Source organism: Mesorhizobium sp. WSM4307, from assembly GCF_007003945.1.
In the GTDB taxonomy this organism is placed as follows: domain Bacteria; phylum Pseudomonadota; class Alphaproteobacteria; order Rhizobiales; family Rhizobiaceae; genus Mesorhizobium.
This window is the reverse complement of record NZ_VFTB01000009.1, coordinates 335,224-377,650: the sequence shown is the minus strand read 5'-3', so window position 1 is coordinate 377,650 and position 42,427 is coordinate 335,224. Positions and strand designations below refer to the sequence as shown.

43 protein-coding genes (1 of these 43 cut by a window edge) are annotated in these 42,427 nt (G+C 64.3%); 25 read left to right on the top strand and 18 right to left on the bottom strand.

Translation table 11 applies throughout. The annotated features are described in order from the left end of the window. Positions 1–431 precede the first annotated feature (431 nt). The 3 genes from FJV83_RS23695 (at position 432) to FJV83_RS23680 (ending at position 4,140) form a co-directional block, all read left to right on the top strand. Positions 432–2,072, top strand: a complete 1,641-nt coding sequence (locus tag FJV83_RS23695) for an ABC transporter substrate-binding protein (RefSeq protein WP_142887329.1) — start codon at positions 432–434, stop codon at positions 2,070–2,072. Between the two features lie 779 nt (positions 2,073–2,851). Next, a complete protein-coding gene (locus tag FJV83_RS23685; RefSeq protein ID WP_142887330.1) occupies positions 2,852–3,556 on the top strand; it encodes a DUF5343 domain-containing protein in 705 nt (234 codons plus the stop codon). Continuing rightward, positions 3,553–4,140 carry a Swt1 family HEPN domain-containing protein gene (locus FJV83_RS23680; RefSeq protein WP_142887331.1) on the top strand — a complete coding sequence of 196 codons (588 nt, stop codon included), beginning with the start codon at positions 3,553–3,555 and terminating at the stop codon, positions 4,138–4,140. The genes FJV83_RS23685 and FJV83_RS23680 overlap by 4 nt, the downstream gene beginning before the upstream one ends. A gap of 52 nt (positions 4,141–4,192) precedes the next feature. Here FJV83_RS23680 and lepA read toward each other — a convergent pair whose 3' ends face one another. After that, complete coding sequence (lepA, locus tag FJV83_RS23675; RefSeq protein WP_095775671.1) at positions 4,193–5,998, bottom strand: translation elongation factor 4; 1,806 nt, start codon at positions 5,996–5,998, stop codon at positions 4,193–4,195. Positions 5,999–6,195: 197 nt separating this feature from the next. On the opposite strand from lepA, the gene FJV83_RS23670 reads away from it, so the two are divergent. The 6 genes from FJV83_RS23670 (at position 6,196) to msrA (ending at position 10,467) form a co-directional block, all read left to right on the top strand. After that, the gene (locus tag FJV83_RS23670; RefSeq protein ID WP_185973481.1) at positions 6,196–7,275 is read left to right on the top strand and encodes a pilus assembly protein TadG-related protein; all 1,080 of its coding nucleotides are present in this window, start codon (positions 6,196–6,198) and stop codon (positions 7,273–7,275) included. Between the two features lie 104 nt (positions 7,276–7,379). Next, positions 7,380–7,751, top strand: coding sequence for an endonuclease domain-containing protein (locus FJV83_RS23665; RefSeq protein ID WP_095775635.1), 372 nt, complete (start codon positions 7,380–7,382; stop codon positions 7,749–7,751). Positions 7,752–8,016: 265 nt separating this feature from the next. Further along, on the top strand, positions 8,017–8,343 hold the full coding sequence (locus tag FJV83_RS23660) for a hypothetical protein (protein WP_095775634.1): 327 nt from the start codon (positions 8,017–8,019) through the stop codon (positions 8,341–8,343). A gap of 104 nt (positions 8,344–8,447) precedes the next feature. Next, positions 8,448–9,146, top strand: a complete 699-nt coding sequence (locus FJV83_RS23655; protein ID WP_142887332.1) for a DUF1223 domain-containing protein — start codon at positions 8,448–8,450, stop codon at positions 9,144–9,146. 83 nt (positions 9,147–9,229) lie between these two features. After that, a complete protein-coding gene (locus FJV83_RS23650) occupies positions 9,230–9,550 on the top strand; it encodes a hypothetical protein (protein ID WP_019862212.1) in 321 nt (106 codons plus the stop codon). A 188-nt stretch (positions 9,551–9,738) separates the two neighbouring features. Further along, the gene (gene msrA, locus FJV83_RS23645; RefSeq protein WP_142887333.1) at positions 9,739–10,467 is read left to right on the top strand and encodes a peptide-methionine (S)-S-oxide reductase MsrA; all 729 of its coding nucleotides are present in this window, start codon (positions 9,739–9,741) and stop codon (positions 10,465–10,467) included. Positions 10,468–10,609: 142 nt separating this feature from the next. Here msrA and FJV83_RS23640 read toward each other — a convergent pair whose 3' ends face one another. Then, complete coding sequence (locus tag FJV83_RS23640; protein ID WP_095775630.1) at positions 10,610–11,110, bottom strand: hypothetical protein; 501 nt, start codon at positions 11,108–11,110, stop codon at positions 10,610–10,612. Between the two features lie 341 nt (positions 11,111–11,451). After that, on the bottom strand, positions 11,452–11,802 hold the full coding sequence (locus tag FJV83_RS23630) for a DUF4242 domain-containing protein (RefSeq protein ID WP_246691908.1): 351 nt from the start codon (positions 11,800–11,802) through the stop codon (positions 11,452–11,454). 164 nt (positions 11,803–11,966) lie between these two features. Between FJV83_RS23630 and FJV83_RS23625 the strand changes: the two genes are divergently transcribed. Further along, the gene (locus FJV83_RS23625) at positions 11,967–14,555 is read left to right on the top strand and encodes an AAA family ATPase (protein ID WP_142887346.1); all 2,589 of its coding nucleotides are present in this window, start codon (positions 11,967–11,969) and stop codon (positions 14,553–14,555) included. 31 nt (positions 14,556–14,586) lie between these two features. Here FJV83_RS23625 and FJV83_RS23620 read toward each other — a convergent pair whose 3' ends face one another. Together FJV83_RS23620 and FJV83_RS23615 are read right to left on the bottom strand one after the other, a co-directional pair. Further along, the gene (locus FJV83_RS23620; RefSeq protein ID WP_142887335.1) at positions 14,587–15,591 is read right to left on the bottom strand and encodes a cytochrome d ubiquinol oxidase subunit II; all 1,005 of its coding nucleotides are present in this window, start codon (positions 15,589–15,591) and stop codon (positions 14,587–14,589) included. 5 nt (positions 15,592–15,596) lie between these two features. After that, the gene (locus FJV83_RS23615; RefSeq protein WP_142887336.1) at positions 15,597–16,958 is read right to left on the bottom strand and encodes a cytochrome ubiquinol oxidase subunit I; all 1,362 of its coding nucleotides are present in this window, start codon (positions 16,956–16,958) and stop codon (positions 15,597–15,599) included. 242 nt (positions 16,959–17,200) lie between these two features. On the opposite strand from FJV83_RS23615, the gene FJV83_RS23610 reads away from it, so the two are divergent. Both FJV83_RS23610 and FJV83_RS23605 read left to right on the top strand, forming a co-directional pair. Further along, the gene (locus FJV83_RS23610; protein ID WP_142887337.1) at positions 17,201–18,127 is read left to right on the top strand and encodes an ABC transporter ATP-binding protein; all 927 of its coding nucleotides are present in this window, start codon (positions 17,201–17,203) and stop codon (positions 18,125–18,127) included. Positions 18,128–18,141: 14 nt separating this feature from the next. Further along, positions 18,142–18,903: an ABC transporter permease gene (locus tag FJV83_RS23605; protein WP_095775669.1), complete on the top strand. Its 762-nt coding sequence runs from the start codon at positions 18,142–18,144 to the stop codon at positions 18,901–18,903. A gap of 7 nt (positions 18,904–18,910) precedes the next feature. On the opposite strand, the gene FJV83_RS23600 is transcribed toward FJV83_RS23605, so the two are convergent. The 4 genes from FJV83_RS23600 to tauA all read right to left on the bottom strand — a co-directional run bounded on the left by FJV83_RS23600 (position 18,911) and on the right by tauA (position 21,883). Beyond that, positions 18,911–19,093 (bottom strand): hypothetical protein, encoded by a 183-nt coding sequence (locus FJV83_RS23600; RefSeq protein ID WP_095788691.1) that lies wholly within the window; start codon positions 19,091–19,093, stop codon positions 18,911–18,913. Between the two features lie 26 nt (positions 19,094–19,119). Then, complete coding sequence (locus FJV83_RS23595; RefSeq protein WP_142878026.1) at positions 19,120–19,980, bottom strand: ABC transporter permease subunit; 861 nt, start codon at positions 19,978–19,980, stop codon at positions 19,120–19,122. Then, positions 19,977–20,744 carry a taurine ABC transporter ATP-binding protein gene (locus FJV83_RS23590; RefSeq protein WP_095788668.1) on the bottom strand — a complete coding sequence of 256 codons (768 nt, stop codon included), beginning with the start codon at positions 20,742–20,744 and terminating at the stop codon, positions 19,977–19,979. The genes FJV83_RS23595 and FJV83_RS23590 overlap by 4 nt, the downstream gene beginning before the upstream one ends. A gap of 125 nt (positions 20,745–20,869) precedes the next feature. Further along, a complete protein-coding gene (gene tauA, locus FJV83_RS23585) occupies positions 20,870–21,883 on the bottom strand; it encodes a taurine ABC transporter substrate-binding protein (RefSeq protein ID WP_142887338.1) in 1,014 nt (337 codons plus the stop codon). Positions 21,884–22,783: 900 nt separating this feature from the next. Between tauA and FJV83_RS23580 the strand changes: the two genes are divergently transcribed. Both FJV83_RS23580 and FJV83_RS23575 read left to right on the top strand, forming a co-directional pair. Continuing rightward, positions 22,784–23,260 (top strand): Rrf2 family transcriptional regulator, encoded by a 477-nt coding sequence (locus FJV83_RS23580; protein WP_142878028.1) that lies wholly within the window; start codon positions 22,784–22,786, stop codon positions 23,258–23,260. Between the two features lie 25 nt (positions 23,261–23,285). Then, positions 23,286–24,644, top strand: a complete 1,359-nt coding sequence (locus FJV83_RS23575; protein ID WP_142887339.1) for an FAD/NAD(P)-binding protein — start codon at positions 23,286–23,288, stop codon at positions 24,642–24,644. A gap of 93 nt (positions 24,645–24,737) precedes the next feature. On the opposite strand, the gene FJV83_RS23565 is transcribed toward FJV83_RS23575, so the two are convergent. Further along, positions 24,738–25,508, bottom strand: coding sequence for a type 1 glutamine amidotransferase domain-containing protein (locus FJV83_RS23565; RefSeq protein ID WP_142887341.1), 771 nt, complete (start codon positions 25,506–25,508; stop codon positions 24,738–24,740). Positions 25,509–25,619: 111 nt separating this feature from the next. Between FJV83_RS23565 and FJV83_RS23560 the strand changes: the two genes are divergently transcribed. Next, the gene (locus FJV83_RS23560; RefSeq protein WP_095775667.1) at positions 25,620–25,973 is read left to right on the top strand and encodes a helix-turn-helix domain-containing protein; all 354 of its coding nucleotides are present in this window, start codon (positions 25,620–25,622) and stop codon (positions 25,971–25,973) included. 13 nt (positions 25,974–25,986) lie between these two features. Here the strand turns inward: FJV83_RS23560 and FJV83_RS23555 are convergent, their stop codons facing one another. The 3 genes from FJV83_RS23555 to FJV83_RS23545 are packed head-to-tail and all read right to left on the bottom strand — an operon-like array spanning position 25,987 to position 27,144. Then, a complete protein-coding gene (locus FJV83_RS23555) occupies positions 25,987–26,634 on the bottom strand; it encodes a cysteine hydrolase (RefSeq protein WP_142887342.1) in 648 nt (215 codons plus the stop codon). Next, complete coding sequence (locus FJV83_RS23550) at positions 26,631–26,963, bottom strand: hypothetical protein (RefSeq protein ID WP_095775617.1); 333 nt, start codon at positions 26,961–26,963, stop codon at positions 26,631–26,633. The genes FJV83_RS23555 and FJV83_RS23550 overlap by 4 nt, the downstream gene beginning before the upstream one ends. Beyond that, positions 26,944–27,144 carry a hypothetical protein gene (locus tag FJV83_RS23545; RefSeq protein ID WP_142887343.1) on the bottom strand — a complete coding sequence of 67 codons (201 nt, stop codon included), beginning with the start codon at positions 27,142–27,144 and terminating at the stop codon, positions 26,944–26,946. Before FJV83_RS23545 ends, FJV83_RS23550 begins: the two co-directional genes overlap by 20 nt. Here FJV83_RS23545 and FJV83_RS23540 point away from each other — a divergent pair. The 7 genes from FJV83_RS23540 to FJV83_RS23500 all read left to right on the top strand — a co-directional run bounded on the left by FJV83_RS23540 (position 27,137) and on the right by FJV83_RS23500 (position 35,361). Next, the gene (locus tag FJV83_RS23540; RefSeq protein WP_142887344.1) at positions 27,137–27,538 is read left to right on the top strand and encodes a RidA family protein; all 402 of its coding nucleotides are present in this window, start codon (positions 27,137–27,139) and stop codon (positions 27,536–27,538) included. The two genes, FJV83_RS23545 and FJV83_RS23540, sit on opposite strands and share 8 nt — an antisense overlap. Positions 27,539–28,125: 587 nt before the next feature. After that, a complete protein-coding gene (locus tag FJV83_RS23535; protein WP_142887347.1) occupies positions 28,126–29,565 on the top strand; it encodes a pyridoxal-phosphate dependent enzyme in 1,440 nt (479 codons plus the stop codon). Beyond that, positions 29,562–30,746 carry a PLP-dependent aspartate aminotransferase family protein gene (locus tag FJV83_RS23530; RefSeq protein WP_142887348.1) on the top strand — a complete coding sequence of 395 codons (1,185 nt, stop codon included), beginning with the start codon at positions 29,562–29,564 and terminating at the stop codon, positions 30,744–30,746. The genes FJV83_RS23535 and FJV83_RS23530 overlap by 4 nt, the downstream gene beginning before the upstream one ends. Positions 30,747–30,792: 46 nt before the next feature. After that, positions 30,793–31,761: a GlxA family transcriptional regulator gene (locus tag FJV83_RS23525; RefSeq protein ID WP_142878033.1), complete on the top strand. Its 969-nt coding sequence runs from the start codon at positions 30,793–30,795 to the stop codon at positions 31,759–31,761. Positions 31,762–32,066: 305 nt separating this feature from the next. Next, entirely contained in the window at positions 32,067–33,371 is a 1,305-nt protein-coding gene (locus tag FJV83_RS23515; RefSeq protein WP_095792342.1) for a Xaa-Pro peptidase family protein, read from the top strand. 346 nt (positions 33,372–33,717) lie between these two features. Next, on the top strand, positions 33,718–34,398 hold the full coding sequence (locus FJV83_RS23505) for an isochorismatase family protein (protein ID WP_142887350.1): 681 nt from the start codon (positions 33,718–33,720) through the stop codon (positions 34,396–34,398). Between the two features lie 12 nt (positions 34,399–34,410). Continuing rightward, entirely contained in the window at positions 34,411–35,361 is a 951-nt protein-coding gene (locus tag FJV83_RS23500; protein ID WP_142887351.1) for an alpha/beta hydrolase, read from the top strand. Between the two features lie 3 nt (positions 35,362–35,364). On the opposite strand, the gene dnaQ is transcribed toward FJV83_RS23500, so the two are convergent. From dnaQ to FJV83_RS23475, 5 genes are all read right to left on the bottom strand, one after another. Further along, a complete protein-coding gene (dnaQ, locus tag FJV83_RS23495; RefSeq protein WP_142887352.1) occupies positions 35,365–36,087 on the bottom strand; it encodes a DNA polymerase III subunit epsilon in 723 nt (240 codons plus the stop codon). Between the two features lie 76 nt (positions 36,088–36,163). Further along, a complete protein-coding gene (coaE, locus tag FJV83_RS23490) occupies positions 36,164–36,757 on the bottom strand; it encodes a dephospho-CoA kinase (RefSeq protein WP_142887353.1) in 594 nt (197 codons plus the stop codon). Then, complete coding sequence (locus FJV83_RS23485) at positions 36,754–37,596, bottom strand: shikimate dehydrogenase (protein ID WP_142887354.1); 843 nt, start codon at positions 37,594–37,596, stop codon at positions 36,754–36,756. The genes coaE and FJV83_RS23485 overlap by 4 nt, the downstream gene beginning before the upstream one ends. Next, complete coding sequence (locus FJV83_RS23480) at positions 37,589–38,188, bottom strand: Maf-like protein (RefSeq protein WP_095792335.1); 600 nt, start codon at positions 38,186–38,188, stop codon at positions 37,589–37,591. The genes FJV83_RS23485 and FJV83_RS23480 overlap by 8 nt, the downstream gene beginning before the upstream one ends. Positions 38,189–38,236: 48 nt before the next feature. Then, positions 38,237–39,058 (bottom strand): pyruvate, water dikinase regulatory protein, encoded by an 822-nt coding sequence (locus FJV83_RS23475; RefSeq protein ID WP_095775602.1) that lies wholly within the window; start codon positions 39,056–39,058, stop codon positions 38,237–38,239. Positions 39,059–39,461: 403 nt separating this feature from the next. On the opposite strand from FJV83_RS23475, the gene hemE reads away from it, so the two are divergent. From hemE to rho, 3 genes are all read left to right on the top strand, one after another. Continuing rightward, positions 39,462–40,493, top strand: coding sequence for a uroporphyrinogen decarboxylase (gene hemE, locus FJV83_RS23470; protein ID WP_095789022.1), 1,032 nt, complete (start codon positions 39,462–39,464; stop codon positions 40,491–40,493). Further along, positions 40,493–41,029, top strand: a complete 537-nt coding sequence (gene hemJ / locus FJV83_RS23465; protein ID WP_095789021.1) for a protoporphyrinogen oxidase HemJ — start codon at positions 40,493–40,495, stop codon at positions 41,027–41,029. The genes hemE and hemJ overlap by 1 nt, the downstream gene beginning before the upstream one ends. A gap of 164 nt (positions 41,030–41,193) precedes the next feature. Further along, positions 41,194–42,427 carry the 5' portion of a transcription termination factor Rho gene (gene rho, locus FJV83_RS23460; RefSeq protein ID WP_095775599.1) on the top strand. The gene runs 32 nt beyond the window's last position, so only the first 1,234 of its 1,266 coding nucleotides appear in the window; the start codon lies at positions 41,194–41,196; the stop codon falls past the right edge of the window.

Sequence of the window (42,427 nt, the reverse complement as noted above, 5' to 3'; positions counted from 1 at the left end):
GCCCCCCCCCCCCCCGCGCCTCCCGCCCCCCCCCACCTCTCCCCCGATCGACGGGGGAGAGGAAAGGCGCGACCTCGCCAAGCGCGTTCCCTTCCTCTCCCTCCGGAGGGGGAGATGTGGCTCGGCAAAGCCGAGACGGAGTGGGGGAAGCCGCTGGTGAAACGCGAAACCGCGGGCCAGGGAGCGGAACTCAGCGGCCACCAGGGCTGGATCGCGCCACGGGCCATGGCCTCGCTGCGGAGCAGCGCACAACTCCTGCGGATTCCAGAACACTCCGCAACGTCACCCCGCCCTATCATCGCCGCGTCAGGCAAACCCGGCGGTTGCAGCCGCCCCCGCGTCGGCGCTCCGCCGGGACGAGCCTGCTTCCGTGCATGTGCCAAAACCCCTGCAGTTTTGGGCGGCATGCACCAACGACAAAGGGAACGACGATGAAATTCATGCTGACCGACCGCAAACTGCACCCGCAGGCCAAGCCCGTCGCCGAGGATTTCAAGAAGGGCGGCATCAGCCGCCGCGAATATCTGGCGCTGATGGCCGGTCTCGGCGTCAGCGCCGCCGGCGCGTTTGCGCTGGGCGGTCTCGCCGCGACGCCGGCCCGCGCGGCCGAGCCGAAGAAGGGCGGCACGCTGCGCGTCGCCATGAATGTCAAGGGGTTCAAGGACCCGCGCACCTTCGACGGCGTCGAAATGTCCAACGTCGCCCGTCACTGCAACGAATATCTGGTGCGCTGGAACACCGATTTTTCGTTCGAGCCCTGGCTGTTGGAAAAATGGGAGATGAGCGACGACGCCAAGACGCTGACGCTGCATGTGCGCAAAGGCGTCACCTGGTCGAATGGCGATGCTTTCAACGCCGACGATGTCGTCCACAACCTGACCCGCTGGTGCGAGGCCGGTGTGGCCGGCAATTCGGTCGCCGCGCGCATGGGCGCGCTGGTCAATGCCGACACCAAGAAGGCGGTCGATGGCGGCATCGAGAAGGTCGACGACTACACGATCAAGCTCAACCTGCCCAAGCCCGACATTTCGCTGATCGCCGGCATGGCCGACTATCCCGCGCTGATCATGCACCGCTCCTATGATGGCGACGGCGATCCCCTGAAGGCGCTGGCCATCACCACAGGCCCCTGCGAACTGGTGAAATGGGACGCCGAGACCGGTGCCGAGGTGAAGCGCAAGGACAAGCCGTGGTGGAAGGGCGAATTCCACCTCGATGGCATCCAGTGGATCGACTACGGCTCCGACCCCAACGCCATGCTGTCGGCCTTCGAATCCGGCGAGATCGACACCGACCACGAAACCGCCTCCGACGCCGTCTCGCAGACCGACAAGATGGGGCTGAAGAATTCCGAGATCGCCACCGGCTCGACCATCGTCGCCCGCTTCAACATCGGCAACGCGCCCTATGACGATGTCAAGGTCCGCCGCGCCGCCCAGCTCGCCGTCGACAATGCGGCCGTGCTGGCGCTCGGCCTCGGCGGCCGCGGCAAACCCGCCGACAACCACCATGTCGGCCCCATGCATCCCGAATATGCCGATATCGGCTCGGCCAAGCGCGATGTGGCGGAGGCCAAGAAGCTGCTCGCCGCGTCCGCCAAGCCGGACCATGAATATGAGCTGATCTCGGTCGATATCGAATGGCAGAAGACCACCGGCGACGCGATCGCCGCGCAGATGCGCGAGGCCGGCCTCAAGATCAAGCGCACCGTGCTGCCCGCCGCGACCTTCTGGAACGACTGGAGCAAATATCCCTTCTCCTGCACCGAATGGCTCGGCCGCCCGCTCGGCGTCCAGGTGCTGGCGCTGGCCTACAAATCCGGCGCCGCCTGGAACGAAAGCGCCTATGCCAGCAAGGAGTTCGACGAGCTGCTGGACAAGGCGCTCGCCACCCCCGACGCCAAGGCGCGCAAGGAGATCATGGCCGGCATCGAGAAGAATTTGCGCGACAACGGCATCATCATCCAGCCCTACTGGCGCTCGGTGTACCGGACCTACCGCAAGGGCGTCGAGGGCTGCGAGCAGCACCAGGCGCTGGAGCAGCATTTCGAGAAGGTGTGGTTGGAGGGGTGAGACTTCGCTATTCCTGGGTTCCTCGCCCCCACGGAAGTGGGGGGTCCGAAGGACGGGCGAGACCCGTGGCTCGCCCCGGCAAGGTGGCCCGGCGAAGCCGGGACGGAGCGGGGGACGCCCTCGCCGATGTCAAAACCGTGTCAGGATTGAGGATAGAGGCTAGCGCGTACCTATCGCAGGTCGGCGCTGCCCCTCACTGTCCTGCCGGCTCCCCGTAAACGGGGCGAGAGAGGCTGCCGCAACGCCGGCGCCCTTCCTGCAACGTCTGCGATTGGCGAAAGCGGCGACAGCAGCCCCTTCGCCCCGCTTACGGGGAGAAGATGGCGGCAGCCAGATGAGGGGCAGCGCCAACGCTCGCCTTCCTGTCGCGGATTTTGACGGCGGGCGGACAGCGTCTACCGCCCCTCCCTCACAAGCGTCCAGATCCACCCGACAAAAGTCAGCACCAGGAAGGGATAGCCGGCGGCGGGCAGCGGCGAGGAGGTCGGCAGCGACGCCGTCGATCGCCCACAGGGATTCGCGGAGCGGAGCGCTGGCGACGAAGGTGCCGGCAAGGCCGAAGATGCCGCCGATGGCGAGGCCGAGAGAGGCGATGGTGTCTGAGGTGGAGCGCATGTGGTGTTTCCCCAAGCTGGGAAGAGGATACGCTAAGGTGGGGAGATGGTGAAATGTGCGTCGGATCACTCTAACAGCGGCGACTTCCAGCAGGCACCATCTTGACAGCATTTGGAGCAAAAGGCGTATACTTTACATAACATTATTTTGGGGGGAGGCTTATCTTGGCAGAAAAAGCAAGTCAAAAGCAGGAGGTTCCACCGCCTGAGCAGACACCTGGCGAAAAGAAAGGGACTAGGAGGGAGATACCCGGAAATCTGCCATATACACCTGCTCACGGTAGACTGAGCGATGCGTTAAAGGCGTTAGTGGAGGCTGAGCGGCCCCAGCAGTTCAACGGCAGTTTTCTGGACAGCGTGTTAAAAATACGCGGAGGGAGTGCGCGACCTATTCCCCCACTCCTAAAACGAATGGGACTGTTGAGTTCCGACAACTCACCTACAGAGTTATATTCTAAGTTCAAATCTGGATCGACTCGATCCGAGGCAGCGCTTGCCGCGCTCCGGAATGGCTTCTCCGAAATTTTTCGACGAAACGAGTACGCCCACCGGCTATCTGAGGATCGAATTAAGGAGCTAATTATAGAGATAACAGGCCTTCACAAAAGTGACCCGATCGTTGGAGCTATCTTTGGTACCTTTAACGCATTCAACGAATTTGCCCGCGACGCAAAGGAGACCCGAGTTCAGGATAAGGCTGCTGAGCACGTCAATGCTGCGGAAATGCCTCCCACTAGGACAACAGCAGCTAGGACTGACACTCCTGAATTCAATCTTGTTACCACCATCAACGTCGTTCTTCCGGAAACAACTGACGTACAGGTCTACAACGCCATTTTTCGGTCGATTAGGGAAAATTTGATAAATTGAAGATTGAGCTTCAACATTTCCTTCTAAGAAGCGCCTCGCTGCGCTCAGCAGTAGATACTGCCCTAGCCGATCAAGGTGCTAGAGGACACATCACAGCTATCGAAAAATTTTCTGACGCCCTTATTAAAGGATACGTTTCAGTTGCTTCGTCAGAGAACCGGCAACAGGCCGAACGTATGGCTTCGTATTACAAGTTATTTTACTTACTAGAGAACGAGATCAGAAGTTTTATTGTCGATCTGATAGAATCTACTGATGAGTCTGATTGGTGGGTTAACAAGGTTCCGGAAAATGTTAGGCAGAACGCTGCAAAAAATCTTGAAAGAGAGCGTCGCGAAGGAATAATACCAAGATCCGACAGGATGATCGATTATACTACTTTCGGAGAGCTCGGAGAAATCATAAAAGCAAATTGGGATGTGTTTGGCGGCGTCTTTTCTAGGCACGACAAAGTCGGAGTTGAAAAAGTCCTTCAACAGCTTAACATGTTGCGGGGGCCTATCGCGCATTGCGGCGTGTTGGGCGAGGACGATGTCGTAAAGCTCAAGCTCGTTGTTCGCAATTGGTACCGTCTGATGGAGTAGCCATCCGTGCCATTAGCGGAATAATTCGCGCATGCGCGCCCAACCTCCTCCCTCAATCACCCATCTTCAGCGCCTGGATAAACGCCTCCTGCGGAATATCGACCTTTCCAAACTGCCGCATCCGCTTCTTGCCCTCTTTCTGCTTGTCCAGCAGCTTGCGCTTGCGGCTCACGTCGCCGCCGTAGCACTTCGCGGTGACGTCCTTGCGCAGGGCGGAGATGGTTTCTCGCGCAATGACCTTGCCGCCGATGGCGGCCTGGATCGGGATCTTGAAGAGGTGGTGCGGGATCAGCTCCTTCAGCTTCTCGCACATCTGCCTTCCGCGTTTTTCCGCCGCCGTGCGGTGCACCAGCATGGACAGCGCGTCGACCGGCTCCTCATTGACCAGGATCGACATCTTCACCAGATCGCCCTCGCGGTAGTCGGTCAGGTGGTAGTCGAACGAGGCGTAGCCCTTGGAGATCGACTTCAGCCGGTCATAGAAGTCGAAGACGACTTCGTTGAGCGGCAGATCGTAGGTCAGCATGGCGCGTTTGCCGACATAGGACAGGTCCGCCTGGATGCCGCGCCGGTCTTGGCACAGTTTCAATATGCCGCCGAGATAGTCGTCGGGGGTGAGGATGGTGGCGCGGATCCACGGCTCCTCGATGGCCGAGATCTTCACCACGTCGGGCATGTCGGCCGGGTTGTGCAGCTCCTTCACCGAGCCGTCATTGAGCAGCAGCCGGTAGACGACGGAGGGCGCCGTGGCGATCAGGTCGAGGTTGAACTCGCGCTCCAGCCGCTCCTGGATGATTTCGAGATGCAAGAGGCCCAGGAAGCCGCAGCGATAGCCGAAGCCGAGCGCCGCACTGGTTTCCATTTCATAGGAGAAGGAGGCGTCGTTGAGGCGCAATTTGCCGACGGCGGCGCGCAGATCCTCGAAATCGGCGGCATCGACGGGGAACAGGCCGCAGAACACCACCGGCTGCGCCGGCTTGAAGCCGGGCAGGGCATGCGCGGTCTGGCGCCTGTCCTCCGTGATGGTGTCGCCGACGCGGGTGTCGGCCACTTCCTTGATCGAGCCGGTGAAGAAGCCGAACTCGCCGGGGCCAAGCTCGTCGACATTGATGCGGGCGGGCGTGAACACGCCGGTGCGCTCGACCAGATATTTGGCGCCGGTGCCCATCATGCGGATGGTCTGGCCCTTCTTCAGCACGCCGTCGATGATGCGCACCAGCACGATGACGCCGAGATAGGCGTCGTACCAGCTGTCGACCAGCATGGCCTTCAAGGGGGCTGTCGCATCGCCCTCGCGCGGCGGCGGCAATTGGTGGACGATGGCTTCCAGCACGTCGGGAATGCCAAGGCCGGTCTTGGCCGAGATCAGCACGGCGCCGGAAGCGTCGATGCCGATCACCTCCTCGACCTGCTCGCGGATGCGCTCGGGCTCGGCGGCCGGCAGGTCGACCTTGTTCAGCACCACGACGATCTCGTGGTTGTTGTCGATCGCCTGGTAGACATTGGCGAGCGTCTGCGCCTCGACGCCCTGGGAGGCGTCGACCACCAGCAGCGAGCCCTCGCAGGCGGCCAGCGACCGCGACACTTCATAGGCGAAGTCGACATGTCCGGGCGTGTCGATGAGGTTGAGGATATAGTCCTCGCCATTGTTGGCGCGGTATTTCAGCCGCACCGTCTGCGCCTTGATGGTGATGCCGCGCTCGCGCTCGATGTCCATCGAGTCCAGCACCTGCTCCTTCATGTCGCGCAGCTCCAGCCCGCCGGTGGACTGGATCAGGCGGTCGGCGAGCGTGGATTTGCCATGGTCGATATGGGCGACGATGGAGAAATTTCTGATGTGGTCGAGGGGCGTGCTCATGTCGCGCGCTTTAGCAGGGGTGGCTTGCGGCGGCAAGGCTTGCGGCGCAAGGGCGGCGCCTTCGATCACAAAGCGGCGAGCCGCGCCAAATGCCGGCCGCGGCGGCCGTGGATGCTTAAACTTTGATCGATCGCGTTAGACCTTGGTTTGCCGCCGCGTGCTATATGCCCCATCACTAATATCCTTGGGGGTAAAAAATGCTGAAAGTTGCAGGCGGGTTTGCCCGTTCGCGCAGCGGCTCGATGATGCCGCTGTTCTTTCTCACGCTGGTGCCTGTCATAAGCGCCGTCGGCTTCTCGATCGACTATACCAGCGCGATCCAGGTCCGGTCCAACCAGCAGCAGGCCCTGGATGCCGCGCTCCTGTCGATCACCACCATGGACACCGCCTCGACGCTGGCGCAGCGCCAGACGGCGCTGCAGGATTCTTTCATCGCCAACGGTGGCCAGGGCACTGCGACGCTGAACAGTTTTGTGGCTGGTACCACCACCGCCGCTGCCACCGGCCAGGCCTCGGCAAGTTTCTCCATGCCGACCACGTTCATGCAGATCGCCAGGATCAACACCGTGCCGATTGCCGTCGCGTCGGCGGTCAGCAAGCCGCCGGCGCTCGTCAATGCGAGCTTCAAGATCACCAAGGTGTCGGGCTGGTGGAACAAGACGATGACGCTCTACGGCACGCAATTCGGAGCGACAGCGGCCAAGCCGCTGATGTCCATCGAGTATGTCTATAATGGCTTCGGGGATCCGAAGGGCTACGGCACCACGAACGTGTATACGATCACCAACAATGGTGGCGCCGATATCAAGACGCTCGTCCAGTCGCAAGTTTGCACCACCGCCAGCGTGACCACTTTCACCGGTCTGCCTGCCAATGCGATCCTCCAGACCAGTGGCAACAAGAAATATTCGACAACCTGCGTCGACACCATGTATCCGGCCAACAGCGCCGGCGCGGCGATCGATGTCAGCCAGATGGGTGGCCTCTCTCTGCAGATGTACGTGCCATCGGGCAACCCGCAATACCTCAAGTCGGACGATGCAAGCACCTCCAACCGACTCTTTAGCGGGGTGGACGCGAACGCCCTGACCGAGACCGCGACCGGGACGAGGGTCGACATCTTCTCCATCGTGCCTTGTGGCGTCACCAGCTATCAAGCCTGGGAAGACGGTGGCACAACGGTGCCGACTACGTCCTCAAATGCCGACTTCTTCTACAACGTCACCGGCAAGTGCGACTTCAACAAGCGGCCCTCGGACACAGCGCTGACGCAGTAGGGACAGACGCTGCTCACCTTCTCCCCTTGCGGGAGAAGGTGGATCGCCGCGTAGCGGCGAGACGGATGGTTGGACGGAACGCCGGGTCTGGCTAATCTGGCGCCATGCCGCATCAACCCGTCACCCAAGCCAAGCGTAAATTTGCCCGCTCGCTCCGGCGCGAGATGACGGAAGCGGAAGGCAGGCTCTGGCAGGAGTTGCGCGATCGCAGACTCGACCGGATAAAATTCCGGCGCCAGGCGCCTATCGGAAAATACGTTGCCGATTTCGTTTGCCCTGAAGCTCGGCTGATCATCGAGATCGATGGCAGCCAGCATGCGGGTCCGGATACGGACCAGATCCGCAAGACCGAGCTCGAGGCCAAGGGCTTTCGGGTTCTGCGTTTCTGGAATGACGATGTCCTGAAAGACCTCAACGCCGTCTGCGACACGATCATCGCCTATGTAAGAGATACCAGTCTGCAGCCCTGGCGGTGATGGCGCGCGTCTTCCTTCTCCCCTTGCGGGAGAAGGTGGATCGCCGCGTAGCGGCGAGACGGATGAGGGGTGTTCCAGGGAACGCCAACGCCTCACTCCGCTGGAGCACCCCTCATCCGACCTCGCTTCGCGAGGCCACCTTCTCCCGCAAGGGGAGAAGGGAAGGGCGCGCCCCATGCGCACTCAATCTTGATTGGGCACGGTATTGGCGGCCTGGGTCGGCGTGGCCTAGCCTGGAGCGCGTCAACTCCTGGAGAAGAAGCCGATGCCTGATTCCGTGCTGCGCGTTTCCATCCTGCGCTGCGATGCAGCGAAGTTCGCGTCGTTTCGAGAGATGATGGTGGACGACGAGGCAGAGCTTCGGCCCGGCATCGAGGCACTGCCGGGGCTGCTCGTCTTCTACGCCGGCGCCGACGAGGCTACATCGTCGCTGATCAACACCAGTGTGTGGGACACGCTGGAGCACGCCAGGCAACTCGATACCTTCCAGCCCATGCTGGATGCGGGAAAGCGATTTGTCGCCGCGGGCGCGAGGCTCGAGCGGCCGATCATGCACTACACCTCGCTGTGGCGTTTCGGGCCACTGGCGTAGAGGTGCCTTCATCACAAACCGGTGAGCGCTGTAACGAAGCGGCGGATGGCGGCGAAGTGGGGGAATGACCGGCGCATCCCAGCGCCCCCCACGGAGCCCGCCCCATGCCGAGAGCCTCAAAGTTCATTGCCCTGTCCAGCCTGGGCGCACTGGCGCTCGCCGCGTCGCTCGGTGCCGCCGCCGCGCAGCCGCTCAGCGTGGTCGAACTGTTCACCAGCCAGGGCTGCTCGTCCTGCCCGCCGGCCAATGCCAATCTGATCAAGGTGAAGGACCAGCCCGGCGTGCTGGCGCTGTCGTTCAACGTCACCTACTGGGATTATCTCGGCTGGAAGGACACTTTTGGAAAGCAGGAATTCACCCAGCGCCAGGTCTCCTACGAGCCACCGCTCGGCCATGACGGGCCGTTCACGCCGCAGGTGGTGGTCAACGGCCATGCCGATGTGGTCGGCGCCGCACCGGGCGAGATCGAGCATCTGATTTCCGCGACCGGCAAGACCGGCGGCCCCTCGCTGTCGCTCGAGGGCGGCAAGGTGGCGATCGGCGCAGGCGCCGCACCGGGCGGCAAGGCCGATGTCTGGCTGGTGCGCTATGCCAAGGGCGTCGTGCAGGTGCCGGTGGCGCGCGGCGAAAACACCGGCCGCACGCTGCCGCATGCCAATGTCGTGCACGCGCTGGAAAAACTCGGCAGCTGGACCGGTAACGCCACTTCCTATGCGCTGCCCGCCGCCTCGGGCGGCCTGAGCACCGCCGTGCTGGTGCAATCGCCGGGCGGCGGGCCGATCCTGGCCGCCGCCACCAACTGATTTTCTTTCTTTTCGCGCGGGGCCGCATGCAGCGGCAACGCATCACCCGGCCCGCTTGCGCGCCAAAACCCAAGGAGACTTCCATGACCAAGTACTTGACCCTGCCGGCGCTCGCCTTCGCGCTCTCGGCCGCCGTCTTCGTCGCCGGCGCCCGTGCCGACGACGCGACCAACGCCATGAAGCCGGCCAATGCGATGGCCACCGACGCCATGAAACCGGCCACGGATGCGATGAAGCCGGCGGATGCGATGAAGCCCGCGACCGACGCGATGAAGCCCGCCGACCCGATGGCCACCAATGCGATGAAGCCCGCAGCGGACGCCATGAAGCCTGCCGCCGACGCCATGAAACCGGCGGCGGATGCGATGAAGCCAGCCACCGACGCGATGAAGCCAGCGCAGTAAGCAGGTCGGCTGCCCCTCACCGCTTCGCTCGCCTGACCGTTCCGGGGCGAGCGGCGCCTTCTCCCCCTCGGGGAGAAGGTGGCCCGGAGGGCCGGGGGAGTGCCGACGACAGGAGCCGCCGCACGGCAAATTGAGACCTCTTGGCGGCTTGCGTCGTATATATTGGAACAACAACAGGAGATCAGAACATGACCGGTATCGAAAAGACACGGCCGTTCTTTACCCGCAGCGCACTGGCCGTGCTCGGTTTTGCGGCGGTGGCGGCTGCGGCCTTGTGGCAGACCCCGGCGCGCTCGGCCGAGGACGCGGTGGTGATCCCGCCGCCGGCAATGGACGAAAAGGCCGCCCCGGGCAGCGAGACGGCGATCTTCGCCGGCGGCTGCTTCTGGGGCGTGCAGGGCGTGTTCCAGCACGTCAAGGGTGTCAGCAAGGCGGTCTCCGGCTATACCGGCGGCGCCAAGGATGACGCGGTCTACGAGACAGTCGGCACCGGCCGCACCGGCCATGCCGAATCCGTCGAGATCACCTACGATCCGTCGAAGGTGACCTATGGCCAGCTGCTGCAGGTCTATTTCTCAGTCGCCCACAATCCGACGCAGCTGAACTACCAGGGCCCGGACTCCGGCACCCAGTACCGCTCGACGATCTTCGCCGAGAACGACACGCAGAAGAAGATCGCGCAGAGCTATATCGAGCAGCTCGACAAGGCCAAGCTCTATCCGGCACCAATCGTCACCACGATCGAGACCGGCAAGACCTTCTACCCGGCCGAGAACTACCACCAGGATTTTCTGACGCTGAACCCGACCTATCCCTACATCGTCTACAACGACCTGCCCAAGGTGGCGAACCTGAAGCAGCTGTTCCCGGCGCTGTACAGCGACAAGCCGGTGCTGGTGCTGTCGGCGAGCAATTGAGGCTTGCTTATCTCCCCCTCGAGGGGGAGATAGCCGGCAAGCCAGAGGGAGTCGGTCCTACCAGGCCCAACCTCCTGCGACAGAAGGTCAGCGCTCCACACACGGCGAATCTCCCCCACGAAGGGGGAGATTCGCGTCCTGGTTACATGGGCTTCATCGCATCGCACGACACGTCAGGGTTCATGTCGGCGAAGGTGCCTGTCGGGTTCTTCTTCCAGGCCCAGACATGCAGCTCATAGAAGGGGCCCAGGCCATAGCGGTTGGGCGCGCTGTTGAAGTTGAACAGCTGTCCCTCCAGCGAAGCCGGTCCTTTCGAGGTGATGTACTCGACCGCCACCAGCTTTTGCGTGCCGTCCGCCATCGGCTCGTACATGACGGCTTCCGGCTTCGTTAGATCGACCGCATCGTCCTTGAGATAGGCAGCGTTGACATAGTGAATGCCCATGGCGCCGCCGGTTATTCCACTGGCGCAAGGGATGGGTGCATAGCCTTCGGCGGTGGCCATCGCCACATTCTCGAAGCGGCTGTCGGCTGCCCGCACCTTCTCCTCCAGCGTGCCGGTGCCATCGGCATTCGCCGCCGTTGCCGCGATCGACAGGATCGACAGGTTGATGAGGTGCCTGGTCCACACATGAATGTTCATTTTCTCTCCTGGTTTGTTGATTGCAAGCGGGAGCGGCCGCCCCCGCCGCGAAGTCTGGGCTAGGCTGGGCGCATCATCTGTCCGACCGGGTGAAGTCCCAGTATTGCGGCAGCTCCACGAGCTCCGGCAAGCCGATGTCGCGTCTCAGATAGTCGTCCTGCGGTGGCAATCGGCGCCGCCGCGAGCGCAATGGTGCGAACAGCAAGGCGGCAAGCCCGCGCAAAAGCCGGCCGGGTAACGGGCCTCGTGCGACTGGTCTCGAAGCCGCCGACACCTCACTGGACGCGTCGTCAGGCAAGCCGCCATCGCCGCGAAGGGCAGTTGGATGCGCATTGCCGCGATCAACGGTAAAAGTAAGGGTCAAGAACCCGCACCTCCGTGATCTTGTCGACCGGGAGCGCGTTTTTCTGCGCGGTGCTGCGGATCGCTTCCGGCGAGGGCGCATCGTAAATGCAGAAGCTCTGCTTCTTGTCCGGCGAGACGAAGGACTGCACCCAGGTCACGCCCTTCTCGGCGTTGCGCATGATGACGCCGCCAAGCGCGTCGGCGCCGGCATCGTTCATCGGCACGCTGAGGCCATCGGGAAATGTGCGTTGAACCACATAGCGAGGCATATTGGTTTTCCTTTTCCATGGTTTCACGCTCGATTTGAGCGCGCCTGCACATTGACCACGCTCGCCATGGCCGCGCATCGGAGCCTTTCCCTATGTTTTGTGGGAAGATTCCCCATAATGGCGACGTTATGTGTGAGGTTGCACCGAAATGTGTGGAGGGTCACATTGTCGGTCATGGTCCCGGACGCTTCTGGCGGACGTCGGGGAACCGCCGAAACATAATCCTTTCTGGGCGAATGATGATGCTTCTGGAACGGCAGACACAGCTGGCGCAGCTGGATGAACTTCTCGCGGAGGCCGCGAATGGACGCGGCCGCGTGGTGGCGCTGTCGGGCGAGGCAGGCGCCGGCAAGTCGGCGCTTGTCGAGGCTTTCGTCGGCAAGGTTGCCGATGGCACGCGCATCTTCCGCAGCGCCTGCGAGGATTTGTCGATCCCCGATCCGCTCGGCCCGCTCTACGATCTTGCCCGCGAGGCGCAATGGGCGATGCCGCGGGCGATCGACGCCCGGCAGGGGCAGAGGTTGCCCCTGTTTTCCGACGCGCTGGAAGTCTTCGAGGCAAGGACGCAGCCGACGCTCCTGATCATCGAGGACCTGCACTGGGCCGACGACGCGACACTGGATTTCGTTCGCTTCCTCGGGCGCCGCATCGCCAACACCCACATCCTGCTCGCCCTGACGGCGCGCACCGACCGCAGTGAAGGGCAGATGCGCGTGCGCCGCGTGCTCGGCGAAATTCCCGCCGGCAACGTCGTGCGCATCGATGTGCCCCTGTTGAGCGAGACGGCGGTGCTGTTGCTTGCCAATGCCGCCGGCCGTGATGGCGATGCCATCTACCGCGCGACGGCGGGCAATGCCTTCTTCGTTACCGAGCTTTTGTGCGCGGACAATGAGATGACGCCGCCTGCCAGCGTGCGCGACGCCGTCGTCGCACGCGCCGGCCGGCTGTCGGCCGGCGCCCGCTCGATGCTCGATGCGGTTTCGGTCTTTCCCAGACGCGCCGACGCGTGGGCACTGCAGGGCCTGTGCGGCGTCGCGGCTGCCGGCCAGCTCGCGGAATGTGTGTCGAACGGCCTGCTCGACGATCTCGGCGACGGCTACGCCTTCCGACACGAGATCGCGCGCCGCGCCATCGAGATGATGCTGACGACGAGTTCCAGGAGACTGTTCAATCAGCGTGCGCTGTCGGCGCTGCTCGAGAATGGCGGTGTCGCCACCGCGCGCCTCGTCCACCATGCGGTCGAGGCGCACAATCTGCAGGCGGTGCGTGAGTTCGCACCGGTCGCGGCACGGGAGGCCTCGCGTGTCGGCGCCCATCGCGACGCCGCCGGCTACTACGAGGTTGCCCTGCGGCAGGCCGACACCTTGCCTCAAGATGAGCGCGCCGGGCTTTACGAGCAATATGCGTTCGAGTGCCATTTGATCGCGCGCATAGACGAAGCCATCAAGGCGCAGGAACAGGCACGTGTGTTGCAACAGGCGCTGGGCAACAGGCTGAAGGAAGGCGACAGCCTGAGATGGCTGTCGCGCTTCGCCTATCTTCTGGGGGACCGACAGGCGGCCGACATGTTCGGCGCCCAGGCGGTCGCATTGCTGGAAACCGTTCCCGCCAGCGCCGAACTCGCCATGGCCTATTCGAACCTTTCGCAGCTTGCGATGCTGGCCGAAAGGCTGGACGAGACCTTGTCGCTCGGCGCCAGGGCGATCGAACTCGCCGAACGGTTGAACAGGCCGGAAGTCGTTTGCCATGCTCTCAACAATGTCGGCGCCGCCGAGCAGTGGCTGGACCTGAGCAGCAGCAGGCTGCATCTCGCCCGCAGCCTCGAGATCGCGCTGGAGCAGAATTTTCAGGAACATGCCGCGCGCGCCTTCACCAACTGCGCTTGTGGCGAGATGAACCAGTTGGGCTACAGCCAGGCCCAATCCTTCCTTGATCGCGGCATCGACTACTGCGTCGAGAACGATCTGGCGACCTGGCGCGATTACATGCGTGGCGTGCGGGCCCAGTTGTTGGTGCGCAACGGACGCTGGGATGACGCGGCTGCCGAGGCGCTGGACGTGGTTGCCAACGACCGGGCGACGGCGCTGGTGCGCTATCCCGCCCTTGTGGCGCTGTCGCGGCTGAGGGTCCGCCGCGGCGACCCCTCGGCAGAGCCGCTCCTGGCGGAGATGAAGCGGTTTCTGGAGAAGGGCGCCGAACTGCAGCGGCTGTTACCCTACGCGGCCGTGATGGCCGAACGGGCCTGGCTGGGGGAGGCGGAAAAGGACGAGGCGCTGCGGCTGATCGGCCTTGCCGAGAACATGTCGCCGACCCGGGCGGTCTTCGCCGAACTGGCCGCCTGGCGGCAGATGCTGGCACCCGATGCAGATCCGGGCGACACATCGGGCATGGCCGCGCCCTACCGGATGCTGCTGGCCGGCGACTGGCGGGGAGCGGCCGCGGCGTGGGCCGAACTCGACGCGCCTTACGAACGCGCCCTGGCGCTGGCGCAGGGCGATGAGGCGGCACAGCGGGCGGCGCTGGAGATCCTCGAGGCGCTCGGCGCCCGGCCCGTCGCGAGCCATGTGCGCGACATCATGCGGCGAAACGGCGTCATCGGCATCGCGCGTGGACCGCGCCGCACCACGCGCGCCAACAGCGCCGGCCTGACCCAGCGCCAGATGGAAGTGCTGCAGCTGATCGAGCGGGGTCTCTCCAACAAGCGCATAGCCGAGCATCTCGCCATTTCGCCCAAGACGGTCGATCACCACGTCTCGGCGGTGCTGGGCAAGCTGGATGCCGTCTCGCGCGGCGAGGCCTCCGCTGCCGCCCGCGCCAGCGGGTTGATCTGAGGGCGGCAGGCCGGTTCGAACGGCCGACCCCTCAATCGTAGGTCAGATCCGTCGCCTTGCCGCCGAACACGCGGTAGGCATAGAAGGAATAGAAAATGATGATCGGCAGCACCACCGCCGTGCCGACAAGGATGATGGCCAGGCTTTCGGTCGCCGACGCTGCCTGCCATATCGTCAATTTATCGGGCACGACGAACGGGTAGAACGACCAGGCGAGGCCGGCAAAGCCGAGCACGAAGATGGCGGCCAGCGTCAGGAACGGCGTCAGCGCATGGCGGTCGTCGGGCTTCGGCAGATGGAAGGTCTGCCGCCACAGCCACAGGAACATGAGCGCCGACAGGATCGGCAGCGGCGAGAGATAGAGCATCTGCGGCCAGACGAACCATTTGTCGAAGATGCGCGGGCTGGCGAAAGGCGTGGCCAGCGACACCGCCGCCATGCCGAGCGCCGTCAGCACCAGCGCTGTGCGCAGCCAGCGCACCGCTTTCCTCTGCAGCTCGCCCTCGGTCTTGTAGATCACCCAGGCGGCACCCATCGCCGCATAGGCGGCGGCCAGGCACAACGCCACCAGCACGCCGAACGCCGTACCGCCCAGGCCGACATCGAGGCCGAGCACATAGACGCCCAGCATATAGCCCTGCGCCAGCGAGGCGATGACGGAGCCGAGGAAAAAGATGCGGTTCCAGCGATGCTTCTTGCCGCTCGGCACCTTGGCGCGAAAATCGAAGGCGACGCCGCGCAGGATCAGCCCGACCAAGAGCACGAAGACGGGAATGTAGAGCGCGGTGAGGATGACGCCATGCGCCATCGGGAAGGCGACCAGCAGCAGGCCGACGGCCAGCACCAGCCAGGTCTCGTTGGCGTCCCAGAACGGGCCGATCGCCGCGATCATCGTGTCCTGCTCTGCGTCCTCGGCCATGGCGAACAGGATGCCGATGCCGAGATCGAAACCGTCGAGAATGACATAGATCAGGATGGCGAGGCCCATCAGTCCGGCGAAGATCAGCGGGAGAGCGGTAGGCCAGTCGAAGGTCATTTTTCCTACTCCCCAGCCGCCGGCTGTGACATGGCTGCTTTCATGACGCCCGGCAGCGGTGATGAATCACCATCCTTCGCCGCTTTCAGCGCCAGATGCACCAGCACGCCGAGATAGGCGATCAGCAACAGCACGTAGAGGATGAGATAGACGGCGAGCGTCAGCGCGACATGGCTGCCCGCCACCGGGCCGACGGCATCGGCGGTCTTGAGCACGCCGGTGACCAGCCAGGGCTGGCGGCCGATCTCGGTCGTGTACCAGCCGGCCAGCGTCGCCAGCCAGCCCGACAGTGCCATCGGCACCATCAGCATGGCGAGCGGCTTGGGCAGGCTGTGCCGGCGCTTGAGGAAGAAGGCGGCCGACCAGGAGACGGCGAGCATCAGAAGGCCGGTGCCGACCATGATGCGGAAGCTCCAGAAGATTGGGAAGACCGGCGGATGGTTGCCGGGAAAATCGTTCAGCCCCGGCACCACGCCGTCGGTCGAGTGCCGCAGCACCAGGCTTGCGCCGTCGGGGATGGCGACCTCGAATTTGTTTTCCTTGGCCGCCTCGTCGGGCAGCGCGAACAGCACCAGCGGCACGTTGGGGCCGGTGTTCCAGTTGGCCTCCATGGCGGCGATCTTCTGCGGCTGGTGCTCCAGCGTGTTCAGCCCATGCTGGTCGCCGGCAAGGATCTGGATGGGGATCAGGATCGCGGCGGTGAAGACACCGGTGCGCAACGCCTTCCACATCGATTCCGAGCGGTCGCCGTTGAGATGACGCAGCGCCGACAGGCCCGATATCAGGAACGAGACCGTCAGCCCTGAGGCCAGGAGCATATGCACCAGCCGGTAAGGCATCGACGGGTTGAAGACGATGGCCCACCAGTCGACCGCATGCGCCTTGCCGTCAATCATCTCGAAGCCGGCCGGCGTCTGCATCCAGGAATTCAGCGCGATGATCCAGAAGGCCGACAGGGTGGTGCCGCCGGCGACCAGCACCGTCGCCAGCGTGTGGACGCGGTTGGAGACGCGGCGGAAGCCGAACAGCATGATGCCGAGGAAGGCCGCCTCGAGGAAGAAGGCGGTGAGGATCTCGTAGGCCAGCAGCGGCCCGGCGATGTTGCCGACATGCTCCATATAGCCCGGCCAGTTGGTGCCGAACTGGAAGCTCATGGTGACACCGGACACCACGCCCATGGCGAAGGACAGCGCGAACACCTTCACCCAGGTGAAATAGGCGCGCATCCAGGCGGAATCGTTGGTCGCGTTGTAGCGCAGCTTGAAGAACAGCAGCACCCAGCCAAGTGCAATGGTGATCGTCGGAAACAGAATATGAAACGAAATATTCGCGCCGAACTGGATGCGCGACAGTATGAGCGGGTCCATGGCGGGCTCCGGCTGCTATTTGCTGGCGGCAGCGTATGCCCGTAACGCGAGTTGGTCAAAGCGGCGTCCTGCCGCGAGGCTGAACGCCACAGGACAATTTTACCGATTCATGCGGGTACATCTCCAGCCGCTGCCGGCACGGGCTGTCCAGAACTGTCAGCAGCGCCACTGACTTGCGGGTTGCACGCGATGACATTCGGCCTATATCAGGGGACCTCTTTCAGGCAGCCGTTTTTCAGCCCATGCCCTCCATTCTGTCCATTTCCGGGGTCTCCAAGACCTACGCCACCGGTTTCACCGCGCTCAAGGAAGTCACTCTCGACATCCAGCGCGGCGAGATCTTCGCTTTGCTCGGGCCGAACGGTGCCGGCAAGACGACCCTGATCTCGATCGTCTGCGGCATCGTCAACCGCTCGACCGGCACCGTCACGGTCGACGGTCACGACATCGGCAAGGATTACCGCGCCGCGCGCAGCCTGATCGGCCTGGTGCCGCAGGAACTGACCATCGACGCTTTCGAGAGCGTCTGGGCGACGGTCAACTACAGCCGCGGCCTGTTCGGCAAGCCGGTCAACCACGGCTTCGTCGAGAAGGTGCTGCGCGATCTGTCGCTGTGGGACAAGAAGGACGCCAAGGCGATCACGCTGTCGGGCGGCATGAAGCGCAGGCTGATGATCGCCAAGGCGCTGTCGCATGAGCCGCGCATCCTGTTCCTCGACGAGCCGACCGCCGGCGTCGATGTCGAGCTGCGCCAGGACATGTGGGAGATGGTGCGCCGGCTGCGCGAGGATGGCGTCACCATCATCCTCACCACCCACTATATCGAGGAAGCCGAAGCGATGGCCGACCGCGTCGGCGTCATCAACCGCGGCGAAATAATCCTGGTCGAGAACAAGGCCGAGCTGATGCGCAAGCTCGGCCGCAAGCGGCTGGTCATGGAGCTGCGCAATCCGCTGACCGCCATTCCCGAAACCTTCTCGGGCTATGCGCTGGAGCTGTCGCCGGATGGCGGGCAGTTGACCTACACCTACGACAACCAGGCCGAGCGGCCGGGCGTCGCCTCGCTGATCCGCGATCTCGAGGCCGGCGGCATCCAGTTCCGCGACATCGACACGCAAAACAGCTCGCTCGAGGAGATCTTCGTCAATCTGGTGAGGAGAGAGCCATGACCCTGCGCGCAGCCATGAATTTCCGTGCAGTCTGGGCGATCTACCGGGTCGAGATGGCGCGTGCCTTCCGCACCGTGCTGCAGAGCATCATCTCGCCGGTCATCTCAACATCGCTCTACTTCGTCGTCTTCGGCTCGGCCATCGGCTCGCGCATCACCGAGATCGACGGCATCAGCTACGGCGCCTTCATCGTACCCGGGCTGATCATGCTGTCGCTGTTGACGCAGTCAATCTCCAACGCCTCCTTCGCCATCTATTTCCCGAAATTCGTCGGCTCGATCTACGAGCTTCTGTCGGCGCCGGTCTCCTATCTGGAGATCGTCATCGCCTATGTCGGCGGCGCGGCGACCAAGTCGATCATCCTCGGCCTGATCATCCTGGCCACCGCCTCTTTGTTCGTGCCGCTCCACATCGAACATCCGTTCTGGATGATCGCCTTCCTGGTGCTGACGGCGGTGACCTTCAGCCTGTTCGGCTTCATCATCGGCATCTGGGCGAAAAGCTTCGAGCAGCTGCAGCTTGTGCCGCTCTTGATCGTCACGCCGCTCACCTTCCTCGGCGGCAGCTTCTATTCGATCCACATGCTGCCCGGCATCTGGAAGACGATCACGCTGTTCAATCCGGTCGTGTATCTGATCAGCGGCTTCCGCTGGAGTTTTTACGGCAAGGCCGACGTCTCGGTCGGCGTCAGCCTCGGCATGACGCTGGTCTTCCTGGCCGTCTGCATCGCCATCGTCGCCTGGATCTTCAAGACCGGCTACCGGCTGCGGAACTGACCGCCCCTCACTGCGACCAATACTGCCAGGCCCAGTAAAAGCTTTCGTCGCGCGGCGGCAGGCGGTCGCGGCCGGCCTGGAATTGGACCGGCGCCGGCGAGCGCTCCTGCCTCGCCGTCTTGTCGTCGGAGGCAAGGCCGAGCAGCCAGGCGCCGAAATGGGCGAACAGCACGGCGGTGGAATGGGTCATCGTCACTCTCCTGCGCTTGCGGTTGATCATTCCCGTCCCGCCCACGGGACGAGCGCGCGCTCGATCCTGCGGATGGTGAATTCGAGCACGAAGGCGATGGCCGCGATCACCAGAATGCCCATGATCACCACGTCGGTGACCAGGAACTGCGCCGCCGACTGGATCATGAAGCCAAGCCCGCGCGTCGCCGCCACCAGTTCGGCCGCGACCAGCGTCGACCAGCCGGCGCCGAGCGCGATGCGCAGCCCGGTCAGGATCGACGGCAGCGCGCTGGGCAGGATGACGTGGCGGACCACTTGCGCGCGCGTCGCGCCAAGCGATCGCGCCGCGTTGATGCGTTCCTGCGAGACGCTGCGGACGCCCGAAGCGGTCGACAGCGCCACCGGCGCCAGCATGGCGATGGCGATCACCAGGATTTTCGACGGCTCGCCAATGCCGAACCAGATGATCACCAGCGGCAGATAGGCCAGCGGCGGGATCGGCCGCAGGAATTCCAGCAGCGGATCGAAAATGCCGCGACCGACCGTGCTGGTGCCGATGGCAAGACCAACGGGCACGCCGACCAGGATGGCTGCGACCAAGGCGGCGAACACCCGGCCCAGGCTGGCGACAATGTGCTGCAGCAGCGTCGCGTCGACGAAGCCGTCGCCGATCACGACGATGAATTTGTTCCACACCGCGACGGGCGAGGGCAGGAACACCGGCGACACCAGTTGCAGGCGGGCCGACAGCGCCCATGCCGCCAGCACCACCAGGATGGTGACCGCGCTGATCATGCGGGCCGAAACGCCCTTGCGTTTCGGGCTCGGCCGCGACCACGGCACCGACAGGCCGTCGGCCTCTTCAGTCCTGGGGCCGGCGCGCTCGGTGTAAGAGAAGATGGTCATGCCGCTTCTCCCTCGAAGATGGCATCGGTCAGTTCGCCGCGCGCCGTGGCGAAGGCCGGGTCGGCCTTGATCGCGCGGATGGCCTCACCCGCGGCGTAGCGCCTGGAAAAGTCTGGCTCGAAGGTGCGCACCACACGGCCGGGGCCCGGCGCCAGCACGACGATGCGGGTGGCGAGCACCAGCGCCTCCTCTATGCCGTGCGTCACCATCAGCACGCCGGCATGGCTTGCCGTCCAGAGATCGAGCAGCGTCGTCTGCATGCGCTCGCGCGTCAGCGCGTCGAGCGCGCCGAGCGGCTCGTCGAGCAGCAGGAATTGCGGTTCGGCGGCGAGCGCGCGGGCAAGGCCGACGCGCTGGCGCATGCCGCCGGAAAGCTCCCAGATGTGCTTGTCGCCGGCATCGGCCAGCTTGACCAGCGCCAGAAGCTCGTCGGCGCGCCGCGCCCGCTCGGCCGGCCTGACACCGCGGAGGCGCAGCGCGAAGGCGACGTTTTCGCGCGCGGTCAGCCAGGGAAACAAGGCATCGTTCTGGAACACCACGGCGCGATCCGAACCAGGTGCCGAGATCGGGCGGCCGTTGATCGTGGCCGTGCCGCGTACCGGCGTGACGAGGCCAGCGGCGACATTGAGCAGCGAGGTCTTGCCGCAGCCGGAACGGCCGACAAGGACGACGAAATCATCCCCGGCCACGTCGATCGACGCACGCTCCACGGCGGGGTGGCCGTCATAGTGGATCGAGATCCTGTCGAGCACGAGATGCGGCATGGGGCCTCCCGGGAAGTTTCATTGAAGCTCGCCCGCCCCGAAACCACGCCTCGTCAGCGGTTCCGGGGCAGGCACGCGCGGCGTCAGGGAAGGAGATCCGCGCGCGTTCAGCTGGCGCCAGGCGCTCAGTTCGAGGCCAGCGCCTCGGTGACGTATTTCGACGTCACATATTTCGAATAGTCCGGCAGCACGGCGTCGACCTTGCCCTGCTCCTTGAGGAAGGCGGAGGCGGCCGCGACAGCCTTGACCGTGCCGCCGCCGAGGAATTTGTCGGAGGCCTGCTCCTCCAAGGTCGGGAAGACATAGCCCTTCAACAGCTCCGGCACCTCTTCCAGCTTGGCGCCGGTAAGCTTGGCGATCTTGCCGGCCTGCGGCGAGGACACCGACCAGGCGTCGGGCTTGGCGAGGTACTCGGCATAGGCCGCGCCCGTGACCTTGACGAAATCGCGCACCGCTTCCGGGTTCTTCTGCGCAAAATCGGTGCGCACGATCCAGGCGTCGAAGGTCGGCGCGCCCCAGGCCGCGACCTGCGAGGAATCCAGCACCACCTTGCCCGTCGTCTTGATCTGGCCGAGCGCCGGATCCCAGACATAGGCCGCGTCGATGTCGCCGCGCGCGAAGGCGGCGGCGATTTCGGGCGGCCGCAGATTGAGGATCTGGACCGACTTCGGATCGACATTCTCGTGCTTCAACGCGGCAAGCAGGCTGTAATGCGTGGTCGAGACGAAGGGCACGGCGACCTTCTTGCCGGCGAGGTCGGCGACCTTCTCGATGCCGGCGCCGTTGTGGGCGACCAGCGCCTCGGACGGTCCGATCAGGCCTACGACGAAGATGGTCTGGATCGGCAATTCGCGGCTTGCCGCCGCCGCCAGCGGGCTCGAACCGACATAACCGATGTCGACCGAGCCGGAAGCGACCGCGGCGATGACATCGGCGCCGGAATCGAATTTACGCCAGTCGATCGTGGCCTTGGTGGCTTTTTCATAGGCGCCATCGGCTTGCGGCACTTTGGAAGGCTCGACCACCGTCTGGTAGCCGATGGTGATCTTCAGATCCTCGGCCAGGGCCTGGCTGAGAAAGGCGGCGCCGGCAAGCGCGGCGGACGACAGAAGGAGAATGCGTCGCGAAATGGTGGACATCAAAGGGCTCCATGAAAACAGAGAAAACCGGATTGCCGCATGATAGTCCGCTAATTCTATCGTTCTTGTAGAGTTAAATCCTTCCAACGAAGGCGGGTTTGTTGGAAAAAATCTGTCGGGGGCGCTGTGCCGATGCGGAAAGGGCGGCTGCATTGCCGTCATCGCCCCTCCATATGAACGGAAAAGGTGCCCCGCGAACGCCAGACTTCGTCATCCTAGGGCGAAGCAAGGAGCGCAGCGACGCGCGCAGACCCCTGGAGTTGCTCCGCAGCCCAAGGGATCCATTCCGTGACGCCGAAGCGTTGCTGCGGTTCAGGTTCTGCTCCGTCGCATCCTTCGACCGAGGTCACGGCATGGATCCTCGGGTCTCCGCGACGGAGCTTCGCTCCTGCTCCGCCCGTGGATGACGAAGTCGGGAAGGCTCGGCCAACCGTCGACGCCCTCACCTACGAAACGACAATTTCGCTTTTGCGATTGCCACACAAATCCATGCCTCGAATCGCCAAGGAATTGACAAGCCGTTTCGCGTGTTCGAGGGTAAGTATAGTATCCTTATCGACATGAGGGATTGGAGGCGAACGATGAGCGGGCACCCCTGCACCATGATCGCTCAGGCATGCACCGGCTCCTGGCGCCGCACGAGTCAGCGCGCGGCACGGCTGTTTCGCGCGAAACCATTTGTCGCCTCGTCGCCGTCGAGATGCATTTCTGTGCTCTTAATGGCACAAAAGCCTGACAAAATGGCTCCAGCGGCTTGAAAACGAAGCAAAATCAACGTTTCTCGGCTTGTATATCATGTCACTAGATGTGTCATGGATGCTTGGGCGCGGCGGGGAGGCTCGCCAGGCGTTTCGCAACGGATGGCCTCGTGCCGTCGCATGACAGAGAAACGTTCGGTCAATGCTCACCAAAAAAGGCAAGTACGGCCTCAAGGCGCTGGTCCACCTGGCGCACCTGCCGACCGGACAGCTGGCTTTCGTCAACGACATCGCGACCGGCAACAACATCCCGAAGAAATTTCTCGATGCCATACTGGGCGAGCTGCGCAATGCCGGTTTCGTCCAGAGCCGCAAGGGCAAGGATGGCGGCTACCGCCTGGCGCGGCCGGCCGACGAGATCAAGGTCGGCCATGTCGTGCGCGTCCTCGACGGGCCGCTGGCGCCAATTCCCTGCGCCAGCCGCACACAATATCAGCGCTGTGAAGACTGCAACGAGGCGACATGCCAAGTCCGACATCTGATGCTCGAGGTCCGGCAGGCGATCGCCGAGGTGCTCGACCAGCGCAGCCTCGCCGAGATGCGCGACATCGGCCTCGACGACCTTACGGTCGCGAGGGAGATCGACGAGCTGCCCGTCACCGTGAAGGTCCAGGCCTGACGCCTCGCATTCCACAGGTGCGCGCATGAGCGGGCGCGCCAGTTCGATCATCCCCAATTCGATCATCATCGTCGGCGGCGGCGCCTCAGGCGTCGTGATGGCCGCGCATCTCCTGAAATCGACCAATCCGGATCTGCGCGTCACGCTGATCGAAAAGCGCCCGCATTTCGGCCAGGGCATCGCCTATTCGACGCTGCTGTCGGCGCATGTGCTGAATGTCAGCGCCGCCGGCATGAGCGCCTATGCCGACGATCCCGGCAATTTCTGGCGCTGGCTGCACGGGCGTGGCCTGGTAGACCAGGAGCAGACGCCGCAGACGCCCTTTTACGCGCCACGCAGCATCTACGCCCGCTATCTCGGCGAACTGCTCGACGAACTCGAAGCGCGCGAACAGCCGACCGGGCGGCTGCGCCTGATCCACGAAGAGAGCCTGTCGATCACGCCGACCGCGTCCGGCGTCGAGGTGGCGCTCGCCAACGGCACCAGCGTCGTCGCCCACATGGCCATACTCGCCACCGGCCATGACGAACAGCCGACGCAAGGCCATGCGATCCGCATGGGCTCGGAGGCCGACACCGCGCTCGACCCGGAAAGCCGCGCCATGGTGCTGGGCACCGGCCTCAGCATGGTCGACGCGTTCCTGGCGCTGGAACAGCGCGGCCACAGGGGCGAGATCGTCGCCGTGTCGCGGCGCGGCCTGCTGCCGTCGCCGCACCGCAAGGGCAATCCGATCAAGCTCGACGTCGCCGACATCCCGCTCGGCACCCAGCTTTCCTATTTCGTCGGCTGGTTCCGCGACCTGATCCGCGAGAACCAGAAGGCCGGCATCGACTGGCGCGACGTGGTCGACGGCCTGCGCCCCTTCAACCAGAAGATCTGGCAGAACTGGCCGGCTTCCGCCAAGCGCCGCTTCGTCGAGCACACCAAGGCCTGGTGGGACATCCACCGCCATCGCATGGCGCCCGAGGTCTACGCCAAGGTGACGCAAGCCGTGCAATCGGGACGCATCCGGCTTGTCGCTGGGCGCGTCGTCGGCATCACGCCAGGCGAGGCCTTCAGCGTCGACGTCCAGTCGCGCCACAGCCAGCTTGTCGAGACGTTCGACGTCGCCCGTATCTATGATTGCTCGGGGATCGTGCGGGACATTTCGACCTCGTCGAACAGCGTGGTGCGCTCGCTGGTCGACCGCGGGCTCGCGCGGCCGGATCCCATGCGCATCGGCCTCGACGTGTCGGCCAATTGCGAGATCATCGCCGGCGACGGCACGGTCTCGCGCAAGATCCTCGCCGTCGGCCCGCTGACGCGCGGCACCTTCTTCGAGATCGATGCCATTCCCGACATCCGCATCCAGTGCGCGCGGCTGAGCAAGCAGTTGCTAGGGTAAAGCGACCTAGACACTTCGTTTTGACGCAATTCCCAAGGGAAAGCGCTACGCGCTTTTCCCGGGAAAACCGCTCACACATTTCCTGGAATTGCTCTAGCCGCCCAGCGCCTCGCAGACCAGGCGCGCGGTTTCGGCGCCGGAAAAATTCTGCTGGCCGGTGATCAGATTGCCGTCGCGAACGGCAAAGCCGCGCCACAGCCCGGCTTGCACATAATTGGCGCCGATGGCCTTCAACTCGTCCTCGATGCGCCAGGGCATCAGATGCTTGCCGCGCTCGAGCGCGCCCATCTCCCACGTCGCCTTGTCGGCGAAATCCTCCTCGGCATTGGCGAAACCGGTCACCGTCTTGCCGGCGGCGAGCAGCGAGCCGTCGGCACGCCTGGCGTAGCGCAGCAGCGCGGTGCCGTGGCAGAGCGCGGCGGCCACCTTGCCGGCCTCATGGAAGGCGACGAAGGTTCGCTGCAGGTCGGTCGCGCTCTCGTAGCTGAACATCGGCGCCTGGCCGCCGGCGACCACAATCGCGTCAAAGCTGTCGACATCGATCTCCGCTGCCGGCCGCGTGGTCTCGACCAGGGCCGCCAGTTTCGGACTTGACAGGAAGCCGAGCGAGATGAGGTCGGTCTCCGAATAGCCCGATGGGTCACGCGGGTCGCTCAGCGCGTCGGCCTCGCATCTGCCGCCCTGAGGCGAAAAGATTTCCACCGCATAGCCGCGCTCGGTGAAGGCAAACCACGGATGCGTCAGCTCGCTCCACCAGAAGCCGACCGGCCATCCTGTCGTGGTCGATACGGCCGGATTGGCGATGACGATGGCGACACGCTTTGGCTTGCGTGCATTGACCGGATTGACATCCCTGACGCTCATCTTGGCTCTCCCTTATGAAACTGTCGCCGACAAAGCCGGGCCCGGCAATCTGGCCATATGGCGGGCCAAATTCCGCTTCCGTCGCCGCAGGGCCTTGCCTACGATGACGGCATGGCACAACGCGGTAGACTCTATGGCTGCCCGGTCGAGTTCGCGCTCGACGCGCTCGGCGGCAAGTGGAAAACGGTGATCATCGCACGCATCAAGCAAGGGCCGCTGCGCTATTCCGAGCTGCGCCGGCTGATCCCCTCGCTCTCCGACAAGATGCTGACGCAGCGCCTGGCCGATCTCGTCGAGATCGGCTTCGTCGTGCTCGAGACGTCGCCCGACGGCAAGGGGCGCTACGCCTTGACCGAGCGCGGCCACGATCTCGCCGCAGCACTCCAGGCGCTCTACGACTGGGGCAGCGTGCATGGCCGCGCCGAGGGCGTGCGCTTCCGCACTGATATCGAGGCGGCGGCCTAGCAACATTTGTCCCTCAGGGCGCAGCGGCCAGCGCGCCGCAGAAGCCGGCGACATCGGTGATGACGGCCTCGCCGAGGAAACGCAGCGTCGCCATCGAGCGGTCGCGCGCTTCGCGGTTGCCGAAGCCGCAGGCGTCCTCGATCACAACGGCCGTAAAGCCATTGTCGGTCGCCTGGCGGACGGTCGGCTCGATGCCGATCTCCGTGGCGATGCCGGCAAGGGCGACGGCGCGCACGCCGCAATCGCCGAGCGCAAAGCCAAGCGCCGTGGAATCGAAGGCCGACATGGTCAGCTTGTCGAACACGGCTTCGTCGGCGCGGGGCGCCAGTTCGGGGACGATCCCGGTCGCTTGGGCGTCGCGCAAAAACCACGGCTCGACCGCGTCGGGGTTGTCGCGCCGCTGCCAGGCCATGGCGGTGCGCAGTTGGGTGGCGCCCATCCATTTGCGTGGCAGAGAGAGATGGCGCGTGAACGCCACCCGCATGCCGGCCGAGCGGGCGGCTTCGAGCACGATGCCGGTGCGCTCGACGATATCGGCCGCGCCGGCGACCTGGCGGCAGATGCCGACCTGCATGTCGTAGACCACCAGCGCCATGCGGCGCGGATCGCACCATTCGACCAGCCTGGCCGGAATCTCGATGCCTTCGCTGGACCGGATCATGCCGCGGTCCGGTCCCAGGGTTGGGCGATGTCGACGCTGGGGTCGAACAGATATTCGAGCGGCAGCGGTGCCGGATCGAAAGCCAGGAAGTGCCATTCGAGCAGCCCAGCCTTCGACAGCGGGAAGTCGTCGGTGTAGCGCCTGGCTTCCTCGACGCTGTCGAGTTCGAAGACGATGATGACGCCGCCGACATCGGCGCGGGCATGGTTTTCGCGCACGATGCCTGCCTTCCACAGCCGCCAGACATTCGACACCTCGTCGCGCAGATAGGGTTTCAAATCGTCGAGGGTGACGCCGGGCTTGAAGTTGTCATAGGCAATGATCTTCATCGGCTGTCTCCTCTTCGCCTGTCAGCATCGCGCGGCCCGCTTGCTGTTCGGGGCAGGCGTCGCGTTCGGCTAGCATGTCGAAAATGGCGGCTTCAACGAACGAGATGGTTCGTTGAAACGAACTGCCGGTTGGCCTTTCGTGGCGCGCGGCATCCAGCGGAGAGGGGACGAGAATGGGCATCGAGCGGCTGAACCCGAACGGCATGCACGGCAACCCGGCCTATTCGCAAGGCGTGGCGCTGCCGGCCTCGGCGCGCATCGTGCTGATCGGCGGGCAGAACGGAATCGACGCCGATGGCCGGATCGTCGGCAAGGGCGACATCGCGGCGCAGACCGCGCAGGCGCTCGCCAATCTGGCGATGGTGCTCGAAGCCGGCGGCGCCAGGCCGCAGGATCTCGTCCGCCTGTCGATCTACATTGTCGGCGACGCCGATATCGGGCCGGCCTTCGGCGTCTGGATGGCATTCTGGGGCGATCGCGGGACGCCGCCGGTGGTGACGGGCATACGCGTCCTCGGCCTCGCCAATCCGGATTTCCTGATCGAGATCGAGGGGCAGGCGGCGGTTGAAGCGTAATCTCCCCCTTGAGGCTACGCCATGCACACATTTTCTGTGATTGGCGTGACGGATCAGCCCGAGGCTTGATTGCCACGTGGTTCCCCCAATCCGTCGCTGCTTCGCAGCGCCACCTTTCCCCCCTCCGGAGGGAAAGGAAGGAGCGTTGCTGGACGAGCGTTGCCGGCAAAAAGCTTGGCGCCTTTCCTCTACCCCGTCGATCGGGGGGTCCGAGGGACGGGCGAGGCTCGTGGCTCGCCCCGGCAGTGGCTCGGCGAAGCCGAGACGGAGTGGGGGCGACCAGCGCCGCATAAGACAATGCATGCGCCAAGTTGCCATGCACGCTATCGCCAAAGACCAGCCGCTTGGAAATGTGTGCATCCGGTAGCCCCTTGAGGGGGACATTAAGCGCCGCCTGGAATTTCATTCCTCGTCTGGCCGTCTGATTGGCACGTTCTATCTTCTTTCCCGCGACAAACGGCTGGAAAAGAGGCTACGCTGCCGCTCTGCCGGCTCAATCAAATAAGCAGAGCATGATGTCGTCCGAAAACCGCTTCACACTTTTCGGCATCATGCTCTAGGCGGTCGCTTGATCAGGGAGCTTCGATATGAGCGAGCACGGAAAAGCCGCGCCAGGCAGCGCCGCCTCGGATGGCCAATCGTCGCGCTTGCGGCCACCTTATAAATCGGTACTCGACCTGATCGGCCAGACGCCGGTGGTCGAGCTGACCAAGTTCGACACCGGCAAATGCCGGCTGTTCATCAAGCTCGAAAGCCAGAACCCCGGCGGCTCGATCAAGGACCGCATCGCGCTGTCGATGATCGCGGCGGCGGAGAAAGAGGGCAAGCTCAAGCGGGGCGGCACCATCGTCGAGGCGACCGCCGGCAATACCGGCCTTGGCCTTGCCCAGGTCGGCATCCCCAAGGGCTACCGCATCGTGCTGGTCGTGCCGGACAAGATGTCGCGCGAGAAGATCCAGCATCTGCGCGCTCTTGGCGCCGAGGTGCGCATGACGCGCTCCGACGTCGGCAAGGGCCACCCGGAATATTACCAGGACATGGCCGAGAAGATCGCGGCGGAAGTGCCCGGCGCCTTCTATGCCAACCAGTTCGCCAATCCGGCCAACCCGCTGGCGCATGAGACGACCACCGGCCCGGAGATCTTTTCGCAGCTCGACGGCAATGTGGACGCGGTGGTGGTCGGCGTCGGCTCGGGCGGTACGCTGACCGGGCTTGGCCGCTACTTCGCCAAGGTGTCGCCGAAGACCGAAATGGTGCTGGCCGATCCGGTCGGCTCGGTGCTGGCGCCCTTGATCAAGACCGGCAAGATGGAAGAGGCCGGCAGCTGGACGGTGGAAGGCATAGGCGAGGATTTCGTGCCGCCCAATGCCGATCTGTCGCTGGTCAAGAAGGCCTATTCGATATCAGACAAGCAAAGCATGCTGGCGGTGCGCGATCTTCTGTCGCGCGAAGGCATTTTGGCCGGCTCGTCCTCGGGCACGCTTTTGTCGGCCGCCTTGCGCTATTGCCGCGAGCAGACGACGCCGAAGCGCGTCGTCACCTTCGTCTGCGACAGCGGCAACAAGTATCTGTCGAAGGTGTTCGACGATTTCTGGCTGGCCGAACAGGGCCTGGCCGAGCACGAGCAGCATGGCGATTTGCGCGATCTCGTCATGCGCACCCACCGCACCGGCGACACGGTCTATGTCGGCCCGGACGAAAGCCTGCTCAACGCCTATGGCCGCATGCGCCGCTCCGATGTCTCGCAGCTGCCGGTGCTGGAAGACGGCAAGCTGATCGGCATCGTCGACGAAAGCGATATCCTGGCCAAGGTCGACGGTCCCTATGACGGGCGCTGGGGGCGCTTCAACGGTCCGGTGCGCACGGCGATGACCTCCAATCTGCACACGCTGCAGGCCAGCCAGACGCTGGATGCGCTGCTGCCGGTGTTCGACCGCAACGAGGTCGCCATCATCTTCGACGGCGACGAGTTCGTCGGCCTGATCACCCGCATCGACCTGATCAACCATTTGAGGCGCGCACGATGACCAGCCACACACCACCACCATCGGGCAAGAATCGCCTGGCCTTCTCGACGCGCACCATCCATGGCGGCCAGAGCCACGACCCGCTGACCGGCGCGGTGATGGTGCCGATCTATGCGACCTCGACCTACGGCCAGCAGTCGCCCGGCGTGCACAAGGGGTTCGAGTACGCCCGCAGCCAGAACCCGACGCGCTTTGCCTTCGAGCGCGCGGTGGCCGATCTCGAAAGCGGAACGGCCGCGTTTGCCTTCGCCTCCGGCCTGGCGGCGATCTCGACCGTGCTGGAACTGCTCGATGCCGGCGCCCATATCGTCGCCACCGACGACATCTATGGCGGGTCGTTCCGACTGATGGAGCGGGTGCGCAAGCGCTCGGCGGGCCTGCAGGTCTCGTTCGTCGACTTCACCGACCTTGCCGCGGTGGAAGCCGCGATCCGGCCGGAGACGAAGCTGCTGTGGGTCGAGACGCCGACCAACCCGCTGCTGCGCATCGTCGACCTCGAAGGCGTCGCCGCGCTGGCCAAGCGCAAGGGCGTCCTCACCGTCGCCGACAACACGTTCTGCAGCCCTTATATCCAGCGGCCGCTGGAACTCGGCATCGACATCGTCGTGCACTCGACGACAAAGTATCTCAACGGCCATTCCGACATGGTCGGCGGGGTGGCCGTCGTCGGCGACAACAAGGAATTGGCGGCCCAGCTGAAATTCCTGCAGAACGCCATCGGCGCCATATCGGGCCCGTTCGACAGTTTCCTGGCGCTGCGCGGCCTGAAGACCCTGGCGCTTCGAATGGAGCGGCATTCCGACAACGGGCTGAAGATCGCGCAGTGGCTGGAAGCGCGAAAAGATGTGCGCCGCGTGATCTATCCCGGCCTCGCCAGCCATCCGCAGCATTCCATCGCCGTCCAGCAGATGCACGCCTTCGGCGGCATGATATCAGCCGTGCTCGACCGCGATCTCGCCGGGACAAAACGCTTCCTCGAACACACGCAATTGTTCACGCTGGCCGAAAGCCTCGGCGGGGTGGAGAGCCTGATCGAACACCCGGCGCTGATGACGCATGGCTCCATTCCCGCCGAGAAGCGGGCGGAGATCGGCATTTCGGATTCGCTGGTGCGGCTGTCGGCGGGGATCGAGGATGGCGATGATCTGATCGCCGATCTGGAGCAGGCGCTGGGGGGATAGCGCCAGCGGTTGACGCCAAACCCCATTCGCCCGAGATGTAGCGCCCATGGCCACGCGCGAACCCGAAAAACCCACCGAACCCCTGACCTTCGCGGTGCTGGTGTTCCCCGGCTTTCCGATGATGGCGTTCAGTTCCGTCATCGAGCCGCTGCGCGCCGCCAATGTACTGGCGAAGCGGCAGTGCTATCGCTGGATCATCGTCGGCGGCACGAAAGGCGCGGTCGAGGCGTCGAACGGCGTCGTCATCCAGCCGGGCTTCTATGCCGAGGATGCACCGAAGGTCGACCGCATCGTCGTCTGCTCGGGCGGCGATGCCGACCATCTCGTCGCCGAGGACGCGGCGAGCTGGATCCGCCGCAGCCTGCGGGGTGGCGCCCATATCGGCGCGGTGGCGGATGCGGCGTTCTTCCTCGCACGCGCCGGCCTGCTCGACGGTCATGCCTGCACCTTGCACTGGACCAGCCAGGCCGCCTTCACCGAGGCGTTTCCTGCAATCGAGCTGCGGCGCGATCTCTACGTCATCGACCGCAAGCGCTTCACCTCGGCCGGCGGCGTCGGCAGCCTCGACATGATGCTGGAGATCATCACCCGGGATTACGGCGCCGAGCTCGCCGCCGGCGTCGCCGAATGGTTCGTGCACAGCCAGCTGCGCTCCAGCGTCGACCGCAAGCTGATGCCGCTCAGGCTGCGCACCGGCGTGCAGAACGAGCTGGTGCTGTCGGCCATCGCCATCATGGAGGACGCGGTCGAGGAGCGGCTCGGCATGGCCGAGCTGACGGCGCGGCTCGGCGTCTCCTCCGACAAGCTCGAGCGCTCCTTTCGCTCCGAGCTCGCCATCTCGCCCAATGGCTACTACCGGCGGCTCAGGCTGAAGCGCGCCGCCGACCTTTTGGCGCATTCGACGCTCGCCGTGCGCGACGTGGCGCTGGCCTGCGGCTTTGCCTCCATGTCGAGCTTTGCCCGGGCTTTTCGGGAAGAGCATGGGCATGCGCCGAAGCTGGCCAGACGGCATTAGGGCTTTCGAATGCTGGCGGGCCAGCGCCCCCCTCTGTCCTGCCGGACATCTCCCCCACACGGGGGGAGATCGGCTGTCACCGCCGCTTTCGCCAATCGCTACGTTGAAGAAGGCGCGCGGTTGCCGACACTGCAATCTCCCCACTCGTGGGGGAGATGCCCGGCAGGGCAGAGGGGGGCGCGAAGGATCGCGACGCCTCTCAATTGTCAGCGGCATCCCGCATAACCCCTGCGGTTTTCCGCACAATCATCCCGCCGCTGCTGCGCCATGGTCTGACCTTGCAACCGATACAAGGCCGAACCCCCATGAGCATCGTCGTATTCGACCCCGACAGCACCGAAGACGTCGACTTCAAGGATCGCATGCGCCACCCGGCGGCGGCTGATCCGGCGGGCGGCATGTGGCTGTCGGACACCGAGCCGTCCTTCATCGACGCGGATGCCTTGCGCAAAGGCCGGTTGGCCAAACTGCGCGGCTGGATGCGCGACGCCGGCTATGGCGGGGTGGTGCTGTTCGACCCGTACAACCAGCGCTACGCCACCGGCTCGCGCAACATGTTCGGCTACTTCCTGCGCAACTCGACCCGTTATTTCTTTATTCCCACCGAAGGGCCGATCGTGCTGTTCGAATATCCGCAGAGCTACCATGTCTCGATGGTGCTCGACACGATCGACGAGGCGCGTCCGTCCAAGCTCGTTTGGTCGTCGGTCTCCGGCCGTGACGACGAAACCGCCGGGCCCTTCGCCGACGAGATCGCCGAGCTCCTGAAGAAGCATGGCGGCGGCTCGATGAAGCTCGGCCTCGACCGCTGCAGCCATCTGCAGGCGCTGGCGCTGGAAAAGCGCGGCTGCGAGGTCAGGGATTGCCAGGGCGAAATCCTGGCGGTGCGCGCGGTGAAGACGCCCGAAGAGGTGAAATGCCTGCAGGTGTCGATGGCCGGCGCCGAGGCCGCGGTCTATGCGGTGCGCGAGGCGATCAAGCCCGGCGTCTCCGAAAACGAGCTGTTCGCCATCATGTATGGCGAGGTCATCCGCCAGGGCGGCGAGTTCATCGAGACGCGGCTGCTCACATCGGGCCAGCGCACCAATCCCTGGTTCAACGAGGCCAGCGGCCGCAAGATCCGGCCCGGCGAGCTGCTCGCGCTCGATACCGACACGATCGGCTGCTACGGCTATTACTCCGATTTCTCCCGCACCTTCCGCTGCGGACCGGGCAAGCCGACCGATTACCAGAAGTCGCTCTACCGCATGGCGCACGACCAGGTTCAGCACAATATTTCGATCGTCAAGCCCGGCATGGCGTTTCGCGAAATCGCCGAAAAGGCCTGGAAGATCCCCGACCGCTTCGTCGACCAGCGCTATACCTCGGTGATGCACGGCGTCGGCATGCATGGCGAGACACCGTTCATCGCCCATGCCATGGATTACGAGACCTATGGCCGCGACGGCCATATCGTGCCAGGCATGGTGGTGAGCGTGGAAAGCTATATCGGCGAGAAGGGCGGCCGCGAGGGCGTCAAGCTGGAGGACGAAATCCTGATCACCGAGACGGGCACCGAGCTTCTGTCGCGCTTTCCCTATGAGGACGAGTTTCTGGAGAAGCAGGTTTGATGCCTACTGTCCGCCTCCGTGATGTGACCTTCGCGGCTGGCGCAGCCTCCCATCGCTTCGTCATCCTAGGGCGGAGCAAGGAGCGCAGCGACGCGGCGCAGACCCCTGGAGCTGCTCCGCAGCCCAAGGGATCCATGCCGGGACTCCGAAGCGTTGCTACGGTTCAGGTTCTGCTCCGTCGCATCCTTCGACCGAGGTCACGGCATGGATCCTCGGGTCTCCGCGACGGAGCTTCGCTCCCGCTCCGCCCGTGGATGACGAAGGTGGGGAAGCGGCGACCAATCGCCAGCGTTAGCGCCGGCTCGCTGAACAGAACGGCGCGGACTGCCGACGCGGGCCCACTTGCATGAAAAGCCCCATCTCCATCAGCAGAGGCACGGTGGCCGCAATCTTCATCGACCTGCAGGAAGAGCACCGGCAGGACAAGCGCTATCTCGTCGAGGGTTTCGCCGGCATCCTGGCCAACGTCCAGCGGCTGCAAGAAGCGGCGCGCGCCAACCACGCGCCGCTCCAGCATTGGGCCTATATCGTCGATCTCGACAAGCAGGACCGGCCGTTTCATCCGCTCGGTGCCGACGGCAAGTCGGCCTTTTCCGACAAGTCCGATCCGCTGACCGAGATCTGCCATGAAGTGGCGCCGGCCAGGGACGAAGCGCTGCTGATCAAGGCCGAGGCCAGCGCCTTCCGCAGCGGGCCGGCGGCGGATCTGCTCAAGGCGTCAGGCATCGAATGGCTGGTCATCGCCGGCGTCTGGACCGAGGCCTGCATCGATGCATCAGTCAAGGACGCCGTGGCGAAAGGTTTTCGCGTGCTCCTGGTCAAGGATGCCTGCGGCAGCGGCAGCGCCGCCATGCACCAGACCGGCATCCTCAACCTCGCCAACCGGCTCTATGGCGGGGCGGTCACCGACACCGACGGCGCCTGCCGGCTGCTGGCCGGCGACACCGTCAACGCCTGGCAGGTCGAGGGGTCGGTGCCACTTCGCTTCACCTTCGACAATGCGGCGGCGCTCTACGCCGATCTATGACGGCAGACCGACATGACCGGCCGCGGCAAATATGAAACACGGCTCGACCCAGCGCTGTGGGCCTACATAGACAACGTCAACGCCTGGTATCCGCCCGATATCACCGGCCTGCCGATCGACAAGCAGCGCGCGGTCTATGACAGGATGTGCCGGGCTTTCCACCGGGGCCGGCCCGCCGGGGTCAAGGCCAGCGACGGCCTGGTCGCCGCCCCGGGCCACCGCATCCCGATCCGCCGCTACCAGCCGGCCGGCAAGGCGGCGCGGGCCATGGTGCTCTATTTCCATGGCGGCGGCTTCATCCTCGGCGGGCTCGACAGCCATGACGACATCTGCGCCGAGATCTGCGCCGGCACCGGCTTCGACGTGGTGTCGGTCGACTACCGGCTGGCACCCGAGCATGTCCATCCCGCCGCCTTCGACGATGCGATGGCCGTCTTCGCATGGGCGGCCGGGACGTCAGGCCTGCCGGTCGTCCTGTGCGGCGAGAGCGCCGGCGGCAATCTGGCCGCTGCCGTGGCGCAGGCGACGCGCCGGCATATCAGGACAGCGATCGGCCAGGTGCTGATCTATCCCGGCCTTGGCGGCGACGAGGCCGCCGGCTCCTATGTCGAACATGCCGAGGCGCCGCTGCTGTCCGTCGGCGACATCGCCTTTTACCGCGATGTCCGTTCGGCCAAGCGGCAATCTCCGGTCGACCCGACCTTTTCACCGCTGCGCGACCGCGACTTTTCCGGCCTGCCGCCGACGGTGATCATCACGGCCGAGTGCGACCCGCTATCGTCCGACGGCGAAACCTACCGCGACCGCATCGTTGCGGCCGGCGGCAAGGCCTGGTGGCATGAAGAGAAGCGCCTGGTTCACAGTTTCCTGCGCGCCCGCACCACGGTGCCGGCCGCGGCGGAGGCGTTCGCGCGCATCATCGCGGCGATTGCGGCGCTTGGCCGGGGCGAGTGGCCGTATTGAGTCCTACGACGCCGCGACGCTCTTTTCGGAGGAACTGGCTTTCAGCCAGAGCGCCTTTTCGCCGAGCGTGGCGACCATGGCGGCATGCGCCGCACGCTCCGCTTCGGTCAGGCGCGGCAGCAGCGGCCTCGGGCGCTCGGCGACGATGATCTCGATGTGGCGGACATTCTCGCCCTGTGCCGGAGCGGTGGCGCTGTCGAGGATAAGCGCCGCCTGCTTGCCGCCGATCAGCTCAATATAGACCTCGGCCAGCAATTCGGAATCGAGCAGCGCGCCGTGCTTGGTGCGCTTCGTGTTGTCGATGCCGTAGCGCCGGCAGAGCGCATCGAGCGAATTGGGGCCCATCGGGTGCTTGCGCCGCGCCAGCGCCAGCGTGTCGACGACACGGCCGGGATCGACGACCGGATGGCCGAGCCGGCCGAATTCGACATTGAGGAAGCCGATGTCGAACGTGGCGTTGTGCGCGACCAGCCTGGCGCCGTCGGTGAAGGTCAGCCATTCCTCGGCGATTTCGGCGAAGGTCGGCTTGCCCGCGAGATCCGCCGCGCTGATGCCATGCACGGCTTGCGCCTCCGCATGGACCGCCCGGCCCTGCGGGTTGATATAGTGGTGGAACGTCCTGCCGGTCGGGAAACGATTGACCAGCTCGACGCCGCCCAGCTCGATCACGCGGTCGTCGCGCGAATCAAGGCCGGTGGTTTCCGTATCGAAGATGATCTCGCGCATCGAATCAGTTTGCTCCTGGGGAGTAGAATCACGAGACCGGAACAAAATGGCAATGGGCAATGCTGACAGCCCGCCGTCAGGAACCCCTTTGTCCCCGGAGTTCGGCGACGATGTCGGCGACGGCGGCACGCGCGGCGCCCAGCCCCTGGCCGGTGTCGATGACGAAATCGGCCAGCCTGCGCTTCTCCTCATCCGGCACTTGCTTGGCCAGGATCGCCGCCAGTTTTTCTTCCGTCATGCCCGGCCGGGCCAGCACGCGCTGGCGCTGGACTTCGGCGGGCGCCGTGACGACGACGACCTTGTCGACGCGGCCACGGCCGCCGGTTTCGAAAAGCAGCGGAATGTCGAGCACGGCGATCGATTCGCCCGCGTTACGATGCGTGGCCAGGAAGGCGTCGGCGTCGGCGCGCACCAGCGGATGGATGATGGCTTCCAGCCGCTTCAGCGCGGCGGCATCGCCAAGCACGCGCGCGCCAAGTTTTACGCGGTCGACCACGCCATCGACAACCGTTCCGGGAAACGCGGCCTCGATCAGAGGTGCCGCCGCGCCGGAATAGAGGCGATGCACCGCCTCGTCGGAATCATGGACCGGCACGCCCGCCTCGGCGAACATTTTGGCCGTGGTCGACTTGCCCATGCCGATCGAGCCGGTGAGACCGAGCACGATCATGGTTTCGGCACCAGATCGGCAACGATGAGCGCGCGCAGCTCAGCCGTGACCTGCGGCCTGACGCCGAACCAATGTTCGAAGCCGGGCACGGCCTGGTTGAGCAGCATGCCGAGGCCGTCGACCGTCTTCAGCCCCCTGGCACGCGCGGCGGCGAGCAATGGCGTTTCCAGCGGCACATAGACGAGGTCGGTGACGATGGCGTGGGCCGGCAGCAGGGCCGGGTCGGCGGCGAGACCTTCATTGCCGACCATGCCGAGCGCGGTGGTGTTGACCAGCAGGCCGGCGTCGGCCAGCAATTCGTTGATCGCCGCCGTGCCATGCGCCGAAACGCCGGCGCCGAAACGGTCGCGCAATTCCTGCGCCCGGGCCAGCGTGCGGTTGACGATGCGGATGTCGGAAAAACCGCGTTGCTTCAGCGCCTGGATGACGGCGCGCGACGCGCCGCCGGCGCCGAGCACGACCGCGGGGCCGGTGTTCGCCCAGCCGGGCGCGTAGTCATCGAGGTTGGCGGCAAAGCCGTGACCGTCGGTGTTGCCGCCCCACAGCACGCCGTCCTCAAACCACAGCGTGTTGACGGCGCCGATTTCTTCGGCCGCCTGGTCGCGGCGGTGGACGAGAGCGAAGGCGGCTTCCTTGTGCGGAATGGTGACATTGCCGCCGCGAAACCCGTTTGCCTGCAATGTCGCGATGAATTCGGCAAAATCCTGCGGCGCCACGTCGATCGCCTCGTAGCTGCCGTCGATGCCGTGCTGGACCAGCCAGTGGCCGTGGATCTTCGGTGACCGCGAATGCTTGATCGGGTGGCCGGTGACAAAAGCCTTCTTCGTTGCCTCAACCATCGATGGCTCCGAGCGTGCGCAATTCCGCCAGCAGCGGCAAAAGCGGCAGGCCGACAATGGTGAAATAATCGCCTTCGATCTTTTCGAAGAGCTGGATGCCTTCGCCTTCGATCTGGTAGGCACCGACGCTGGCCAGCGCCTTGGCGCCGACACGGGCGAGATGGCGGCCGATGAAGCCGGGGTCGAGCTTGCGCATGGTCATGCCGGCGATGCCGACATGGCGCCACAGCACCTTGCCGTCACGCACCAGCACGGCGGCGCTGTTGAGCTGATGGGTCCTGCCCGACAGCGCCAGGAGATGACGCCGCGCGCCTTCCATGTCGGCCGGCTTGTGGAACACCTCGTCACCCAAAGACAAAGTCTGGTCGCAGCCGAGCACCAGCGCGCCGGGCCGGCGTTCGCTGACCTCGGTGGCCTTGGCCTCGGCCAGCACCAGGGCGACATCCTCCGGCGAAACGCCGCTGTCCTGCAACGGCGCCTCGAGCGCGCGCTCGTCGACATCGGCCGGCACCGCCTCGATGTCGAGGCCAGCATGGATGAGCATCGCCTTGCGGAATGGACTGCCGGAAGCGAGGATGATTTTTTCGGTCATGGTTGTTCACCAGGGTCGGCGTTCCGTCACGCACGTATCTCGTTTGCCCTAGCGCGACTTCCCCCGCAGGGCAACGATCGCCGCGGCCGTTTCCTCGATCGAGCGGCGGCTGACGTCGATCATCGGCCAGCCATGGCGCGTGCAGATCTGGCGGGCGTAGGCGAGTTCCTCGTTGATGGCGGCGCGGTCGACATAGTCGGTCGGCACGTAGGAGCTGCTGTTGCCTAGGATGCGGTTCTGGCGGACATGCGAAATGCGCTCGGCGGTGGCGATCAGCCCGACGATCAGCGGCGTCTTGGCGGCAACCAGGCTTTCCGGCACCGGCACGCCGAGCACGATCGGGATGTTGGCGGTCTTGATGCCGCGGTTGGCGAGATAGATGCTGGTCGGCGTCTTCGACGTCCGCGAAATGCCGATCAGCACGACATCGGCATCGTCCATATTGGCCGGCAGCTGGCCGTCATCATGGTCCATGGTGAAGTTGAGGGCATCGATGCGGCGGAAATATTCGGCGTCGAGAACGTGCTGGGCGCCGACGCGGCGGCCGGCCGGCGTGCCGAGATAGGACTGGAAGACGGTGAGCACCGGCTCCAGCACCGACACACAGGGCAGGCCCATGGTGGCGCAGCGCTCGTCGATGCCGCGCGCCAGCTTCTGGTCGACGACCGTATAGAGAATGATGCCCGGCTCCTCCTCTATGTCCTCGAACACCTTGGCCACCTGCTTTTCGGTGCGGATGAGGGGATAGATGTGTTCAATCGCCCGCGCGTCCTTGTATTGCGCCGAAGCCGCCCGCCCGGCGGCGAGCAGCGTTTCGCCGGTCGCGTCGGAAATCAGGTGCAGGTGAAAGAAGCTCTGGGGTTTGTTCACAGGGATCACCTGGGGCTGTGGGCGGATGTGGATAAGCCGGGACAGAAAGAGCGGCCGGTCGGGAGCGACTGTATCAGATGGCAGTTTGTCCACAATTCGATGCTCTGTCAGCTTCGCCGGCCGGCTGGGGACAAATCTGGGGACGGTCCCTTTTGCCTTTCGGCCATCCACAGGGCGGGGCTCTTCCTTGGCTTGCTAACGCTTTGACTCCGATGACGGATTCCGGACTGTCCCCAGAACCCCGAGGCTGGGAGAGGCGAGCGCGCGACAATATGCTTGCTGGCTTTTTGGCTGACGAAGCGGGACAGGTGACAACCACCACAACCAACAGACTCTTAGAATCAGAAGAATCTTAGATATAAGAATCTTTGATTATAGGAAGGCCGGGAGAGGCGAGCGCTCAATGCCCAAAAGCCGGATCATGCTGGACGTCCTGAAGGGCGAGGCGCACTTTCCGCCTCCGCTCTGGATGATGCGTCAGGCCGGACGTTATCTGCCGGAGTATCGCGAAACGCGCAGGCGTGCCGGTTCGTTCCTCGACCTGTGCTACGATCCCGACCTTGCGGTGGAAGTGACCTTGCAGCCGATCGAGCGCTTCGGCTTCGATGCCTCGATCCTGTTCTCCGACATCCTTGTCGTTCCGCACGCGCTCGGCCGCGACGTGCGCTTCGAGGAAGGGCGAGGACCGCTGCTGACGCCGATCTCGGTGGCCGAGATCATGGCTCTGGAAGGCGATGTGTTTCACGTGAATCTCGAACCGGTCTACGAGACGGTTCGCCGGCTGCGGGCAAAACTGCCTGATGAAACCACGCTGATCGGCTTCTGCGGCGCACCGTGGACGGTGGCGACCTATATGATCGCCGGCCATGGCACGCCAGACCAGGCGCCGGCGCGGCTGTTCGCCTATCGCGAGCCGGCGGCGTTTCAACATCTCCTGAAGGTGCTTGCCGACCATTCGGCGGCCTATCTGATCCGGCAGATCGAAGCCGGGGCGGATGTGGTGCAGATTTTCGATTCCTGGTCCGGCGTGCTCGACGATGCGACGTTCGACCAGTTTTGCGTTTGGCCGGTGGCCGAGATCGTCAGGCAGGTACGGGCCGTCCATCCCGATGTGCCGATCATCGGCTTCCCCAAGGGCGCCGGCGCCCGCTACCGCACCTATCGCCAGAAGACCGGCGTGACGGGGCTGGGGATCGACTGGACGGTGCCGCTGGCGGCGGCGAAGGATTTGCAGCGATCGGGTGCGGTCCAGGGCAATCTCGATCCCCTACGGCTGGTGGCCGGCGGCAAGGCGCTGTCGGACGGCGTCGAGGCGATCCTGAAAGCGCTGGGAGACGGGCCGCTGATCTTCAATCTCGGCCACGGCATCACGCCGGAGACGCCGATCGCGCATGTCGAGGCGATGGTGAAGCAGGTGAGGAGCGCGACACGCTGATGAATGAGACAAACAACACCAACAGCACCGGACAGGCGATGATGCGCATGATCGTCAGCATCGTTGTGCTGATCGTGCTGACGGCGCTTCTGTTTTTCGTCGCGCCAGAAAGTTTCTATCCCTGGGCAAAGGCGATCCATATCCTTGCCGTCATTTCCTGGATGGCCGGCATGCTCTATCTGCCGCGGCTGTTCGTCTATCACGTCGATGCCGCGAAAGGGTCGGCGCAGTCGGAGACCTTCAAGGTGATGGAGCGGCGCCTGCTGCGCGGCATCATCAATCCGGCGATGATCGTCACCTGGGTGTTCGGCCTTTGGCTCGCCTGGAAAATCTTCGGCTTCCAGGGGGGCTGGCTGCACGCCAAGATCGGCCTGGTGCTGCTTTTGTCCGCCGTTCACGGCTATCTGGCCGGCGCGGTGCGGAAATTCGCCGAAGATCGCAACGAAAAACCGGCGAGGCACTGGCGGATCGTCAACGAGATCCCCACATTGCTGATGATCGCCATCGTGATCCTGGTTGTCGTCAAGCCATTCTGAGGCCGATCAGGCCCCTTAAAACGCTGCTTGCTCTTTGATCCGACCGACGATAAAAGACGGGTCTTCCTTCCCGTCATGCGCCGCCCCTCATTATTTTCGGCCGCGCCCGGCATTTGTCGCATCCCGCCGATATTTTTCTCCCAAAGCGCACCCAGAGTCCGTCTATGCAAGAAATGAAACTTACCGAATTCAAGAACAAGAAGCCGCCAGAGCTGATCGCTTATGCCGAATCGCTCGAGGTCGAGAACGCCAGCGTCATGCGCAAGCAGGAGCTGATGTTCGCGATCTTGAAGAAGCTGGCCGCACAGGATATCGAGATCATCGGCGACGGTGTGGTCGAAGTCCTGCAGGATGGCTTCGGCTTCCTGCGCTCTGCCAATGCCAACTACCTGCCAGGTCCCGACGACATCTACATCTCGCCGTCGCAGATCCGGCGCTTTTCGCTGAAGACCGGCGATACGGTCGAAGGGCCGATCCGCAGCCCGAAGGAAGGCGAGCGCTATTTCGCGCTGCTCAAGGTCAATACCATCAATTTCGACGACCCTGAAAAGATCCGTCACAAGATCCATTTCGACAATCTGACGCCGCTCTATCCGACCAAGCGGCTGAAGATGGAGATCGACAATTCGACCAGCAAGGACATCTCGGCGCGCGTGATCGACCTGGTCGCGCCGATCGGCAAGGGACAGCGCGCGTTGATCAACGCGCAGCCGCGGACCGGCAAGACGGTTCTCATGCAGAACATTGCCCACTCGATCACCGCCAACCACCCGGAATGCTATCTGATCGTGCTTTTGATCGACGAGCGGCCGGAGGAAGTGACAGACATGCAGCGCTCGGTGAAGGGCGAGGTGATCTCCTCGACCTTCGACGAACCGGCGGTGCGCCACGTCCAGGTTGCCGAGATGGTCATCGAGAAGGCCAAGCGGCTGGTCGAGCATGGCCGTGACGTCGTCATCCTGCTCGATTCCATCACCCGCCTCGGCCGTGCCTACAACACCGTCGTGCCGTCATCCGGCAAGGTGCTGACCGGCGGTGTCGACGCCAATGCGCTGCAGCGGCCGAAGCGGTTCTTCGGCGCCGCCCGCAACATCGAGGAAGGTGGCTCGCTGACCATCATCGCGACCGCGCTGATCGACACCGGCAGCCGCATGGACGAAGTCATCTTCGAGGAGTTCAAGGGCACCGGCAACTGCGAAATCCAGCTCGACCGCAAGGTCGCCGACAAGCGCATCTATCCGGCGATGGACATACTGAAGTCCGGTACCCGCAAGGAAGACCTGCTGGTGCCGCGCGCGGACTTGCAGAAGATCTTCGTGCTGCGCCGCATCCTGGCGCCGATGGGAACGACCGATGCGATCGAGTTCCTCATCGACAAGCTGAAGCAGACCAAGACCA

Bases quoted from the DNA above. Each gene is read 5' to 3' on its own strand.
- FJV83_RS23655 (WP_142887332.1), top strand. From the start codon at position 8,448: ATGCCGAGAGCCTCAAAGTTCATTGCCCTGTCCAGCCTGGGCGCACTG.
- FJV83_RS23565 (WP_142887341.1), bottom strand. From the start codon at position 25,508: ATGAGCGTCAGGGATGTCAATCCGGTCAATGCACGCAAGCCAAAGCGT.
- FJV83_RS23500 (WP_142887351.1), top strand. From the start codon at position 34,411: ATGACCGGCCGCGGCAAATATGAAACACGGCTCGACCCAGCGCTGTGG.
- FJV83_RS23695 (WP_142887329.1), top strand. From the start codon at position 432: ATGAAATTCATGCTGACCGACCGCAAACTGCACCCGCAGGCCAAGCCC.
- FJV83_RS23610 (WP_142887337.1), top strand. From the start codon at position 17,201: ATGCCCTCCATTCTGTCCATTTCCGGGGTCTCCAAGACCTACGCCACC.
- coaE (WP_142887353.1), bottom strand. From the start codon at position 36,757: ATGATCGTGCTCGGTCTCACCGGCTCGATCGGCATGGGCAAGTCGACC.
- FJV83_RS23515 (WP_095792342.1), top strand. From the start codon at position 32,067: ATGAGCATCGTCGTATTCGACCCCGACAGCACCGAAGACGTCGACTTC.
- FJV83_RS23560 (WP_095775667.1), top strand. From the start codon at position 25,620: ATGGCACAACGCGGTAGACTCTATGGCTGCCCGGTCGAGTTCGCGCTC.
- FJV83_RS23590 (WP_095788668.1), bottom strand. From the start codon at position 20,744: ATGCCGCATCTCGTGCTCGACAGGATCTCGATCCACTATGACGGCCAC.
- FJV83_RS23580 (WP_142878028.1), top strand. From the start codon at position 22,784: ATGCTCACCAAAAAAGGCAAGTACGGCCTCAAGGCGCTGGTCCACCTG.
- FJV83_RS23660 (WP_095775634.1), top strand. From the start codon at position 8,017: ATGCCTGATTCCGTGCTGCGCGTTTCCATCCTGCGCTGCGATGCAGCG.
- FJV83_RS23665 (WP_095775635.1), top strand. From the start codon at position 7,380: ATGCCGCATCAACCCGTCACCCAAGCCAAGCGTAAATTTGCCCGCTCG.
- FJV83_RS23630 (WP_246691908.1), bottom strand. From the start codon at position 11,802: ATGCGCGGCCATGGCGAGCGTGGTCAATGTGCAGGCGCGCTCAAATCG.
- dnaQ (WP_142887352.1), bottom strand. From the start codon at position 36,087: ATGCGCGAGATCATCTTCGATACGGAAACCACCGGCCTTGATTCGCGC.
- FJV83_RS23625 (WP_142887346.1), top strand. From the start codon at position 11,967: ATGCTTCTGGAACGGCAGACACAGCTGGCGCAGCTGGATGAACTTCTC.
- FJV83_RS23605 (WP_095775669.1), top strand. From the start codon at position 18,142: ATGAATTTCCGTGCAGTCTGGGCGATCTACCGGGTCGAGATGGCGCGT.
- hemE (WP_095789022.1), top strand. From the start codon at position 39,462: ATGCCCAAAAGCCGGATCATGCTGGACGTCCTGAAGGGCGAGGCGCAC.
- FJV83_RS23530 (WP_142887348.1), top strand. From the start codon at position 29,562: ATGACCAGCCACACACCACCACCATCGGGCAAGAATCGCCTGGCCTTC.
- msrA (WP_142887333.1), top strand. From the start codon at position 9,739: ATGACCGGTATCGAAAAGACACGGCCGTTCTTTACCCGCAGCGCACTG.
- FJV83_RS23535 (WP_142887347.1), top strand. From the start codon at position 28,126: ATGAGCGAGCACGGAAAAGCCGCGCCAGGCAGCGCCGCCTCGGATGGC.
- FJV83_RS23545 (WP_142887343.1), bottom strand. From the start codon at position 27,144: ATGCCCATTCTCGTCCCCTCTCCGCTGGATGCCGCGCGCCACGAAAGG.
- FJV83_RS23670 (WP_185973481.1), top strand. From the start codon at position 6,196: ATGCTGAAAGTTGCAGGCGGGTTTGCCCGTTCGCGCAGCGGCTCGATG.
- lepA (WP_095775671.1), bottom strand. From the start codon at position 5,998: ATGAGCACGCCCCTCGACCACATCAGAAATTTCTCCATCGTCGCCCAT.
- FJV83_RS23540 (WP_142887344.1), top strand. From the start codon at position 27,137: ATGGGCATCGAGCGGCTGAACCCGAACGGCATGCACGGCAACCCGGCC.
- FJV83_RS23620 (WP_142887335.1), bottom strand. From the start codon at position 15,591: ATGACCTTCGACTGGCCTACCGCTCTCCCGCTGATCTTCGCCGGACTG.
- FJV83_RS23650 (WP_019862212.1), top strand. From the start codon at position 9,230: ATGACCAAGTACTTGACCCTGCCGGCGCTCGCCTTCGCGCTCTCGGCC.
- FJV83_RS23555 (WP_142887342.1), bottom strand. From the start codon at position 26,634: ATGATCCGGTCCAGCGAAGGCATCGAGATTCCGGCCAGGCTGGTCGAA.
- FJV83_RS23505 (WP_142887350.1), top strand. From the start codon at position 33,718: ATGAAAAGCCCCATCTCCATCAGCAGAGGCACGGTGGCCGCAATCTTC.
- tauA (WP_142887338.1), bottom strand. From the start codon at position 21,883: ATGTCCACCATTTCGCGACGCATTCTCCTTCTGTCGTCCGCCGCGCTT.
- FJV83_RS23640 (WP_095775630.1), bottom strand. From the start codon at position 11,110: ATGAACATTCATGTGTGGACCAGGCACCTCATCAACCTGTCGATCCTG.
- FJV83_RS23595 (WP_142878026.1), bottom strand. From the start codon at position 19,980: ATGACCATCTTCTCTTACACCGAGCGCGCCGGCCCCAGGACTGAAGAG.
- FJV83_RS23600 (WP_095788691.1), bottom strand. From the start codon at position 19,093: ATGACCCATTCCACCGCCGTGCTGTTCGCCCATTTCGGCGCCTGGCTG.
- FJV83_RS23575 (WP_142887339.1), top strand. From the start codon at position 23,286: ATGAGCGGGCGCGCCAGTTCGATCATCCCCAATTCGATCATCATCGTC.
- FJV83_RS23485 (WP_142887354.1), bottom strand. From the start codon at position 37,596: ATGGTTGAGGCAACGAAGAAGGCTTTTGTCACCGGCCACCCGATCAAG.
- FJV83_RS23525 (WP_142878033.1), top strand. From the start codon at position 30,793: ATGGCCACGCGCGAACCCGAAAAACCCACCGAACCCCTGACCTTCGCG.
- FJV83_RS23550 (WP_095775617.1), bottom strand. From the start codon at position 26,963: ATGAAGATCATTGCCTATGACAACTTCAAGCCCGGCGTCACCCTCGAC.
- hemJ (WP_095789021.1), top strand. From the start codon at position 40,493: ATGAATGAGACAAACAACACCAACAGCACCGGACAGGCGATGATGCGC.
- FJV83_RS23615 (WP_142887336.1), bottom strand. From the start codon at position 16,958: ATGGACCCGCTCATACTGTCGCGCATCCAGTTCGGCGCGAATATTTCG.
- FJV83_RS23480 (WP_095792335.1), bottom strand. From the start codon at position 38,188: ATGACCGAAAAAATCATCCTCGCTTCCGGCAGTCCATTCCGCAAGGCG.